Consider the following 57,671-nt stretch of genomic DNA (forward strand, 5'->3'; position numbering starts at 1 on the left):
AAAAAAGCAATTATTGCCTACTTCAAAAAGTTTGCGCCAGCGGCTTTGCAAGGCGTCAAAACAGTTTCTCTGGACCTGAATTTTTACTATCAGGACATTGTGCGAGCATGCTTCCCCAACGCTGAGATTGTGCTTGATCGCTTTCACATGGTACAAATGCCTAAGCGCTCCTTCAACTCCCTGCGCGTGCAGGTCATGAAGAAATTCAAAAAGACCAGCAGAGAATACAAACTGCTTAAAGCACCGTGGAAACTGTATCTCAAGAAGTACCAGGAGCTTGACAAAATTCATCCGCATTACAATTGGCACTACAAAGACAATCTGACGCAAGAGCAGGTAGTTAACGAAGGCATCGCCTGCAGCACGGAGCTTACTAATGCCTACAACCTGCTGCAGTCATTTTATGATGCTTTGGCTGCCAAAGATCCGCTGGCAATTAAAGAAGTCATTCATGCTAAAGAAGAAGTTGGCTGGCAAATGCATCAAACTCTGTTAACTTTTAAGCATAACCTGAAAGCAGTAATTAACGGGATAACATTGAATTATTCTAACGGCTGCTTAGAGGGTTTCAATCGCAAGATTAAACAAATTGAGCGCACAGCTTTTGGCTACGCCAACTTCCACAATCTGTTAACCAGGATTAGATTAGCAGAAAACAAGGTAAAAGAAAAAGCAGATAAAAGTATCGTCATACTTCTATCTGCTTCCTACTTTAGGATATTTGCCAAATAGCCTTTATTTTATCTTGTTAATCTAAGAAATCACGTAATTGATTTGATCTGCTTGGATGCCGTAATTTACGTAAAGCTTTAGCTTCAATTTGGCGAATACGTTCTCGGGTAACTCCAAACACTTTGCCAACTTCCTCAAGTGTTCTAGTTCGACCATCATCAAGTCCAAAACGTAAGCGAAGAACATTTTCTTCTCGGTCTGTTAAGGTATCAAGCACTTCTTCTAATTGCTCTTTGAGCATTTCATAAGAAGCATGTTGCTCAGGACTAGTTGCATCTTTATCCTTAATGAAATCTCCTAAATGTGAATCATCTTCTTCACCAATTGGAGTTTCTAAGGATACCGGCTCTTGAGCTATCTTTAAAATGTCACGCACTTTAGAGGTAGGCATGTCCATTTCTGCCCCGATTTCTTCTGGAGTCGGTTCACGACCTAAGTCTTGCAGTAATTGCCTTTGGATTCTGATTAGCTTATTAATAGTTTCGACCATGTGAACTGGAATTCTGATAGTTCTAGCTTGGTCGGCGATCGCACGAGTTATTGCCTGCCTGATCCACCAAGTTGCATAAGTTGAGAACTTGAAGCCTAGGCTGTAATCAAATTTATCCACGGCCTTCATCAGACCCATATTTCCTTCTTGAATCAAATCAAGAAATGACATACCACGACCTACATAACGTTTAGCAATCGAAACAACTAAACGCAAGTTGGCTTCTGCCAGCTCCTGTTTAGCTTCTTCATCACCTTTTTCAATCCTTTTTGCCAAAGAAATTTCTTGATCAGCATTTAGAAGTGGTACCCGACCGATTTCTTTCAGATACATTCTGACCGGATCATTCATCCTAACGCTTGAAGGTGCTGACATATCTTTTAATTCAGCTTTTTCAACATCTTTTTGCTTTTTCAAGGCTAATCTCGATGGATTACCCTTTTCATCAACTATACTGATGCCGTTATCTTCAAATTCCTGAACTAATTGATCGACTGCTTTTCCCTGTAGTTTATAGGGCTTAACCAGTTGAGCAACAAATTCCTTTTCAGTAATAGATTTATCTTTTTTAACATCTTTGACAACCTTTTTGACCATCTTGTCTAAAGATAATTTTTCGTTGTTAGCTGCTTGTTCCTTATCTGCCACAATAAGCCCCCCTTTAACCCTGAATTCTTTTTAACTGCAAAATTTTGCGAGTAATATCTAATATTTCGTCTGTGTCAGTTTTGCGTTTTGCGTCTTGTAAATCATTCATTAAATGTTGCAGTTCAATATTAATTTTACGCATATTTAATGCGTTTATTTGCTCATCAATTTCGCGGTCTGAAAAATCCTGGGGCATGTTTGTCATTTCAGCATTAACTATTATACCTTGAAGTTCGCTGGGAATAAAATCTAAAAAACTATTAACTGTTGGATTTTCTTGATTTTCACTAAAATTTAACCATAATTCCGCTAATCTTTGATATTTTGAATCTGGAAATAAAAATTGATGGTCAAGTAAATATTCTTGAGCATGCTTTGAATGAATAAATAAATATAATAATCGTGTTTGAATAGGATCACTGGCTTCCTGCTTTTGAGCCTTATCTATTGGTGGATCTGAATAATTATAGGACTTACCTTGTTCTTGACCAGGATAACCTTGGTGTCTCTTTGCTTTATTTTGCTGCCTGCGGTATTTTGTCAAATTCACTTTAAGTGAATCTTGTGCCACTCCTTGTTCCTTGGCAATTTTGTTTAAATATAAATCTTGTTCAACCGGATTAGATAACTGAGCTATTTCCCTCATGGCCTCATCTAAGTAAGCCAATTTCTCCCTATCATTTGCCAGATTGTATTTCTGCTTTAGTCTTTTAAGGAAAAAATCCGTCGGTGTCAACGCACCTTTGACTTCGTCTTGGTATTTTTCAGCACCATATTTTTTGACATATTCATCAGGATCAAGTTTTTCAGGCAAAACAACAATTCCTAAATTAAAGCCTCTAACTTGATTAAACATCCTAGTTGCTCGTTCTTCAGCATGTATTCCAGGGTCATCCCCATCATAATTGATAATGATATTTTTAGTAATCCTGCGTAACATATATACTTGCTGATCTGTCAAACTGGTACCCATCGATGCGATACCAGATTTTATTCCAGCTTTATATGCTGCAATTACATCCATATAGCCTTCATACAAAATTAAATGTTTTTCACTGCGAGCTGCTTTTTTTGCTTCTGCAAAATGGAATAGAGTTTTTGATTTGGTAAATATTTCGGTTTCTGGACTATTAATATATTTAGCTTCAGTTTTATCATTAGAAAGTCTTCTTCCAGAAAAGCCAACGACATAGTCTCCTTCGTTGCTAAGCGGAAACATTAATCGTTCTCTAAAGCGATCGAATAAGTCCCCATTTTGCGATTGAACAAACAAACCACTTTTTACCAAGTCCTCATCTTTAAAATTTTGTTCCCTGAGATAAGTTAAAAGCAAATTATTTTGTTTGGGAGCATAACCAATCCGGAAATGATTAATTATGTCTTGATTAAGGCCACGTTTTTCTGCGTAACTATGCCCTGGCTTTCCTGCGTTAGTGGAAATTAGTACTCTGTGATAAAAGTCGGCTGCTTCTTCATTTATTTTGATAAGTACATTAGAAAATTTGGGTTTTTGACTGGAATATTCACCAATATCAATATGAGCAAAATCAGCTACTTTTTGAACACTTTCCGGAAAAGTTAAATTTTCCTTATACATCAGAAATGAAAAAACGTTGCCCCCTTTACCGCAACCAAAGCACTTAAAAAATTGCTTTCCTTCGCTAACAGTAAATGAAGGCGTTTTTTCTTCATGAAAAGGACAGAGACCAACAAAATCTTTGCCCTTCTTTTCAAGTGAAACATACTGACTTATGACATTGACAATATTGACATTATTTCGAACTTTAGCAATTGTTTCCTCAGGTATAAGACCAGCCATCTTTCCACCTACTTTTATTTAATAACTAATTTGCTTAGATCACCGAGCCGCTTTGCAAGTTGTGCTATCCCATTAAGCTGTGCTAAACGGTTATTTTTAATAGCTTCATTCTTATCCATAATCATATTTGTCTCAAAGTAAACATCAATAACAGGCTGTAGTTTTACAAAGCCATCATAAAGTTCTGAAAGATCATTAACCTTGCTCAAACTGCTAACTCCATCAACAAGTTTCGTTTCAGTATCGTTTTCAAACAATTCCCTTTTTACTTCATTTTGGCCCTTATATTTAGCTTTTTGCAAAATATTGTTTATTCTGATTAAGCTTTCAACAACTGGTTTGAATTTATCATCATCATGGTGTAATTGCAAAACTTTTGCTGCAGCCAAAATTTGAATTGGGTCCTGTTGACTTGAAGCCAAAACTGCATCTATGATGTCATACTTATAGTTGTTTCTCTGTAGGTACTGCTTAATACGATCACGAATAAAGGATGAAATTTCCTCCTCCTGCTCAGCTTTTTTAGGTAGTTTAGCAGGGGTCTTGTTTTCAAGAGCCGAAACAATCTCTGGTAGAAATTCGTTAAATGGTAATGACCATTTTTGATTTAATAAAATTCGGACAATGCCGTAAGCATAGCGACGAAGTGCGTATGGATCATTTGAAGAACTAGGAATCATACCAGCAGCGAAGAAAGTAATAATAGTATCTAATTTATCAGCAACAGATAATAATGAACCTACCGTTGTTTTAGGTAATTCTCCTTCAGAGGTAGTTGGCATGTAATGCTCTTCAATGGCAGCAGCAACATCATCGTTTTCTCCAGCTAATTTGGCATAGTGCCTGCCCATTACTCCTTGAAGTTCAGCAAATTCTCCCACCATTTGAGTAACTAAATCAAACTTGTACAATTCGCTGGCACGGTCAAAGTCTTTAACAACCTGTTCATCAAGTTGCCATTTGTTAGCTAAAAAATCACCTATAATACGGACACGCTTCATTTTTTCAGACATTGATCCAATTTTATCGTGAAACGAAACGTTATCAAGTTTTTGAACAAAATGGCTCAGAGGATATTTACGGTCCTCATCGTAAAAGAATTGTGCATCATCCAGACGTGCTACTAGAACTTTTTCATTTCCTGAAACAACATTTTCCAAGTAATCTTTATTACCATTACGTACAGCTACGAAATGATTAATCAAGTTGCCATTTTGATCATAAACTTCAAAATAACGTTGATTATCTTTCATGGAAGTTATTAATACTTCTTTAGGCATTTCCAAATACTTTTTGTCAAAAGAACCAGTGAAAACTGTAGGATATTCAACTAGATTTGTTACTTCTTCAAGTAAACTTTTATCTGGCTTAATTTGCCAATTATTCTTTTTAACCAATTTGTTCATTTGATCAATTATCATTGTGCGACGTTTGGTTGAGTCAACAATTACAAACTGATCTTTTAAAGCATCTTCATAGTCACTAGAGTTAGCTAGTACAACACTGTCGCCTAAAAAGCGATGACCTTCAGTTTTTCGGCCAGCAGTGATATCTAAAATTTTAACTGGTATTACTTCATTACCATAAAGTGAGACTAGCCAATGAATAGGGCGAACAAATTCAAAATCATGAGAATCCCACCGCATCTTGGTTGGAAAGGTCATAGCTTTGACAATATCGCTCATACCTAAAAGGATATCAGTGGCTTTTTTACCTTCTTTTTGAACATGAACATAAGCATATTCGGTACCTTTTAATTCCTCAAAATAAATATCATCAGTAGTCATTCCTTGACCACGAGCAAATCCTTGAGCAGCTCTAGTCCAATTTTTATCCTGATCCAGTGCAATTTTTTTGGCAGGACCCTTTTTTATTTCATCAATATCGGCCTGTTTTTCAGAAAGTTCCTCTACTAAAATAGTCAACCTTCTAGGTGTTGAAAATTTTTTAATGCTTTTAAATTTAAGTCCGTTTTCTTTAAGAAATTTGCTGGTTTTTTCAGCTAATTGCTTAACACTCCTTTCAACGACATGGGCCGGCATTTCTTCAGTACCAATTTCAAATAAATAATCTTTAGCCATTTTCTAGTCCTGCCTTCTTATCTTCTGCATTTTTTAACAAAGGAAAACCTCTTTTTTCACGTTCTTTTACAAAACATACAGCTACTTCATGTGCCATGTTTCTAATTCTGGCCAAATATCCTGCTCTTTCAGTAACAGATACGGCTCCACGAGCATCGAGCAAATTAAAAGTATGGGAACATTTCAAAATATAGTCATAAGCAGGTTGAACCAGATTAAGTCCAATTAATTCCTTAGCTGTTCTTTCATAAGTATCAAAAAACTTTAAAAGATCTTCCTGGTTTGATTCTTCAAAAGCATATTTAGAGTTCTCATACTCAGCTTCTTTAAATATGTCGCGATAAAGAACCCCATCTCCCCATTCGAGGTCAAAAACGGAATTAACATCTTGTATATAAGAAGCCAGTCGTTCAACACCATAAGTTATTTCACTCATTGTTGGTTTAACATCAAGCTCGCCGACAGTTTGAAAGTATGTGAATTGACTTACTTCCATGCCGTCAAGCCAAACTTCCCAACCAACACCAGCGCAGCCCATTGAAGGATTTTCCCAATTGTCTTCGACAAAGCGAATATCATGTTCCAAAGGATTTATACCGAGTTCCTTCAAACTATCCAGATAATACTGCTGAATATTTTCTGGTGCCGGCTTAATTACTACTTGGAATTGATGGTGTTGAAACAAACGATTAGGATTTTCCCCATATCTGCCGTCAGCCGGACGTCTTGAGGGTTCTACATAACAAGCTGCCCAGGGCTCCGGACCAACAGCACGCAAAAAAGTATAAGGACTCATAGTTCCTGCACCCTTTTCAACATCATAAGAAGGCATTACCATGCATCCCTTTGAGGACCAAAACTTTTCTAATTTAAAAATCATATCTTGAATAGTTAATTTTTTCTTTGCCATTTATATTTCCTTCCTGCATAAGACCATAAAAAAAGCCTATGCAAAACATGCATAGGGACGAGATTTAGTCGCGGTTCCACCCTAATTCAGGAAATAGTTCCTGCTCTTAATTAATTTAGCTAGAGGTGCCTTTTCCCAGGTGCTCTTTCACCTTCAACACTCGCTTAACTGGTACTTTTTTATCCTCATTATAGCTAATACATATTATTATTTTATCATAAAAATTATTCAATCAGAAGAGCCTAGTCAGTTAATTTCAACTCATCCAAAAACTTTTTAGTTTTGAGATTGAGATCAATGGTTTCCTGATAAATAAGATCAATAGCTCTGCGCGTAGCTTTTTTGGTAGCAGAATTAATTTTAATATCACCTAATCTGTTAAAGGGAAGTAAAAAGATAGTTCTCAAAACAGCTGTTTCTTTTGGTTTCAAACGCAAACGAGATGGATCAGCATAAAAGTGCTTACTACACAGAATACCGCCTTTTCTGATTGAATAGTCAAACTCTCCCTGCTTTTCTCCACAGATCACGCAGCTTCTCAGCTCTGGCTCTACTCCATAAGCTGCTAACAATTGCATTTGTACTATCTGAGTTATCATTTCAGGATCAGTTCCTGAGTTAATCTTTTGCAAAGCAAAATTTGCCAAATTGTAATACTTACCAAGATTTTGGTATTCAATAAATGCGTGATCTATCAAGTCAAGAACAAAAGAAGCATATGCATTTTTAATTAAATCGTCATATAATCCATCAAACTGTTTTACATTTTTGTATGTCCTCAAGGTACTCAAACCATGTCCAGAAGAATAAATGACATAAGTTCCATAAGAGAAATTAAGTAGTGATGCTCCTAATTTAGACTTTGCCTTTAGTGCACCACGAGCAAGCAATGTGATTATGCCATTTTTTTCTGTCATTATTTTGGCCAGTAAATCAGCCTCATGATATTTTTGTCTTTTAAAAATTATGCCATTAACTTCCTTGAGCTCACGAACCATTTAGGCCAGATCCTTTGGATTATAACCTATTTTTCTTAAAAATTGCGGGTCAGAACGCCAATTGTGCTGGACTTTTACCCAAAGATGCAAATTAACTTTTTCACCTAGCAAATCCTCAACTTGGCGTCTGGAATTGATCCCAATTTGCTTGAGCATCTTACCGCCTTTGCCAATAATAATGCCTTTTTGCCCATTTTTTTCAACATAAATTGTAGCTTCAATCTGCAACTTATTGTTTTCATGCTTATTCATTTGTTCCACCCAAACAGCGGCAGCATGGGGCACTTCTTCAGAGGTAAACTTTAAAATCTGTTCACGAATTAATTCTGCAACCATAAAATATTCTGGTCGATCAGTAATTTGATCTGTGCCATAATACTTGGGTCCTTCAGGCAAATACTGGTGTAAAACCTGAATTAAATCACTAATTCCAATTCCCTGGGTTGCCGAGACTGGTAAAAACTCCTTAAAAATGTTGAGCTTACGATATTGATCAATTATTGGTAAAAGTTCGTTGGGATTAACAGTATCTACCTTATTGATTAAAAGTAAAACTGGAACAGTTGCTTTTTGCAATAACTCTGCTATATAAGCATCACCCTTGCCCATTTTTTCTGGTTCAACCATAAACAAAATAAGATCAACATCGTTCAAGCTAGACAAGCTCGCTTTATCCATGTAATCATCTAAATCTAGGTGTGGCTTAAATATGCCGGGAGTATCAATAAAAATTGCCTGCATAGCATCAGTTGTTAAAATTCCAGAGATTTTATTACGGGTAGTTTGCGGTTTGCTAGAGGTAATGGCTACCTTTTGACCCACTAAATAATTCATAAGGGTCGACTTACCAACATTTGGTCTTCCTAGTAAAGCAACAAAGCCAGACTTATTTTTCTTCTCTTCTACCATTATTTACCTCTGCCTTCATCTAACTGATCGGGATACAATCGCAAGCCATATTCTTCCAATATCTTTCCTTGTATTTTAAACATGGTTTTTGCTTCGCTTGGTTCAATATGATCATATCCGTTAAGATGCAAAAAGCCATGGACTAGAGTATAGCCAAATTCGCGGTCCCAACCGGTACTATATTCCTTACTGTGGCGCATAATAACGCTGGGACACATAAATAAGTCACCAATATCTTCAATGAATTCAGGATCATCAAATGTGCTAAAATCAATTTGATCTTCTCCATCTTCAATAGCAAAAGAGATTACATCGGTTGGTCTATCTTGACCGCGATATTTTTTATTAATTTCATTACTGCGTTTTTCATTAATAAAGTTAATACTCATTTCCAAGTTGTTGGTTTTATTTATCTCATTTTTAGCAAGCAAGAGAAGTTGCAGAATCCATTTTTGCCAATCACGTCTTTTATCGTCCAGAAAACCAACTTCATCATTAAAAGTAATATCTATTGAATCCATTAAAACTTTTTTTCTTCCTTTTCATAGGCGTTAATAATTTTAGCAACAACCGGATGACGAACAACATCATTAGCTGAAAACCAGATAAATTTAATTTGTTCAATTTTCTTCAAAATACGTTCAGCATCTATCAGTCCACTCCGTTGCTTACCGGGAAGATCGACTTGTGTCATGTCACCATTGACGATCATTTTTGAATTAAAGCCAAGCCTGGTTAAAAACATTTTCATTTGCGCATCAGTAGTATTTTGAGCTTCATCAAGAATAACAAATGCATCATCCAGTGTACGACCACGCATGTACGCTAATGGAGCAACTTCAATTACACCGCGTTCCATTAAATGATCGGTGGTATTGGTGCCTAAAATTGCATATAGAGAATCATAAATGGGCCTTAAGTAAGGATCAACTTTTTCTTTGAGATCACCAGGTAAAAATCCCAGCGACTCCCCCGCTTCAACTGCAGGTCTAGTCAAAATAATCCTGGAAACTTCGCCCTTTTTAAAAGCAGCAACAGCACAAACAACTGCAATAAATGTCTTACCGGTACCAGCAGGACCGATCCCAAATACAACATCATTTTTTTCAATAGCTTCGACATATTTTTTCTGTCCCATGTTTTTGACTCTAATCGGCTTGCCTTTAGCATCCCGAATTAAAATCTTTTTATATAGATCAGGAAAATATTCTGTTGTTCCTTTATCTGCCATTTTCATTGCACTTACAACATCGGCAGGACCGATATTAATATTTGCATTAACGACATTATCAAGAGCTTTTAAAACAGCTGAAATTTTTTTGATGTCGCTGTCATCACCTTGAATAGCTATACTATTGCCAGTATCAACTACACTAGCATTATACCCTGTAGACAAAAGGCTTAAATTGTTATCATTAATACCAACTAATTTCTGGATATTTTCAGGATTTTTTGGAATAAAATTGGTTTGGGCCAAATAACTCTGCTCCTTTTCTTATGCCTAATTCAGCTGTTTGCGCACCGCATTAGAAGCTTCTTTGCCATCAGCTTTACCTTTGATTTTAGGCATTAATACTTTCATTACTTTTCCAAAATCTGATTTGCCTTGAGCATTCACTTCTGCAATTGCTGAAGAAACAGCTTGATCGAGCTCTTCAGGGGTCATTTGCTTAGGCAGATAGCTTTCAACAATTGCTAATTCCTGTTTAGTTTCTTCTGCTAGATCTTTACGATCAGCTTTAGTAAATTCTGCAATTGATTCTTCACGCTGCTTTTTTTCTCGGCTAAGAACCGTCAGTTCTTCTTCAGCGGTTAAATCGTGACCAGCTTTAATTTTTTCATTCATCAATGCGGATTTAATCATACGCACGGTGTTCAGTCTAACTTTGTCACGAGCTTTCATCGCTTCTTTCATATCTGACATTATTTGCTCAGATAAACTCAAATGAATTCCCTCTTTCTTCATAAAATCTAGCTAAATTATAACAAATTTACAACCTAGTTTAAATTAAATAAAACATTAAACTTTAATTGTCGTTAATAAAAAACGACTTTTATCTGCTTGATAAAAGTCGTTTTTAGATTAATAATGTCTGCGTTTCCGAGCAGCTTCGGATTTCAGTTTCCTACGAACACTAGGTTTTTCATAAAACTCGCGTTTGCGGTATTCCTGTAAAGTACCACTTCTAGAAACGGAACGTTTAAAACGACGAAGAGCATCATCAATAGACTCGTTTTCGTGAACGACTGTCTTGGCCATATGTGATCCCTCCTTCCATTTCTTGACGTTACCGTCATACATTTAACTAAATTATATCAAACATCACCGGTGGGTCAATACAAACGTACAATATTTTTAAAATTTTTCATAGAAAAAACTTAACCTGTTAATGATTTTTGTTAAATTGTATAATTGAAGAAAAAAGGAGTAAATAATGGCTGAAGAAACAACAAAAAAAGAAGTCAACATAATAATAATTTCAGATTCTGCTGGGGATACTGCTTTTAATAATGCTGTTGCCGCAGCTGCCCAGTTTCCTGATGCGCAAATTAATTATAGAAGATATCCGTTTATAATTAATAAGGAAAAATTAGAAGAGACCTTTGAAGAAATAGTTCAATATCCAAATTTATTGCTTATTTATAGTCTGGTAAAGGATGAAATGCAAATACCAGTTATTAGGTTTGTCAGAGAACATCATATTCAGAGTGTGGATATTTTATCTCCTGCGATCGAATCGATTCAAAAATTAACTGGTTTGAAACCACAACAAAAAATAGGTGCCCAGCATAAAATGAATCAAAAATACTTTGATCGCATTTCAGCTATGGAGTTTGCAGTTATGTATGATGATGGCAAAGACCCTAAGGGTTTTTTAGAAGCTGATGTCGTACTTTTGGGAGTATCGCGTACATCGAAAACTCCCTTATCATTGTTTTTAGCTAATAAAAATCTCAAGGTCGCAAATCTGCCATTAGTTCCAGATACCCATATCCCGAAAGAAATATATCAAATTGATCCTAAAAAAATTATTGGTTTGACAAATGACCTTTCTGTGTTAAATGAAATCAGACGTGAAAGAATGATTTCCTATGGTTTAAATCCCGATACTTCCTATTCTAATATCGATGCGATAAAAAAAGAATTGGATTCAGCACAAAAGCTTTATGATCAGCTTGGTTGCTTTGTAATAAATGTTGCTCACCGTTCGATCGAAGAGACTGCAGCAATTATCATGAACCACTTAGGAGTTCAAAAATAAAAGCAAATAGGGCCTCTAATTAAGGCATTTATGTTTAAATAAAAATTAAAGAGGTGAAATAAATGAGTAAAAATGAGCAAATGGGTAATTTGGATACTGCAATATTTGCTGGCGGCTGTTTTTGGTGTATGGTAAAACCTTTTGATTCTCTACCTGGCATTAAAAAAGTAATTTCGGGTTATACAGGTGGAAATGTGCCAGATCCGACCTATGAACAAGTATGTACAGGTGAAACGGGACACACTGAAGCTGTTGAAATCACTTATGATCCTGAGGTTATGTCTTATGAAAAGTTGCTTGACTATTATTGGCAAGTAACTGATCCAACAGACGCATCCGGACAATTTCAGGATCGCGGCGATAACTATCGTCCAGTTATCTTTTATAATTCTTCTGCTCAAAAAGAAGCTGCGGAGAAGTCAAAAAGAGCTCTCCAAAATAGTAGCAGGTTTGATGCGCCAATAGTTACAAAAATTGAACCAGCGAAGCCATTTTATCCTGCTGAAGATTATCATCAAGATTTTTACAAAAAAAATCCAAGACGCTATGCTCTTGAAGAATCAGGCGGTAGAGAGGAATTTATTAAAAAGCATTGGCAAAATTAAACCAAGTTAGATTAAAAACCTCTTTAAATTTCACGTAAATGTGTTAGTATACTTAAGAAAAATACTAGTTTTTATATTTTATATAGAAACTAGTATTTATTATTTTTAATTAGCATTTTTTCGAAAAGGAAATATTGAATAATGGATCAGCTTGACGCATTTAATCGGCGGTATAATCTACTCTCTAAAATTTCTGCCTCATTTTTCTATTCTTTAGCCGTAGCTGTGGCTTTAAATTTCTTCTGGACGCCAGGACACATGTATTCTTCAGGAATAACTGGTTTTGCCCAGTTAATCAATACTATGAGCGAACGGTATTTACCCGTTACTCTATCAACTTCTGCTTTGTATTTTGTATTGAACTTGCCTCTGCTTTTGCTTGCCTGGATAAAGATTGGACATAAATTTACGTTTTTTACAATCATTACAGTCATACTTGGATCAATTATGATGCGAGTAGTACAACCGATTAACATGCACATTGATCCACTTGTCTGTGCGATTTTTGGTGGTATGATCAATGGCCTGGGTACAGGTTTTGCGCTTAAGAACGGTATATCAACAGGTGGACTTGATATCATAGGTATAGTCATTCAGAGAAAAACAGGAACCAGTTACGGTAAAATCAGTATCTTAATTAATTTAATAATTATAGCTGCTGCTGGATTTGCTTTTGGTTGGACGCGTGCATTATATTCAGCTTTAACTATTTTTATTAACGGACGCGTAATCGATGCCGTCTATACGCAGCACCAGAAGCTGCAGGTTACCATCGTTACAGAACAGCCTCATGCTATTATTGATGGCATTCAGGAAAAAATGCACCGTGGTATTACCATTTTTCATGATGTTGAAGGGGCATACAGTCATAATGAGAAAAAAGTATTGATCACTGTTATTGACCGCTATGATATGTATGATGTTTTACATATTGTTAAAAAAAGCGATCCGTATGCCTTCATGAGCGTTACCGAAGTCGAGCGGGTTTACGGCAGTTTCAAGGAACAAGAAATAGTTTAGTAGTTACTCAAAAAGAACATGACTAATAATAGCCATGTTCTTTTTTACATAATTTTTATTATTTAAAGAGTTTTTTATATTCTCCGTAACCTTTTTGTTCTAATTGCTCATAAGGGATGAACTCCAAAGCTGAAGAATTGATGCAATATCTAAGTCCGCCTTTATCAGACGGGCCATCATCAAATACATGCCCTAAATGCGAATCTGCATCTGGACTCTTGACCTCAGTTCTTTCCATATTATGGGACTGATCACGGTGGTAAACTAATTTTTTAATCGGACGTGTAAAACTAGGCCAGCCGCATCCCGCATCATATTTGTCTTCACTCGAAAATAATGGCTCTCCTGATACAATATCAACATAAATTCCTTTTTGATAAAAATCATCGTATTTCCCTTTGAATGGGTAATCAGTTGCAGCTTGTTGAGTCACTTGATATTGATCGGGAGTTAACTGCTTTAGTCTCTTATCTTTCTCATTTTGATCCATAAATCACACACTCCTTAGTTTGATATATTCAATATAACAAAAATAAATAGTATTCACTAACTATAAACTCACTAAAATAATACTTTTTCTTAATTTTATTTATGGTCAGGCTAGGTTATAATATGGTTTCAAGAAAAATAGGAAGGATCTTATTATGCCACATTTAGCAAAAAACTTATCTGCAAAAATAAATTCTAAAATTAGAAATTTGCCTAATTCTGAAATCAGATCTTTTAGTCAAAAAATTTCTCAAATTCCTGGGATAATAAAATTAACTATTGGTGAGCCAGATTTAAATACTCCTGAGCATATAAAACGAGCGGCAATTAATGATATTAATAGAGATGACTCCCATTATGCGCCAGAAGCTGGCAAAGAAAAATATTTAAATTCCGTCAGCAAATATTTAAAAAAGAGTCTGGGTGTAAGCTATGATCCTAAAAGTGAAATTTGTGCTATTGTAGGTGTCTCAGAAGGACTAAACATTGCTGCCATGGCTTTGCTAAACCCGGGAGAAAAAATCATTGTTCCCACTCCGGTTTGGGAAGTTTATTTTGGTATTATAAAAATGGCTGGTGGTATACCTGTACAAGTTGATACTTCTGCTGATAATTTTCTTTTAACTGCCAAAAAGCTGACTGAAACGCTTGAAAATGAAGGCAAAGGAGCAAAAGCCGTTATTATTACTGACCCTTCTAACCCAACAGGCCGAGTATACTCAGAACAAAACTTGCAAGAGCTTGCAGACGTTATCACTAAATACGATATATTTGCTGTCAGTGATGAAATCTATGCGGAATTAATTTATGGTGAAAAAAAGCATTACTCTCTGACGCAGATTATTCCGGAAAGAACTGTTTTGTTATCGGGGCTGTCAAAAAGCGTCGCAATGACCGGCTGGAGAATTGGTTATATCGCCGGGCCTGCCGAGTTAATGAAATCAATGATAAAAATACATTCATTTTTGATTTCTTCTGTAACTGATAATGTTCAGATTGCGGCGTCAGAGGCATTAGATCATGGTGAACAAGACTATATTGATGCTAGAGAAAAGTACCAAAAGCGTTTACATCTTCTTGAAGATGGTCTAAAGAAGAATGGCTATACTATGGCTACACCAGAAGGAGCTTTTTATATTTTCGCTAAAATACCAACTAAATTTGGCTGTGACGATGTCTCCTTTGCTAAAGATCTAGCTGAAAAAGCCAAAGTTGGGGTGACCCCCGGCAGTTTCTTTGGTGCTGGAGGTCATGGATACGTTCGCTTTTCATATGCATCTTCTGAAGAAAAGCTCAAAGTGGCTATTAAGCGCATCTCTGAATACACTAATAATAACTAAAAAAGCTAATTTCTTGGGGTTTTCAACCTCAGTAGTTTAAAATTTAAAGAGTAGTCGTTTATATTTTTAAGAAGAGAAAGGGTTAAGATTATGCAAGTAACAATGAAAAATGAACCTCTGTCAACAAATGGTGAACCACCAAAAGTGGGAGAAGAATTACCAAGTTTCAAGGTAAAGCAGGCAGACGGTTCTATTGTTTCAATGGAAGAATTAGTTGACAAGCCTACTTTAATCAGTGTGGTGCCTAATATCAATACTAGCGTTTGCAGTATTTCTACTAAAAAGTTTAACGGTGAAGTTGATAAGTTTAACGGTATCAATTTTTATACTATTTCTACCAATACTCCAGAAGAGCAGAAAAACTGGTGTGCAGCTGAAGGCGTTTCAAAGATGAAACTCTTGTCTGATGATTCTTTTGATTTTGGTAAAAACATGGGCTTATTTATTGAAGCTAATAACTTAGATTCCAGAAGCGTTTGGATCGTTGATGCAGATAAAAAAGTTTTGTACCAAGAACTTATTCAGGAATTAACTAACGAGCCCAATTACGATAAGGCTTTAGATTTTTTACAGAGTTTAAAATAAACTAGTTAAAAGCGGTTAAGGAAATGATTTCCTTAACCGCTTTTTTTACTTTAAAAAACAGGTTTATCAAGTACAATCCACTTATCAAAAGTTTGATCTGCTAAATCAAAATTGTCTGGGTTTAATAAAAATTGTTTAGCTTTAACTACTAAAGGCGAAGAATTTCCAATACTTATCTTTGCTAATGGTATCCTGATTGCTCCTAAAGAATCTTGCCCTGTGAACTGCTTGGCTTCAGTCTGCAAATTACCACTAAACTTATTGATTCTATAAAAAACGCAAATATGTTGATTAAAATGCCATTGTTCATAATCCCAAGGGTATTTAAACGAAGTAACACCAATTTGCCTGTAATCTTGAACTATTAAGCCTGTTTCTTCATTTACTTCACGCTTAACTGCATGCTTTAATGATTCCCCGTCTTCTAAACTACCTCCTGGTAAGTCATAGCGATTTATATAAGGTCCATCCTCTTTTTTGATTACAACTAGATTTTGCTGATCACCAATAATGCCATAGCAACCAAAAGCCCGGTGAAATTTATCAGTCATATGATTTCCTCCTAACTCAGGTCAATTTTTTAACAATAAGTGAACAAAATAGCATGAAGAGCATAATTCTTCATGCTATTTTGATATTTGTTTTATCTTTAATCCCAACTGGTATTTTGTGCAGCATCTTTTTCAGCTTGTACTTTCAAGTTTGCTTCAATTTTAGCTACATCGTCTTGATACTTATCTTCGACCTCAATGCCCAAATCAGTTAATTGTTGTTCAGATACAGGAGCAGGTGCATGCATCATTGGTTCTGAAGCATTGGCATTTTTCGGGAATGCCAATACATCACGGATATTATCTTTTTCAGCAAGCAGCATTGCAAAACGGTCAAGCCCGATGGCAAGTCCAGCATGTGGTGGGAAGCCCATATCCAAAGCTTCAAGAAGATAGCCAAATTGTTCATAGGCTCGTTTTTTGGTAAAACCAAGTGCCTTAAACATTTTTTCCTGAATTGAACGCTTGTGAATACGGATTGAACCTCCACCCAATTCATCACCGTTCATAACTATATCATAGCTGCGAGCGTGAGCTTTATGCGGTTCAGTATCTAGTAATTTAATACCTTCATCATCAGGCATAGTGAATGGATGGTGTGCTGCAATCCATCTACCAAATCCTTCATCATATTCAAATAATGGCCAATCAATCACCCAGACAAAGTTAAATACATGTTTTGGAATAATATTTGTTTCTTTAGCGAATTCACGACGCAAATGGTCAAGCGAGTCGCAGCAAACTTTCCATTTGTCAGCAATAAATACGACTAATTCGCCGCCTTGCAAGTTAAATTCATTGATTAAAGAAGCTTTATTTTCATCAGTTAAGAATCGAGAAATTGGACCAGAGAACTCACCATCTTCAAATTTGACCCAAGCCAAACCTTTTGCATGGTAGCGCTTAATATAGTCCTGCTTTTTCTCAATTTGTTTACGAGAGTATTTTTGAGCACCATCTTTAACTGCAATCCCTTTAACAAAGCCACCATTGGCAATTGCACCAGAGAAGACTTTAAAAGCACTATCCTTAAAGATTGGACTTAAGTCGTGAATCAACATGCCAAAACGGGTATCTGGCTTATCTGTACCGTAATTGTTCATTGAATCTGTCCAGGAAATGCGATCAATTGGAGTTTTCAGATCAATTCCCATTACGTCTTTCATGATTTTCTTGAGCAAGCCTTCAGTGTAGTCTTGTACCTGCTGCTCATCGGTAAAAGAAGTTTCCATATCAATCTGAGTGAATTCAGGTTGTCTGTCACCACGCAAATCTTCATCGCGGAAGCATCTTGCCAATTGATAATATTTATCAAAGCCAGCTCCCATCAATAATTGCTTGAAAAGCTGGGGAGATTGTGGCAGAGCGTAAAAACTGCCAGGATAAATCCTGGATGGTACCAAATAGTCACGAGCACCTTCAGGTGAAGACTTTCCTAAAATTGGTGTTTCAATATCAATGAAACCATTTTGATCAAAAAATTCATGTGTTGCTCGTAAAATTTTTGACCGTAAAATGATAGCATTTTGCAAGTTGGGTCTACGCAAATCCAAATAGCGATACTTTAGCCGAGTCTGTTCGGCAACTTCAACATTATCTTTAACTTCAAACGGCGGATTCTTGGCTTTGTTCAACACATTGATTTCTTTAGCCTCGACTTCGACTTCTCCCGTTTTCATGTCAGGATTAATACTTGAACGCTTAACTACTTTACCTTTAACCTGAATTACATATTCATTTCCTAGTGAATCTGCAATAGCCATTAACTCTTGGCCTGAATCATGATTAACTACAACTTGGACAAGACCTTCTCGATCGCGTAAATCAATAAACACCAGATTACCTAGATTTCGCACACGTTGTACCCAGCCGTACAAATTTACACTCTGATTAATAAATTTTGCTGTGATATTACCACAATAGTCAGTTCTTTTTTCCATTTTTTATTCCTTTAATTGTTTCATTACCGCATTCATATCTTCAAGATCGTTGAAATTAAACTTAAATGTTTTAGCATCAGAAAGTCTCTTAACATTTAAAACACTGGCAGCTAATTCTTTATCGCCAAGAGTAATAACGTATTTAGCTTTAGCTCTATCCGCTTTTTTGAATTGAGCTTTTAACTTCTTTTGATCAACATCATATTGAACTTTCAGACCTTGCTTACGCAATAAACGAGCAATTGCAACCGTTTTTACTTCTGTTTCTTGACCGATATTGGCAATAAAGAAATCAATGCCCTGATCTACAAAAAGCTCGGGATTTTGTTTTTGTAATACCAGCATCAAACGTTCTTCTCCAATGCCAAAACCAACGGCTGGAGTACTTGGCCCGTCAAATTCCTCTACTAGGTTATCATAGCGACCGCCGCCAAGGATTGTTGAAGCAGATTCCCAAATGCTTTTATCTTCAACCATGAATTCAAAAATGACACCGGTATAATAATCAAGTCCACGAACTAAATCATTATCAATCACATAATTAATCTTTAATTGATCCAGCATTTTTAAAATTTGGTCAAAGTTTTCTTTTGATTCTTGATCCAAATAATCAACTATTTTAGGCGCATCTGGTAAAAACTGCTTATCCTGTTCATCTTTAGAATCTAGAATGCGCAAAGGATTCTTTTTTAGCCGTCTTTTTGAGTCATCAGAAAGCTGGTCTCTAATTGGTTTAAAATAATTAACCAATGCATCATGATAATCTTGACGAACTTGTGCATTACCCAGCGTATTAATATGTAACTCATAATTTCTCACACCAAGTTTGGCTAATAAATCATGAGCCAGAACAATTGTTTCTACGTCTGCCAAAGGATTTGCGGAGCCAAAACTCTCGATGCCAATTTGGTGAAATTCACGTTGGCGCCCTGCTTGAGGCCTTTCATAGCGAAATGTCGACTCAATATAATAAACGTTTAAAGGCTTGGCAATTTCTGGTGCGTAAAGCTTATCTTCGACGTAGGCACGCACAACTCCAGCTGTCCCTTCAGGTCTTAAGGCAATGTGTCTGCCACCTTTATCATTAAAATCATACATTTCTTTTTCAACAACATCAGAAGTTTCACCACTCGAGCGCGAAAAAACATTATAGTTTTCAAAACTGGGTGTCCGAATCTCGCGATAATTTGCTTGTTTAAAAAAGTCACGCAATATTTGTTCGACTTTTTCCCATGATCCAGATTCATCTGGCAAAATATCAACTGTTCCTTTAGGTCTTTGAACTCTCATTTAATCATCCTTTTAATAAAAAAACGTCCTTGAATAAATCAAGGGCGCTCTGATTTAGCACGGTACCACCTTTTACCTGCTGCGAATAACGCTCGCGAGGCGCTCATTATCTGGTAAAGGGGTCACAGTTAGTTTTTTCCCCACCTTTTCACCAAAAACAGGCGGTCTCTGAATAAAAATACTAAACTTCAGTCTTTGTCATTGATAATTCTTTTTTAGAATATAGTTTTCACAGTTAAAAGTCAACCTGTAGTACTACTATGCATGATATTTACAGATCCAACACGATTGTGAAAGGTCCGTCATTTTCTAAATCAACCTGCATGTCAGCACCAAATTCACCTGTTTCTATAGTTAAACCCAGTTTCTCCAATTCTTTATTGAACTGTTCCCATAACTCTTTTGATTTTGGTGGTCTCATAGCTTTAATAAAACTTGGTCGATTACCCTTTTTGGTATCTGCTAGTAAAGTAAACTGACTAACACTTAATATTTGTCCGCCAACATCTTTAATTGCTAAATTAGTTTTACCATTTTCATCTTCAAAGATACGCATTTTAGCAATTTTAGCAGCGGCTTTTTTAACAGTATCGGCTTCATCGCCTTCTTTTAACCCGATCAGCAATAATAAACCCTTACGGATCTGTCCTACAGTATTTCCCGCAATTTTTACACTAGCCCTGTTAACTCTTTGAATCACAACCCGCATTAATTATCAGCCCTCCTTGTCTGGTATACGTCTGGTATATCCCTTAACTTGGTCAAAATTCCATCTAATTGAGCTGAATTGTTGACTGCCACTGTAGCATATATATGTGCAATATTATTTTCGTTGACTTTGCCTGAGATATTATTAATATTTGGGGTTAACGTGTTCAACTTTGTAATGACATCTGTAAGTAATTTACCACGATTGTAGCCGAAGACTTCAATATTAGCATTAAATGCTTGCGCACTGTTTTCAGCAACATTTTCCCATTGAACTTCAATCAGCCTGCCCTTACTTTCGTCATTATTTACTATATTGCGACAGTCTGTTCGATGAATTGTCACGCCCCGGCCTTTAGTAACATAGCCGACAATCTCGTCTCCTGGAACTGGATTGCAACACTTGGCCAAATGAAGCATCAAGTCACTTATGCCCTGAATCATGACACCATTTTTGTGCTTGATCTTCATTGCCTTAGAATCTTTTTTACTTGGTGGATTTTCCGAAACTGCTTTTTGTCCTGAATTCAGAATTTCTTCTTCAAGCTGCTTTTGCTTCTTCTTTTCATTCTCGCGGCGTATATCCGCAGTTAATCTGTTAACCACACCAATCGCGGAGAGATCACCAAAACCAATTGAAGCATACATTTCATCTGCTGTGTGATAATTTATTTGCTCCAATAGTGGCTCAATATGTTCTTTTGACATAAATACTTTGGGTGAAAGTCCTTGCTCACGCAGTTTGTCGGCAACCATTTGCTCGCCCTGCTCAATACTATGGTCACGATCAAGATTTCTAAAGTATCTGCGAATTTTGTTTCGTGCGCGCGAGGTCTTAACTAAATCAACCCAGTCGCGTGAAGGGGTAGCATTCGACTGCGTCATTATTTCAATGACATCGCCATTTTTCAGTTTATAATCAAGAGGTACTAATTTACCATTGACTTTGGCTCCGACTGCATGACTACCCACTTGAGTATGAATCTCATAAGCAAAATCTAAGGTAACTGACCCTTTTGGCAGTTCATAAACTTCACCTTTAGGAGTGAAAACATAAACGCGATCAGAGAAGATTTCGCTTTTAACGCTTTTCATGAATTCGTCAGCATCTGAAGTTTCATCTTTTAATTCTAAAATTTCACGGACCATATCCAACTTTTCATTTGAACTGGTTTGTTCTACACCTTTAAAATTTCCCCTCTTATATGCCCAGTGAGCAGCCACACCGTATTCAGCAACTTCATGCATTTGTTCGGTTCTGATTTGTATTTCAAGAGGTCTGCCACCAGGACCAATAATAGTGGTATGAAGCGACTGGTAGCCGTTGACCTTGGGAACAGCAATATAGTCCTTAAACCGGCCAGGCATCGGTTTCCATTTAGTATGAACTGCTCCTAAAACTGCATAACAGTCTTTAACCGTTTTAACAATCACGCGCACTGCCAACAAGTCATAAATTTCATTAAAATCTTTATGCTTGTTGACCATTTTTTTATAAATAGAATAAATATGCTTTGGTCGACCATATATTTCGTACTTAATGCCCAGGCTATCCAAACTTTCCTTAAGTGTCTTGATTGCATCTTGGATATATTTTTCCCTTTGGCTGCGTTTAAGATTCATTAAATTAACAATGCGATAATATGCCTTGGGATTCAAATAATGAAAACTCATATCTTCAAGTTCCCATTTAATTGTTCCGATACCCAAACGATCAGCTAAGGGAGCATAAATATCCATAGTCTCAGATGCAATTCGGCGCTGCTTATCAGGGCGCAAATGCTCTAAAGTATGCATATTATGCAGTCTGTCAGCTAATTTGACCATAATCACACGAATATCTTTTGCCATTGCAATTAACATTTTTCTGTGATTTTCAGCCAAAAATTCTTGATGCGATTTATACTGGTATTTATTTAATTTAGTGACACCATCAACTATAAAAGCAACATCTTTACCAAATTTTTCCTTAATATCATCATTAGTGACTGGCGTATCTTCTACTGTATCATGTAGGAATCCTGCTGCAATTGTATCCGGATCAAGACTCAGTTTTGCAAGAGTACCGGCAACTTGGGTAGGATGAACGATATATGGCTGACCGGAGGCTCTTTTTTGATCTTTATGGGCATTTGCAGCAAATTTATATGCTTTTTCAACAAATGCAATTTGATCATCATTCATATATTTTTTACAGGTATCTATCACCTGTTCATGTGTCATTTCAATGTACTTTGACATAGAATATCGCCCCTTCTAGCACTATCCGTAAATTTGATTATCCATTAGACCAAATATTTCCAAAATGAGATAAATCAATGCAAACAAAAAGTTATAATTAGCATATTTCAATAAAACAATTAAGCAAAAACAGCCTGGCAAAAATAAGAGCCAATAGTGCCTTAATTTAAGTGCTTTAATCAATTTGCCAATGTGATAGCTAATTATGCTGTTGAGTATTATAAATAACAGTCCCACGCGATAAATAGTTCCTATAGAAAACAGGCTAAATATGAGTGGCAAAATCATGACTAATATACTCCAGCAAATTACAGGCGTAATTTTGTAGCTATTTAACTTTTTAAAAAAAGGAATATTTTTTAGTTTATCAATCAACTTGTTAGTTCCTTACTAATTTAATTATCTATTATAACTCTATTCAGTTATCTTTTCTTTCAATAATTAACCCAATCCAACGTCCTTGTTGCATTGATAATATAATTTGGAATCCATTTGCAGTTAAAGCTGTCTTGATTTTTTCTATCTGGTCACAATCTATCCCAGAAAAAATCACTTTTCCATTAGAGTTTAAATGCTCATTCAATTCTGGAATCAAATCAAGTAAAATTTCAGCTAAAATATTTGCTACAATAATATCATATTTACTTTTGACTTGATTTAATAAGTTCGTCTTCTGCAGTTTTATATTATTTAAATTATTTAAAGATATATTTTCATTAGCAGCAGTTATTGCCTCATCAGATATATCTGTCGCTAAAACTGAGCTTGCTCCTAAGACAGATGAAGCAATAGCTAAAATTCCAGAGCCTGTGCCAACATCACAAACAGTCTCTGGTTTGACTAAAATCTGTTCCAGTCCTAACAGTGCCAATTGAGTAGTTTTATGTGAACCAGTTCCAAATGCCAAACCTGGGTCAAGTTTGATTATGTTTTGGTCTTTAAAAGCTGGCTGATATTCTTCCCATTCAGGTACTATTGCCAAGTGCCTGGAAAAATCAATTGGATGATAAAATTTTTGCCACACTGTATTCCAGTCTTCATCTTTGATATAAGAAGCAGTAACTTTAGCCTGACCTATTTTCAAACCGTAACCCTCTAATTCAGACAGTTTTTTTTGGTACTTTTTAACTAATTCTGCCTGATCCTGTTCCATATCAAAATATGCTAAAAATTCCAAATCTTCAGGTAAGTCTTTTATTTCGTCAAGTTTAACAATTGTTGAATCAGATTCCCAACCAGCTTGTTCAAAATCTGAACGTTTCCGTGTTTCAGTGCCCAAACACTTTAGTACATCATGACTATATATATTTAATGCATCTTCAACTTCATGACTAGTTTCTATTTTAATAATTAACAATTTCATTATTTTTTTAACTCCCTTTTATTTTCCCTTTTATCAATGCTATCATTAAAAAGGTGATCATTATGTCAAAAAAGAAAAATAAGATTGAAAAGACGCTTGTCGAAAAAATATTAGATAGGAATAAAATACTATATCGACAAGCAGAGTTTGCTACACATGAAGATTCAGGTGGTGTGGCAAAAATGGATACATCCATTTTAAACGAGAATGAACATTTGGTCTATAAAACTTTGGTGTGCTGTGGAAATAAGACGTCGACTTTAGTAGCGGTAATACCAGTAACCGAGCATTTGAGCATGAAAAAACTTGCCAAAAACTCCGGTAATAAAAAATGTGAAATGTTGCCTCTGAAAGATTTAGAAAAGACTACCGGTTATGTACATGGGGCTAATACTCCCATTGGCATCTATTTTAAACATCATTTTCCTATTTTTCTTGATAATAGCATGATCAGCGAAAATGAAATTGCTGTTTCCAGTGGCAAAATTGGCCGGAGCGTGTTTTTAAATCCTCAAGATTTGCAAAAAATCACACATGCAAAATTTTGTGATTTACTTGAATAAAAGCAGAATTTAAATTTCGTATCCCGAAAATTTTTCTTCTAAAGAGTTGCTTAAGTTATAGTATTAAACCGTTCTTTCTAATATAATTAAAACAAATAAAAAGTATAAAGAATAGGAAAAAACAAATGACATTGTTAACAGATGAACAACTTGCGAACATCGCACACGACTATTTTTTGAGCAAGCTGAACATTGCAGAAATCTCGAAAAAGTATAATCTCTCCCGCTATCTTATAGCTAAAGCAATAGATGAAGCTGAAGATAAAGGAATAGTAAAAATCAGTATTTATCAAAGCCCCAAGCGATCACAAAAACTTGAGCGTGAATTTCAAAGGCTTTTCGGTTTGAAAGAAGTTTATATTTTAGAAGATAAAGAAACCAAAAACCAAGATAATGAAATGATTGTTAACTATGCAGCTAAGCAAATACAAAATTACATTAATTCAGCTCATGTTGTCGGCTTAACTTGGGGAACTCTCTTAAGAGACATTATTGATGATTTTTCAGCAGAAACACGTGATGATTTGACTTTTATACAATTGTTAGGTCAAGTGGTAAACGCAAGTAAACGTAAACAACCTCTAATTCAACATGCAGCTAATAAGTTCAGCGCAAAATGTCTCACTTTTCCTGCTCCTCTTTATGCTATTGATCCCACTTTAGTAAAAAAGGTTCATAAAGAACCGTACTATGAATACATAGAAAAATATTTTTCTCAGATTGACCTGGTATTTGCAAGCATCGGAACAATGCAATCATTAGAATCCGGTCAATTCTTTATGGACTATTATGCAGATAAACTTTTCCCTGGTCTTAAGAAAAATCAATTAGCGGGAATTATTTTTGGTAGACCTTATGATATTAAGGGACGCTTTTATAGTCCCATTGAGCCACATATTTCAGGAATCAGCCTTTCCAATATTTTTGCAATTCCTGATCGCTTTGTCATAGTCAGGAATCGCTTTAAAGAAGACGCTCTTTTAGGAGCTTTAAGAACAGGAGTAATTACCCACTTAATCACTACTAGTGGAATAGCAGAAAGAGTTTTACATAAGAATAATACTCTCTAGTTTTAATTAGAGGATATCTCCTGCCTATACAAATTGGTGATATAATCTTGTAATTCCGTGACTGAATGTCTTCTTGAACGAGCACATTCTTTAGCAGGTCTTGAACATAAAAAACATTTACGAACGGGCATACCTAATTCTTTGCGGGATATAGCCTGTTTTTGTTTATTAATTAAAACATCAGCATCAAAAAGTCGATTTATTTTTTTATGATCCTCAAATTCAACTGCTTTTTCTTTTACAACTCTGTAGTTACAATTGACAAGGTAAAAATTTTCGGGGCCTGTCACCTTTTCCCAATGTTCATAAAGAATAAAAGGTAAATTACTACTTTGAAAAACTGTCTCTAAGTCAAAAATACCTTCGGCAAATATTTTCTCTAAATAACGATTGTTTTTAATAGGACCTGGTATGTTCAATTTAACATCCAATAATGTTGTCTCTGGGAACTTTTGCAAGATTTGTTGTTGAAGTTTGACACGTTCATCTTTATTTTGCAGTACATCGGTTATACTCTGAGGCTGACCCACATTAAAAATTGATTTTATCATTCTGGTATTCACTTCTTTTATATTATAACTAAAAAATGTGAGAACAAGTTCCAGCTCATTCTCACACTTTTTTTAAAAAAATAAATGATTAGTCTTTTACCTGCTTAATAGTATCAATAATTGTGCCGTCTCGATACTGAATTAAAGCAACAGTGCGATCAGTATATGCCAGTGGTTTTGGTACCCCAACCTGCTCTTGAGCCATTTTTTGAAGTTCCTTAATTTCAACCACATTGAGTTCTGGAACCTTGGCAAAAGCATCTATGAGATCCTTACGACGTGGATTAATTGCAATTCCTCTTTCAGTTACCAAAACATCAATTGAATCACCAGGAGTTACAACTGTTTCAACTGCTGGAACAACAGTCGCATTTCGTCCGCGTACCAATGGAGCAGTAATAATAGTCATTTTGGCTGCAGCTGCATCTTGGTGACCACCAATAGCACCACGGATAACACCATCAGAACCGGTCATTACGTTAACGTTGAAATCTGTATCAATCTGTAAAGCCGAAAGAATAGCAACATCTAAATTATTAACTACTGCCCCTTTATTGTGAGGATCGGCGTACCAAGATGCATCAATCTCTTGTTGATTTTTATTCTTAGCCATTGATGCAGCAGCACCTTTATCAAAATCCTGCACATCCATAATTTTTTTGACCAGGCCTTCCTCAAGTAGGTCGGTTGTGGGCTTGGTAATGCCACCTAGAGCAAACGATGCTGTGATGCCATCTTTTAACATTGATTCTCTTAAATATCTGGTCACAGCAAGAGCAGCTCCGCCAGATCCTGTCTGAAAAGAAAATCCTTGCTTATAATAAGGTGAATTAGTAATTACCTGATTAACGGTTTGCGCAATCTTCAGCTCTTTTGGATCTTTAGTAAAACGAGTCGCTCCTGAACCAATTTTATCCGCGTCACCTATTTGATCAACCTTAACAACGTAATCGACCTGAGTTTGTTTAATAGAAGCAGGAGTATTTGGATAATCAACAATGTTGTCTGTCAATAAAACTACTTTATCCGCATATTGAGAGTCAATCAATGCGTAACCTAAAGAACCGAATACAGCATCTCCTTCTTGACCATTAGCATTTCCTGCAGGATCAGAATTGGGAACACCTAAAAAAGCAACATCAATTTTGATTTCTCCTTCTTCAATTGAACGAGCCCGATTGCCGTGAGAACGGAAAATTACCGGATTCTTAAGTCCACCGTGGGAAACAAAATCCCCTAAGCTGCCTCTCATTCCAGAAGAAGTAATATTGGTAATGACACCCTTTTTAATTGCTTCAATTACTTTTTCATTCATAACACCAGTCAAAGAAGAAGGAGCTAAAGTCAGATCTTGATAACCCATTTTAATAATTAAATCCATTACTTTGTTAAAAGCAAAATCGCCATTTCTAAAGTGATGGTGAAACGAGATAGTCATACCATCTTTTAGCGTCTTTTTGATAACTTCTTCTAAAGAATCGACCACTTTTGATTCGCCGGTGGTAACTTGCACTTTGGGTGCAACTCTCTTTACTTCAGGATTGCCAACTACAACAGACTTAAATGGTTTTAGATTCATATCAGTCATCAAATCATCTGGCAAATTGCGCTTTACTTTATTCTCCAATGTAATTACCCTCCTCATCAATTAAATTCGAAGCTTTTGCTGTTTCAATAACGCGATCAGCTTTTTCAACTACAGGTTTGTCAACCATCTTGCCGTTCATCGAAATTACTCCAGAACCCTTTGCTTTTGCTTCCTGAATTGCATTTTGCACAGCAAGAGCATTTTCAATTTCGTCTTTAGTTGGGTTGAATACTTTATTAACCATTGGAATTTGACGTGGATTGACCAACGACTTACCATCATAACCAAGTTCATAAATATATTTTGTCTCGCGGTAAAATCCTTCTGTGTCATTCATATTTGAAAAAACTGTATCGAAGGCATAAACATCTGCAGCTCTAGCAGCTTGTAAAACCATATTACGAGCAAATTCAAGTTCACGTCCGTCAGGATAACGGTGAGTGTGCATATCAGCAGTATAATCTTCTCCAGAAACTGCCAAACCCATCATTAATGGTGTGGCCGTTGCAATTTCCGGTGCATTAAGAACACCTTTAGCACTTTCAATCGCAGCCATTACGCCAATAGAGCCTTTTTCGACGCCATATTCTTCTTCTGCCTTTTCCATATCTGCTACTAATTTTTTAATCATTGCAGCTGATTCTGTTTTTGGCAGACGAATAACATCAACTCCTGCTCGCACCATTGCCTTTACATCTTCGTCATAAAAAGGCGTATCTTGCCCATTAATTCTGACAACTACTTCTGCACCACCAAAGTCAACAGTTTTAATAGCATTAAATACTAACATTCTTGCTGCATCTTTTTCAGTTAGAGATACTGCATCTTCCAAATCCAACATAATAGAGTCGGCACCATAGATACCGGCATCCTTAACCATAGCTGGATTATTTCCCGGTACAAACATCATAGTTCGACGCAAACGATTTTTTACGTAAGTCATTTATTGTAGTACCTCCAATCTTGGTTTATCTGTGGTTTCGGTTGCTCTTTGAGCTGCAGCCAATGTACGTGCAGCTATTACGCAGTCAAGTGCACCTTTATCAGTAGCCTTGACTTTTGCATTATCAATTCCGAATTTATTAAGAGTATCAGTTATCACTTTTTTGATCTGATCTCCGTAAGACTTGGCTACTTCTGATTCCAAGTCAATTTCAATACCATTTTGACCAGCTGATACCATTATTTGAATATCTGAAGATTCTAAAGTTCCTGCCACTCCAACAGTCTTAATTTCCATTGATGTTCATTCCTTTCTTTATTCTTTCTTGTAAAATTTGATAGTTTTTATTAATAAAATCAAATGTAGTTGGCGGGACTAAATTTGAAATGTCTTTTAAATTGTCACTTTTGATCAGTTGACGTACACGTGTAGCTGTAATTATTTGATCGTGATTGCAAAAGCGCTTAACAATTTCAATGTCAATTTTGGGACTAAGTGTATTTTTTAAGCTTTGATTATAGAAATTAGTTGTTCTTGAAAATGGTTCAGTACCCAAATAACGCTTTTTTATTGCCAATTTCGGTGCAATAGTATTTTTAAAAATTAATGCATCAATTTCTGTTTGCGTAGCGATCAGTTCATCAGGTGATTTTAAAAAGTATGCTGGAAAAGTTGATTGAGAAACTAAATAGTCTCCACCACTAACTACTAATACATTTTTGTACTCAGATGTGCCTTGTTTTACCAGTTCCATTCTTTCGCTCGTCTTAAATAATGAAGCATCTGTAGCAACAACAAACACATATACCAGATCATTTTCGCTACTAGCAAGTTTTACCAGACCTTGATGACCTAAAGTAAATGGATTAGCGTTCATGACAATTGCTGCAACTTTTTTATGACTTTGGTCTTTTATTCTGGGAATTTTTGCCAAAAAATCCTGAATATTAGGCGTGCCACTCTCTAAAAAAGCTGCTTCATTAGTATGAGCTAGTTCCTTAAATCCCAAATGAGAAAAACTGGCAGAATATTTTGCCTTAGTAAAAACAAACGAATGATAAATATTTTGGCTAAAAAGGTATTCTTGTAAAGCTGATACTATTTGATTAAATCTTGCTCCTTGAACAGATTCATCATTTGAAACTGCGATATATTTGAGAACATTTCCAGCAATGCTACCCGTTCCTACTAATTGACCATCTTCATCTATTAGGCCAACTGTATGATCAATCACAGCAACTTCTCGAGAACTAAAATTATTAATCCCTTGACTAACTAGGAAATTTTGCCACCTTTTTTTTGTTTCTGGTAATCTTAAGAAAAGTTCTACGGTTTTATCCATTTGTCCCATTCTCACTTTGAGTTAAATTTCTTTTAAAAAGTTCATAACTTCTTTATACATGCTCAGAGGCTGCTCAGCCTGAATTAAGTGTCCACAATCTTTAATAACTTTTGCGCTAATTATCACATTTAACCTTTCCATAGCAAAGGCGAAGTGATAATCAAAAAAGGGGGATTTCTGCCCTGCTAAAACGAGCATTGGGATTTTTAAATCAATTAAAACATCTCGCCAATCCTGCTCAGCATGATCTATACGACAAAGATAATTCTCTTCAGCATTATATGGATATTTTTGGGCTTCTATTTTGGCCTCTTTAAACATTTCATCATTAATATGAGTAAAGCTGCCATTGCCAAAATCTGCCTTTAAATAATCCGGGTAATTCTGCCAAGTTAGATCTTTAAAGCCATACTCCCAAGAGCTATCTCGAATCATCTTGGGAGGTTGATCCAAATCAATAATTGCCTTTAGCCTGTCATAGCCAAATAATGAAGCATAAGCCCAAATATTTGCTGCACCCATTGAATTTCCAATAGCGATAATATCTTTCAAATTTAACTTGGTAATCAGTTCCTTTAAATCAGCCGCATGACGACTGATACGCTGGCCTTTATACGTTCTTTGTGAACGTCCCTGGTTACGCGGATCTATTACGATAAAACGATAATCAGCTGCAAAAAGTTTGGCAACTTTTTTCCATAATATTGCGGTGCTTCCTATACCGGGAACTGCCAATATAGGTTGTTTGCTTTCTTCAGTATCATAATACGCTATTCGTATACCATCATTAGTAATAAAGTTTTTCTCTTCAAGCATTTACCAGATTCCAATAATCTTCATCCAGAAAGTTCCAACTAAGCCAAAAATCAATAAATAGATAATTCCTAGGATAAAGTTGTATTTCCACCATTCACCCTGTTTAATGTAACCTGTCGTAGCTAGTATCGAAGCTGGTCCATTGGCATAATGTGTGGTTGAAGCATTAAAGGCTCCTGTAAATGCAAGCAGCATTGCAGAAAGACCCAAAGGAGCACCAGTAGCTACTGCTACTGATAAGAATGGTAAATATAAGGCTGTCATGTGAGCTGTACCACTAGCAAAGAAATAGTGAGTATAAAACATTAATATTACTAAAACCACTAATACTATTTGCCAACTTATACCATGAAGACTTGTTTGAATGGTCTTTGAGAACCAGTCAATAAAGCCAAATGAAATAAGTTTACTTGCCATAAAAATTAAAATTGACAGCCAAGTTAAAATATTCCAGGCACCAGTTTGGTTTAAGGCATCTTTCATGGTTAAAACACCAGTTAACAGCAACAAGCCGACTGCTAGAAAGGCAACAAAAGTTGAATCTAATTGTGGAATATCAAAAACGCCAGATAAAACCCATAAAATTATCGCCAGCAAAAATACCATTGACATAATTTTTTCAGGTTTTGTAACTGGTCCCATCTCCTTTAAATGATCAGTAGCCCATTTTTCAGCATTAGGTGTTTCTTTTATTTCTGGTGGAAAGATTTTATAAATCACAAGTGGAATAACAATAGTTGCAACAAGAACAGGAACTACTGCGGCTGAAAACCAACTAATCCAGGTCATATTGTAATTTTTCTGTGCTGCCATTTGTGAAGCAACCATATTTGGAGCCGCTCCAGTAATGAAGAGAGCAGTCGAAAGAATATTGGCATGAAAAGCCATGAAGCTGAGATAGGCCCCTATTTTCTTTCTGGAAGGATCGTTAGGGTAAGAATCATAATCTTTAGATATTGATTCGGTTACCGGCCAAACGACTCCTCCAGTTCTGGCGCTGTTTGATGGGATCAAAGCTCCTAAAATTAATTCCAATCCAGTAATGGCATAGCCGATGCCAATGGATTTCTTACCGAAACGTTTGATCATCCAATAAGCTATACGGTTGCCCAGTCCAGTTTTACTAATACCATAGGCCATGATGAAAGCCATAGCAATTAGCCAAGAAGCTGAATTGCTAAAGGCACTAAGAATTCCTGTTGTTACTTTGCCTGTTTTAGGATCCACAATGTCCTTGATTGGAGCCAAACCAACTAAAACAGTTACTATAAGTCCAATTAAAGTGGTACCACCAATTGGCAAAGGTTTCGTGATACATCCCACAATAGTTGCTACGAAAATAGCAAACATCTCCCAGGCTGGAGCTGATAAACCTGCAGGACGCAACGGCGTGATGCACCACAGTATAACACCAACAGCAAGGGGCAAAATAAATCCCTTGTAATTAACTTTCTCTAGTGTTTTCATTTTAATTACCTGTAATTTTCCGGGCGATAAATATCGTCGATAATTTCATAATTTTTGTTCTTCAGTTCTTCATCAAGCCAATTTATATTTCCTGTGCCGTCATGAAAACTGGCCGCTTTGGCATCATCTTTTTTGTGAAAATCCTGAACGATCGGAAGCAATTCACTTGCTTCTTCTAAAGCAATCTTAATAACACCATCTGCATCACCTAAAATTACGTCACCAGGATTAACACTTACATTCCCACAAGAAATGGGGACATTTATTTCTCCTGGACCTTCTTTATATGGTCCATCAGGCGTTGTACTAACCGCATAAATAGGCAAATCCCAATTACGCAAACTATCAATGTCACGTATTGGTCCGTCAACTACGACGCCAGCAACATGTCTTTGATCACGCAGCCAAGTCATCATTACTTCACCAATAACAGCCCTGGTATTGTCGTTTTCGTTATCGATCACTACGATATCGCCTTCATGGCAATATTTTAAAGCTGCATAAATAGTCAGGTTATCACCTGGACGATTATGAACTGTAAAAGCTGGTCCACACATTTCTTCATGAGGCTTGGACATAAGCTTAATTCTTGGTGCCATTGCACCTGTTCTATTCATACAGTCAGCCACATTTGATGAGGGCAAATTTTTGTACGCAGCAATTACTTCTTTTTGGGGAAGGTTTCTTTTTAAAAAAATCCTTTTTCCAACCTGCATTCGTCATGCCTTCTTTTTGGTTAATCTAAAGTAATATTATCTAGTACTTCCTGCATTTTTGTAGCTGAATTCAGCATCTTAGCTTTTTCAGCTTCAGAAAGCTTAGTTTCAAGCACCTGACTAATTCCGGTGCCATTTATTACAGTAGGTGTTCCTAGATAAAGCTCATTTTTAATTCCATATTCACCCTTAATTGGTGCTGATAAAGGCAAGGCGATTGATTGATTAGTTAATATAGCATTAACTATCTGGGTTAGCATCATCGCAATGCCATAAAAAGTAGCACCTTTATTTTCAATTATTTTTCCTCCCTTTTTACGAATACCTGATTCTACTTGATCCAGCACAGAGTTGTCAATACCGTCAAAATCTTTGAGTGGCTTGCCACTAACTGTTGACTCATCAAAGTTTTCGAAAGAAGTATCACCGTGTTCACCTAAGACCATAGAGTCAACTTCAGCAACAGGAACATGTAATCTTCTTGCCAAATCAACTTTTAATCGTGCTGAATCAAGGGAGGTACCTGTCCCAATAACCTTATTTTTAGGGAAGCCAGATAATTTCTGGGTCAGCGTTGTTAAAATATCAACAGGATTAGCAGAGACAACAAAAATGCCAGTGAAGCCAGATTCAACTACAGGTTGAATAATGCTCTTTAAAATGGTCACATTTTTATTAACTAGATCCAAGCGGCTTTCTCCCGGTTTGCGCGGAACACCAGCTGTGATTACAACAACGTCAGCATCTTTTGCATCAGAGTATTCTCCTGAATGAATATTACATTCTCCAGTAAAAGGTAATATATCCTCTAAATCCATTGAATCACCCAGTGGACGCTTTTTTACCACATCGCAAATAACCAGCTCGTCAACTCTAGTATGTTGCAATAAATCATTGGCAAAAGTTGAGCCTACTGCTCCATCGCCAACTAGTAAAACCTTTTTATTCATAACGTCATTTCCTTTCAATTTTTAAAAATGTAATCCTTTACATTGATAATTATAAAATTATTTTTTAATTTTTTCAATATTTAAAATAAATAATTTAAATTTTTAATTTTTTAAAAATATAAAATGATTTTCATCTTTCAAATAATATAAAAAAGAGTCTGGGACAAAACTCTAACCTAACTAAAAAAGGCCGACAAATCACGTCAATAAAACGTTGATTTGTCAGTCTTTTTAAATTGTGAAATTTCTTAATTTAACTTCGAAGAGCACTTTTCCCAGACTCATTAAATGATTATTTATATTGTCTTGTGTATTCTGTCATCTGTATACCGGCCTGTCTTCCAAATATCACTGTTTCAGCGATTGAGTTTCCTCCAATTCTATTATTGCCATGCAAACCTCCTGAAACTTCACCTGCGGCATAGAGTCCTGAAATAATATTTCCGTCTGAATCCAAAACTTCAGTTTTTGGAGTTATATGAATTCCACCCATAGTGTAATGAATAGCCGGATTAATATGAATAGCAAAGAAAGGACCTTGCTCAATAGTGCGATCCATTCCAGTAGTTCGCTGATATTCACTATCATTTTTGTTCTTCACAGCTTCATTCCATTTTGAAATTGTTTTCTTTAGATTATCACTGTTAACACCAATGTTTTCTGCTAATTCCTCAATGGAAGATCCTTGATTGACTAATCCTACATGATCATAAAATTCGACAGCGGTGAAATTATTACGGATCGTTTGATCAAACAGAAGATACGCTCCATCCTCATTTAACTTAGTAATTGCATCAGAAACTATTTTTCGTGTGTTAAGTTCATTAACAAATCTTTGACCAGATTTGTTAACTAAAATTGCACCTTCGCCACGTAAACCTTCACCTATTAAATAGACGTGATCAGTATCTGTTTGGGCTGTAGGATGTACCTGAATAAATTCCATTTGCTCTAATTGAGCATCAATTTTGGCTGCTAAATTGAGTCCATCACCTGTAGCTCCAGGTTGATTAGTTGTTTTATAATTTGCGAGATCTGGACGATATTTTTGTATTAAATCTTTTGAAGAGCCAAAGCCGCCTGAGGCTAGTAAAATTGCTGTAGCTTGAACCTTTTTGACTCCTGAATTAGTTTCAACTTCAATTCCTACAACTTTTTTCTGCTTATCTTGTAATAAACTAATTACCCGAGAATTATTAAAAATAGGAATATTTTTTTCTTGAATTTGCTTCAAAGCCCCTGTTACTAAATAACTGCCAACAGGTGCCATTGAGGCAGGCCGGTGAGCCCTCTTTTTACTCATACCACCTGTTATTGTTAGATTTGTAAGCTCAATCCCATGGTTCATTAGCCAGTCAATTGCTACGGCAGAGTGGTCAACGAAATACCTTAAAAGATCGCGATCATTTAGTCTGCCTCCACCTTTTAAAGTCTCCTGATAAAAATCTTCCTTGTTATCTATAATTCCTTCATTAAGTTGAACCAGGCTCTCAGAAGCATTCATTCCTGACGATGCCCTGTTAGTATTTCCACCAAGATCAGCATTTTTTTCAAAAACAGCAACATTGAGGCCTAGTTCTTTTGCCTGAATAGCGGCTGTTAAGCCAGCTCCACCGGCTCCTACGATTACTGCATCATAACGGTCTCTAATTTCTGCACTGCCGTTAGGCGTAAAAACAAATTTACCCATTTATTTTCTCCTCTAAAATTTTAAAAATAATTATTTCTCAGGATTAGTTTGAGATACATTGGTCATCTCCATGTAATCCATCCACTTATCATATTCTTCCTCTGTTAACTTGCCACTTTTTAAAGCTGATTCCTTAAGAGTTGTCCCTTCCTTATCAGCAGTTTGGGCAATTTTCGCAGCTGCATGATAACCAATGTGTGGTGACAGAGCTGTAACAGTCATCAAAGAACTTTCAAGCAAGTCATCCATCTTTTCTGCATTAACTGTTAAGCCTGCTATCATTTTATCAGCAAACCCCATGATAGTACCAGCTAAAATGTCACAAGAATCAAGAAAAGCTGTAATCATTACTGTTTTATAGACGTTCATTTCAAAATTTCCTTGTGAACAGGCAAAAGTAATTGTGGTATCGTTGCCAAAAACTTTTGCAGCTGCCATGGTTACAGCTTCAGCTTGTGTAGGGTTAACTTTGCCTGGCATGATTGATGATCCAGGTTCATTGGCTGGAATGTTGAGCTCGTGATAGCCTGCTCTTGGACCAGAAGCTAAGAATCTAATGTCCTGTGCTATTTTGAACATATCAGCAGCTAAAGTTTTCAATGCACCATGAACAACATCAATTCCAGAATGATGAGCTAAGCCCCAAAACTTATTGGTCTTAACTTTAAATTCATGTCCGTAAACTTGGGATAATTTACCGGCAATTTTTTCAGTCATTCCAGGTGCGGCGTTAAGTCCGGTGCCAACAGCTGTCCCACCTATTGCCAATTCATACAATGTTGGTTTAAGTTCTTGAATATAATTCAAGTCATGTTTTAGTGCAGAAATATAACCTGAAACTTCTTGACCAAAAGTAATTGGTGTAGCATCTTGCAGGTGAGTACGACCCACTTTAACGGTTTTCCAATACTTATTCTGTTTTACTATCAGTTCATCAATTAAATGCTGCACAGCCGGCTCGAGTTTATCCAGGGCTTCAACGGCCACAATATTCATTGCTGTAGGGTAAGTATCATTAGACGATTGACCCCTGTTAACATCATCATTAGGTAAAATATGCAAATGTGGATGCAGCTTGTTGGCTAAATTTGCGACAACTTCATTGACATTCATATTACTTTGAGTTCCAGACCCAGTTTGCAATACATGTAATGGAAAGTCCTTGCGTAGTTCATGGTCATCTAATTTAAGCAAATGGTCAACAGCGTCCTCAATTGCTTGCCCTTTATCCTCAGGCTCATCTCCGACTTCTACATTTGATTCAGCAGCAGCTTTTTTTAAATGCAAAAATGCCCGAATAATTGCAAGAGGCATTAATTCACCACTGGGGAAGTTATTGCGACTGCGTTCCGTTTGCGGTCCCCATAGAGCTTCTTTTGGTATTTTGACAGGGCCGATAGTATCACTTTCAACACGATATTCTTTTTCGCTCATGTTCAGTCTCCTTATTTAATGCTGACATTCTTCTAATAATAAATTTTATATTACTCTTTCACTCATGATACAGTTTTTTTGGACTTTTTTCAATATTTTTAAATAAAAGGGCTGTCATTTTAAAAATTAAAAATTTATTTAAAAAATACAAAAAGCACTCCCAAAGAGTGCTTTATTCTGATTGTTATATTTTTAATGTTTCTGCATTAATAGCTACTATTACCGTTGATAAAGACATCAGAATTGCTCCAACGGCCGGAGATAACAATATTCCCCAAGGAGCTAATACCCCAGCAGCTAAAGGCAATGCAATTATATTGTAGCCGGCTCCCCACCACAAATTTTGAACGGTTTTTCTTTGAGTATGCTGGGCGAGATTCAAAAAACTAATAATGTCAAGTGGCTCACTATTAACCAAAATAACATCGGCAGAATCTACAGCAACATCTGTTCCCGCACCGATTGCAACTCCAATATCGGCTTTTGCTAAGCTAGGAGCATCATTTATGCCATCTCCGACCATCATTACTTTGTTACCTTTTTCTTGCAACTCTGCAACGATTTTCTGTTTGTCAGCCGGCATTAAACCTGAATGAACTTCGGAAATGTTGAGTTTTTGCGCAATATTTTGCGCAACTTTTTCATTGTCGCCTGTAAGCATTACCGGCGTGATATTAAGATCTTTAATTTGCTTAATTAAAGAAGCAGCGTTCTTTTTAATTTCATCACCAACAGCAACATATCCTAAAAGATCATTTCCTTCTACTAAATAACTTGAAGTGTAGTTTAAAGCATCTATTTTGGGAAAATGGTTAACTAGCTTTCTAGCAGCTTTTTCGTTCACCAGCTGAAATTCCTTGCCATTTAAAGTACCAGAGACCCCTTTACCATCTAAAGTCTTACTATTCGCTAATGAATAAAGTTTCATATTTTTTTCTTTAGCAAATTGTAAAATGCTTTGAGCAATCGGGTGATTAGAATCCTGCTCAAGGGAAGCAATAAGTCTAATTACTTCATCAGCACTATAATTTTTAGCCAAACTATCATATTTTCGTACTTGAAATTTTCCTTCAGTTAAAGTTCCAGTTTTGTCTAAAAGCAAATAATTAATTTTTGAACTAACACTGATGACATTGCGATTTTTAATTAATAAACCATTTTTGGCACCAATTGAGGTACTCTTTGCATTTACCAGTGGAATAGCAAGTCCCAAAGCATGGGGACAGGCAATAACTAAAACGGTTACCATTCGCTCTAGACCACCAGCTATACCACGTAAACTTGTCCAAACCAAAAAAGCAATAATACCAAAAGTTAGCGCTGCATAAAACAACCAACTGGAAACCCGATCTGCCAAATTTTGTAGTTTGGACTTATTCATCTGAGATGACTGAACTAGTTTATTGACACTGGCTAAAAAGCCGGAATTAGCAGAATTAGCAACCTTAATTGTTAATGTTCCAGAACCGTTAATTGATCCCCCAATTACCTTATCGTTTTTTTGCCGCGTTACTTCGCGTGATTCACCAGTAACCAAAGATTCGTTTACTTGACTAGAACCATTCAGAATAACCCCATCAAGAGGAATACTTTCTCCTGCTTTGACTAAAATTACTGCATCTTTTTGGACATCATTTATTGCCATATCCATAGTTTGACCATCATGTTGTACGTGAACCTTATCAGGTAAAAGCTTAGCTAAATCATGCACAGAACTATTGGCATTCATCACTGAATTCATCTCAATCCAGTGACCTAAAAGCATAATCAAAATTAAAGTAGCCAGTTCCCAGAAGAAGTCCATTACATGAACTTTACTGTTTAACAAATCATTTTTCACAAAAGCATAAATACTATAAATATAAGCAGTAGTAATTCCTAAAGAAATGAGAGTCATCATTTCAGGCTTTTTGTCTTTTATCTCGTAAAAAGCGCCTGATAAGAAGGGTTCCCCACCATAAAAGTAAAGGATCGTTGCAAAAATAACTACTACCCAGTCAGAACCAGTGAAAGAAAATTGGAAAGGTAAATGGACGCCCATTGCAGGCGACAAACAGATAATTGGCAATGATAATAAAACTGAAACCCAGAATTTTTTCTTTAAGTTCCCCATGTGCATCATGTGACCACCATGCATCATCATATCATGATCATCCATTTTCATTGATGAGTGATTATTCATCGCATGATTCATATTTTCACTATGGTTCATATTCATACTATTCAAAATATTCCGCCCCATTCTATAAATCACCAAAATTGCTCTTTTCTTTAATCTACTTTTATAAACAGGTGATGTCAAAATATCGGCTTAATTATTTGAATTATATTTACACAGCTAGTTAAATTTTGCTTTTTTATAAAAATGAATAATAAATCCAATTGCTAATCCGATTACAGCTGGAATTACCCAGTCCATACCAATATCTGCGAATGGCAAAAAGCGTAATTGTATTGATCTTAACTGCAATGCCCAAGGTTTTTGACTAATTACGGCAGGAAAAGAGGCTATCATATCTAAAATTGCTGGAATGAATGTAAAAACTATTCCCCAAAAGTAAACAATTGGATCACGATCAAATAACGAACTCGCAATTGACAGAATGATTAGTACCATTGCAATAGGATATAAAAACATTAGCATTGGAGTTGACCAGGCAATAATTGTATCTAAGCCGAAATTGGCTGTGATGAAAGAAACAATAGTCATAATTGTCAACCAGCCATGATAGCTGATTTTACTAAAACTACGGTGAAAGTCTTGCGCAAAAGCAGCTATTAAACCGACAGCAGTAGTTAAACAAGTAAGTGTAACCAGTGTAGCAAGTAAAGCATGGCCAAAATTTCCGAGATAATAAGTAACTATTTGGTTAAAAACAGTGCCACCTTCAGCAGAGATTTTAAAATGATTTAAAGTTGTCGCACCTACCCAAATTAACCCAATATAAATAACACCAATTGCACTTGTAGCGATCACACCTGCTCTAGCTGTAACTTTGGCATTGCTTTTAGCAGAAGTTTTTCCCAGCTGTCTTACCGCCGAAACAATTGTATAACCAAAAGCTAATCCGGCCAGAGCATCCATTGTGTTATAGCCTTCTAAAAAGCCATTGAAGAAAGGAGCACTTTGATACGCTGCTGTGACATTTTGACTTTTTGCAGCACCCATTGGTGAAATGGCGGCCAACAAAAAGATCGAAAATAGCAACAGCAAAAATAATGGATTTAGTATTTTTCCTATACTAGTCAATATCGTAGACTGTTTATAAGAAATAATAAAAGCCAAAATGAAAAATATTGCAGAGAATATCAGGAGTGCTGGCTTTGCGGCAGATTTCGGCAAAACTGGTTGCAAACCCACTGAAAATGAAATGCTTGCCGTACGCGGGGTGGCAAATAATGGCCCCAGAGTCAAATGGATTAAAACCATAAATACTAGAGCAAAAATGTTACCCAGTGGCCTGCCAATATCATAAACTCCTTTGGCATGACTTGCGCTAATAGCTAAAACGGCTAGTAAAGGTAAAAGCACTGCCGTTACCAAAAAGCCAAAAGTAGCTATTCCCCAATTTGCTCCTGAAAGCTGACCTAAATGAATCGGGAAAATCAGGTTTCCTGCTCCAAAAAATAGCCCAAATAGTAATGACGCTACTACTAAATATTGCTTCCATGTTAAAGGCTTTGTATTAACATCTTGCTCAATTTCTTCCATTACAATTCCTCCTAAACAGAATTACAGATAAAGTTAATAATGATAAAGGGCTGGCTAAATTATTTAGGGCAATAAAAAAGCACCCTTGATTTAAAATCAAGGGTGCTTTAGCACGGTACCACCTATATTACTGCACTATAAATCAAAAAATGACAAATAGCATAGTCACTTCACGTACGGCAAAAATGCGATACGCTAACACGTTAATGGGTGTACCCAATAATAGCTACTAAAATTCACCATATAGCTCAAAGTTACTTTCAGCTTGCCGTCACGGTCCGTTCTCAGCAACAGGACTCTCTTAAACGCTACTTGTAAGCTTACTTATCTTTTCTTCGCTTTATCAATATTAATGATATTCTAATCAATGTCTTATTTTCTGTCAACTAAAATTTTGAAAAATTAGTGAAATTGGCAAAAAATAATTTAGCAAACAATTTAGTTAAAGCCAGAACAAGCTAGTTTGCATTATACATTTATTTCAGTAACGAAAAACTGCAATCAAAGAGTAAACTTAGCACAAAATCAGAAAAATTGACATTGATTTAATATTAACAGTTAGGTCTCAGATTGAAACTGAGAAAGTAAACTAATTTTAAAATCACTTTACTTTAAATCCGGTTATTTCTATACAATTTTAGACCCATGAAGTTGATTAACATTCAGTTCTGCACCAACCAAATCTCTATTTTCGGTTGTGATCCCTCCACCTGGCAAAATTTCTATGCGATCATCTGCCCATTTAATAATTTCTTTTAAATGGGGCAATGTTGCCAAGATAGGTTTGTCTAATTTTCCACCGTGTGTCAAAATTCTTTTAACTCCTTGATCTGCTAACCAGTTTAATTCTGTTTCCTGTTTATCATCTGGTATGTCATCAAAAGCCATATGCATGACAATTTCAACATTTAAGGAATGAGCCAATGTAATCAGATGCAACATTTGAATTCTGTTTATTTGATTCTGACTGGTCAAACAACCAAAAGCAACTCCTTGAGCACCTAGTTTGGCAGCCGCAACCAGATCATCAGCCATTATGCCGATTTCATTTTCACTATAAACAAAATCTCCACCTCTAGGTCTAATCATTATGACAACCGGTATTTTAAAATTCTCAGCATAAGTGACAGATTTCTTTATTACGCCATAGGAAGGCGTAGTGCCACCCAACGCCAAATCATTATTCAGCTCTAATCTGTCAGCGCCAGCCTTAATTACATGAGGAATATTATAAAAATTTTCAACACACGCTTCTTTTAGCATTTTATTCTCTTTCTTTTAGTTAAACGTTACTCGACCGGAGCATTGATTTGTTTTTGATAATCATCTAACCAAGACTGTGAAATAGGCTCAATTTGAGTCTTTTGATTTTTTCCAGGGTTGGCCATTAAAATTTGAGCTTTTTGTTTTTCATTAGCAACACAAAAAGGAAATTCCACATTAGTAGCTACTCCCCACTCACCTTTTCGATTTAAAGCAATTAAAGAAATTTCCCCTACTTGACCATAGCGTTGTTTTAAATCTTCACAAAATGGGTAAAGTGCTGTGTCACAAGCTTCTTGAGGAGACTGACCTTTTGCCATTCTGCGAACTATTTCATATGAAAGACAACCTTTCATAATATCTTCTCCCAAACCTGTTGCCGTAGCTGCTCCAATATGACTGTCAGCATAGAATCCAGAACCCGATAACGGTGAATCACCAATTCTACCATCTTTTTTCATAAATAAGCCTGAAGTTGATGTAGCTGCAGCCATCGATTCAGCTTGATCAAGTGTGATTGCTCCAACAGTGTCGTGTCCATCATAGGGATGCAGTCCAGTTTTAAACTGCTCTTTTACCTTATTTTGCCATATTGTTTTTGCTCTTTCTGTCAGCATATTGGTCATTTCAAAGCCATTTTGCATAGCAAATTTAGTGGCGCCTTCTCCGACTAAAAAGCTGTTGGTTTTATTTAAGCTCAATTTTCTGGCTACAGAAACAGCATGTTTCACATTTTCAATAGCCGCCACTGAGCCTTGTGCTAAAGTATCACCATTCATAAAGGCGGCATCCATCTGAACAACTCCATCTTCATTAGGAAGTCCGCCATAACCAACTGATTTATAAAGAGGATAAGATTCAACTTTCTTTATTAAGTTTTCAACTGCATCCCCTGCACTCTCACCGTTTTGCAACATACTGCTTGCTTTTAACAACCCATCGTATGACATACTCCAAGTTGATATTACAGCCCAATTTTTCATTATGATCTTCCTTTTTATTCAGTATAGTAATAATAGTAAACTAGACTCCTTAAACTAACAAGCTACAAATCTAAAAGCTCAATTTGTGACAAAAATAAAAAGGCTTTGAACCAAAAATTCAAAGCCTTTTTATTACCACATGCCGATAACTTTAGTCCAAACCAGACCGCCACCTAACCAGATAATGTTAAGTACAAGGCCAATTATGGCGCTTAGTTTCCACCAATCTTTGTTAGAAACATAGCCTGTTGAAGAAAGTAAAGCAGCAGGACCTGCCGAATAGCTTGAAGTTGACAAGTATAAAGAACCGTCCAAAGCTAGCATTAACGCTGCCATCATAGGTGGCACTCCGGCACCAATCGCAATTGAGAGAAATCCTGCGTAAAGAGCAGAAATTTGTGTAGAGACACTTGGGAATAAGTAGTGGAGGTAGAAATATACCAAGAATAATATTACCAGTACTAAAACCCAGTTCATACCATGAAGTGCACTACCTAAAGTCTTTGAGAACCAAGGGAAAAAGCCCAAAGTCATTAATTTTTGAGACATCAACATGATAATTGAAAGCCAAGTTAAGATGTTCCAAGCAAAACTCTGAGCTAAAATGTCCTTAACGTTAATGACGCCAAATACCAATAGTAATGCAACTGCAATAAAGCTGACTAAAGTGGCATCAATGCCAAACTTAGAACCTACTAACCATAATGCAACTGACAGGACAAAAACCACACCCATGATTTTTTCTGCAGCCGTCATTTTGCCTAATTCTTGCAACTTTTTGTCTGCCCAAGCATGAGCATTTGGTGTTTCTTTGATCTTAGGCGGGTAAATTTTATATAGAATAAAAGGTACTAATATTAAGGAAAGTATGCCCGGCACGATTGCAGCTACAAACCATTGCATCCAGGAAATAGTAACGTTCTGCGTCTTTGCTATTCCTAATGCCACCATGTTACCGGCTAAACCAGTTAGAAACATGGTGGAAGTGACGATATTAACTTCGTATTCTGTAAAAACAAGGAACGAACCCATGTCACGCTCAGTTCCCTTTTTAGGATCTGAACCCATTTCTCTTGATAAGTTATCAATAATGGGGTACATAATACCGTTAACACGAGCGTTGTTACTTGGAATACCGACTGCCAGAACAGTTTCCACTAAGGATAAGGCATAAGCCAAACCTAAAGTTCTCTTGCCAAAAGTTTTGACAAAGAAGTAGGCAATTCTTTTACCAAGACCTGATTTAATAAAACCGGCCGCCATAAACATACACATAGCGACCATCCATGCCGTGGAATTACCAAAACCGGCAGTGACTTCTTCCATCTTAAAAATACCGGTTAATGTAGCAATCACCACCGCTATTATTGTAGTTGCCATCATTGGTAATGGTTTAGTTACACAGGCAATTATAGTTGCAATAAATATGGCAAAAAGATGCCAGGCTTGAACGTTAATTGCCGCTGGTTTTAATGGAGTTAACAGCCATAAGACAATGCCGATAGCTAGTGGCAAAACCCACTTTTTCCATTGAATTTTATCTAACATTTCTTTATTCTCCTTTAGAACTATTTTGGGCTTTCTTAATTGCCGAATTTACGGCTTCCTTTAAAGCATTAGTTGTGGTAGAAGCTCCTGAAACTGCATCAATGTCGGTAGAATTATTGCTTACCATTTCTTGGGGTATACGGTCAATGGCTACAGCTCCAATTCCTTCCGTTTCATGATCTTCTAGTACTTCAATTTTTTTGATTTCATTATCAAAATAGGTCACGCGAACCAAAATCCTGCCGCCAATACCTGCTTCAGAAGATCCTAGAAACTGATTTTGTCCCAGCTCAATTTGATCGTCCTTTTCTCCATCCAAAAGATCATTAATTCGCGGCAACTTCTCCGTTAAATTAATCGAATCCTCAATTGGCTCTAACTTGGCAGCATTTTCTCCAGCGATTTTGCCAAAAATCAAGCATTCAGCTAAGTTGCCACCGCCCTGGTAACGATTGACGCACATTCCGCCAAGCTCACCAGCTGTGTAGAGGCGTTTGATTGGTTGATCGTTGACATCAAGTACACGGGCAAACTCATCATGTTCTGGTCCACCTTGGGTATTAAGCACTGCGGGAGCCAATTTAACTGCATGGACGTCATCTTTTAAATCGAAACTAGTCATTGACTCAGGTGCACGACCAAATTCCAAATCCTTGCCGTTAGTGGCAAACTCGTTAAATTGCAAAACAGTATTTTCTAGATTTGCGGCTGGTACATTCATCTTTTGGGCTAATTCAGTCAGTGAATTGGCACTAACAACCTTGTCAAAGAACTTGCCGTACTTGAGCTTTCCTTGCTTCTGTTCTAAGACAAATTTTTGATATTGCTGATTATCAAAGACCAACCAAGCATTGTCGTAAGCGTGAGGCAATAAATAGTCCCCGTGTTCAGCTATATGACCATGTCTGAATTTAGCATCTTCGCGCATAAAGCGGGTGCCGTCGTCTGCCACCGCAAAAATCGCACCTGATTTGACATTTTGCCAGCCGCTAACTTGCCGACCACGCTCATTTTCACCTTCAGCAATTACATAGCTGGGGACGATGCCTAATGACTCATAATTGCTCATGTGCCACATTTTTGCTCCAACTTCACTAGTCATTTTAATCCCGTCACCCTTATTATAGAGAGTGCCCAGCGGGGTTAATTTAGTGACGTGCAGGTAATCCTGCTGCATCTGCTTATTATTTTCAAAGCCACCTGTAGCAACAATTACACCTTTGCGAGCATGAATGTAATATTGTTTCTTATTACGATTAATAATTACTCCAGCTATTTCACCAGTTGCTTCGTCCTGCAATAAATGTTCTGCTTTAGAATTAAGCCAGACATCAATGTTGGCAGCATTTTTGACGACTTGAGCACGAATTACTTTCCATAGCTCAGCATCAAAGTCTTGATTATGAATCAGGGCAAAATCAAAGGTTTCAGAGCCACGATATTCAGGATACTCACATAAATTCTTTTTCTTTGCTAAATGGTCACCCGGTTGATTATCACGTGACCAGATAAAAGGATCAATACCAAAATACTTTTTAAAATATTGCGGCATATTAACAAAGCCATCAAGATAAGCAGCCATTGTTTTCTGATCAAAATTATATGGCGCTGCCAGCTGCTCATAATATTCAGCAATCTTCTCTCTATCATGTGCCATAGCAACATGCTGTGCTGAATAACGGGTGTTACCACCCTCATGACCATAAGGAGCAGCGTCAACTAATAAGACTTGAGCACCATTTTCTGCCGCAAAACGAGCTGCCGTGCCTCCGGCTCCACCAAAACCTAAAACGACTACATCATACACACCATTCCACTTAGTTTTTTCGTTGATTTTCATTTTTGCACTTCTTTACTGCTTTTCAGCGTTCTCAATTGCTTGGTTGACCGCTTCTTTAAAAGCAGCACTAGTTGTACTTGCACCACTGACCGCATCAACCTCTGTAGTTTGTTTTTCAATCATTTCATTAGTTAGAACGGGAATTGCTTTACCTCCCAGATAAGGAGTTTCTTTTTCTTGCAGTGTTTCAATTTGAGAAATCTTATCACCTGACATCGTAACGCGCACCACAATTGGGACATCATTAATGCCATTTTCACTAATTCCAATTCCCTGATTAGGTCCAGCTTCAAAATCAGTTGAAGAAGCATGAGCGTCAGATTTTAGATCAGGGTTTTCTGAAGCACCTGTAACTACATCAACTTCAGCCATTTTTCTTTTTGGCCACGCAGCATTTTCTCCTGCAATTTTGCCAGAAATTAACAAATCAGCAATACTGTTTGCACCAATATATTTAGTAGCAAAAATATCTCCTAATTCGCCAGCTTCATATAAATGAGGAATAACATTATTCTCCATGTCCAAAACTTCGCAATTCTCATTACGACGAGCGCCACCATGTGTGTGCAGAATGTTGTGGCGAATTGGGATAGCGTAATATGGGCCAGCGCCAAAAGCACGCATTGTTTCAATTTTGCGATTTAAAAACATATCACGCTTTTTTTCATTGACCAAAAAGTTAAAATCACTGACAGCTTCAGCTAATTTTGGTGCAGCAATCTTGCCAGCTAATTTGGCAATACTTTCTGCTTTTATGGCATAGGTAATCAGGCTCTTAATTTGTTCAGCCTTATCTGAATCGTCATTAGCTAGTTGCTCAAATTGTCTTTGATCCATGATAATATGTGGATGATTTTGGTTAGGCTGCATAATCCAGTTGCCATGGTTGTATTTATATCCATGACGATCCTCTTCGTCTTCACGGTAATACCGTGTGCCGTCATCGCCAGCAACGAAAATACTGCCATTAAATAAATTCTTCCAGTTGATCATATAGGCAAATTTTTCTCTGGGCTCGCCTTCTCTTAAAGAAAAACCATGTGAGTCATAGTTGGACATATGCCACAGTCTAGCACCAGCTTCAACTGCCAAATCAATTCCTTTACCTTGATTATACAAAGTACCAATTGGAGCTAAAGAACCTTGACCTAAAAATGTTTGTACCATATCTTGATTATTTTCAAAGCCACCACATGAAAGAACTACACCATTTCTGGCAGCCACATTTCTATTTATACCTTGATGTTTAATTTGCACACCTAAAATGGTTTTAGTATTGGAGTCCTGAATTAAATGTTGTGCAGGACTTTCAAACCAAACATCGATTTTATCTAAACGCTCGTAAACTTTTTTACGTAATAATTTCCAGAATCCGCCATTATACATACCAGCAGTCATGCTTTGTGAGCGCATAGTTTCTGCATGCTTGTATTCCGGATATTCTCCTTGAGGTCTTCTGCCGGTGTATTGTGCTTCAATGCCAAAATATTTTTGAGAGTACTCCTTCATCTTCAAAACATTATTGACAAAAGCGTCTAAATCTTTTGGATCATACTTAAAGGGATAATAAGTTTGCTTATAATATTCACGGAGATCAGCAAAATTATCGCTCCAAGCAAAAGCACCACCGGCATATCTGGTATTCCCACCTTCATGACCTTCAGGAGCTGAATCGATGAGCAGAACGTGCGCATTATTATCTGCTGCAAATCTTGCTGCACCAGCGCCAGCTCCACCGAATCCGACTACAATTACGTCGTAAACGGCGTCCCATTTGAGAGTTGAATCGTAGATCAAATTTTTCACCATCACTTTCTTATAAACTTTTCTTAACGTAAATATATCTTGACCAACTTTTTAAGTCTAATTAAATTTTTTAAAGGAAATAGTTCAGTTTCATAATACAAAGGTCTATTGCAGCAGCTTGTTATTGTACATTAAAGTTAAATTTAATATAATTTAATCAGATATATTTATAAATTTTATTTATTTAGGAAGTACTCATGAATGAAAAAGACTTATTATATTTTTGTAAATTAGTCGAAACTGGTAACTATACAACCACAGCCGCATTCTTTGACGTTACTCAACCCACAATTTCCATGGCAGTGAAGCGGCTGGCAGATAAGTTCGATGATCCACTAATAGTGCAAAAAAATCGTAAAAGTAAAATAACTTTGACCGATGCTGGCGACTTACTTTATAAAAGAGCAAAAATACTGTTGCAAGATATCGCCAGCATTAATTATGATGTGATGCATGCCAGTGATAAAAAAATTCGGCTTGCCTTTTCTGGAGAAGCCGGTAGCCTTTACATCGCCGATATTATTCAAAAATTTTATCAAGCAAATATTGCCAATCTAATTGAATCTAGAATTGAAAGATCGGCTAACGCATTTTCTGACTTAACCGACGGCACCGTTGATGTAGCAATATATTCGTGGATGGTTCCTATTAACGATCCCGAATATTTTATTCATAACTTGCAAAGAACCGAACTGGTCATTATTACCAGTACAAGCGATAAGTGGCGGGATGTCCACCAAATTAGTGCAGCAGACCTGCGCAACCGCAAATTTGTCGCTCGCAAAAGAGGCTATTTAACTAGAGAATGCCTTGAGCAGGAAGGGAAATTGGGCGATTTTACGCCACAGATTTCATACACTGCAACTACAATGAGAATGATGATTGAATTAGTTAAACGCAATGTAGGCATTGCTCTTGCTATGGAAAGCAGCTTAAAAGAGGTTTCTGATATTCACGTCATTCGATTAAAGCCGGGGCAAAAATTGTGGGCATACATGCAGATTGCAATGAGAAAAAGCTTCATACCTAACAAGTATCAGCGCAAAGGGATCGAAATACTGCGACATTTTAAACCAGATGAATATCAATAATTTGGGGCAAACAAAAAGACTCACGTCCTGTTTAACGTGAGCCTTTTTAACTAGACAATCACTTTGAATAATAATGCTGCAATTATTCCACCTAAAAGTGGTCCAAAGACTGGCACCCAACTATAAGCCCAATCTGAACCGCCTTTATTGGCAATTGGCATAAATTGGTGAGCAAGTCTTGGTCCTAAATCACGAGCTGGATTAATAGCAATGCCAGTTGGTCCTCCCAAGGACAAACAAATCGCTGTGATCAAAAATCCTGCCAGTAATGGGTTTAATCCTGGAGCCAATTTGGTATTGGTTAATCCTAACAAGCCAAACACCAAAACAAATGTAGCAATCGCTTCAGTAAAGAAATTCCAAGCATAGTTTCTAATGGCAGGCGTTGTGGCAAACGAACCTAAAATGCCTTCTTGATCAGTAGTTTCTTCCCAATGAGGAAAATAGGTTAGCCAAACTAAAATACCGCCGATAAAACCTCCGGCTGTCTGTGCCAGCATATATGGCAAAACTGAAGACCAAGGCAATTTATTCGCAATAGCCATTCCTAATGAAACGGCTGGATTAAAGTGTCCCGGGCAAAGCCAACTAACACAAAATACACCGAAAGTTACAGCGAACCCCCAACCAAAAGAAATAACAATCCAGCCACTGCCTTTTGCTTTTGACTTGTTCAAATTGACACCAGCACAAACGCCATCTCCAAGCAATACTAAGATGATAGTTCCGATGAACTCTCCCACTAATTGCATTGTTAAGCTATTATTCATTTTTTAAAATCTCCTACTTCGATTATTAGGTTAAACAAACCTAAAATAATGTTAAGTAGCAAATTACTCCCAAACAAAATATATTATAAAATCTAGCGTGTGTAAACCCTTTCTTTAAATAAAATGATACGTGCATTCTTTTTTAAATAATTGTTATTTAATATTCCTGCTTCTAGAAAAGTTTGTATTTTATTTCTTAAAAATTTTTGTTATATTTTTGTATCCGTTATTTTAATTAAGAAAGTTAACCATGAAATTTGATATGCCCTCAAAAATTAGTAAAAACCGAAGAATATATCGTCTTCAAACTATTTTTTTATTTTTAAGCACTCAAGTTGCTTTTCTATTTCAGTTAAATTAACTCCAGCTTCAATCAGAGTAGCTGCTGTATATGCTCCTTCGATAAAAGCCACATCATACAAGTGAATTTTTTTAGATGTCATTTCAGTAGCCAATTCAATATTCATTTTGGCACTGCCTAAATCATAAAAAGCCAAAATTTCATCAGCTTTATTATCTGAAAAAGCTTGCAAAACTTTATCCATACTGGTACCTATATCTTCTTCATTTGTTCCGCCAGCAGATGTGATGGATACATCTTTTGCAACTTGATCTAAAAGTTTAGTCAGTCCTGTGGCTATTGCGGGAACGTGTGATACCAACGTAATGCCTAAACTCATAGTATACCTTCAGTTTCCACTAAAGCCTCAAAGAGATAGCCGCTAGATTGTGAGCCGGGGTCAATATGACCCTTTGACCTCTCTCCTAAATATGAAGCACGACCCTTTTTAGCAACTAAACCTTTAGTCGCAGCTACAGCAGAATCAATTTTTTCTTGCGTTAACTTGTGTGCTTTTACTTCAGGTACGAGCACTGACCAAACATCAACCATTGTTTTGTCTCCGGGTTCAGCACCGCCACGTTTTTTAATACCAGCTAAAGCAGCTTCTAGTAATTCACCTATATCATCACTAGTAGCGCTTTTCTTCGCCATTTCTAAAAAAGCGGTGCCATATAGCGGACCTGACGCTCCGCCAACAGTAGAAATAAGAGTCATGGCAATTTGTTTAAAAGCATCGGTAATTGTTTCGGGTTCTGTATTCAGTTTTTGACTGACTGCCGTCATGCCCCGACTCATATTAAACCCATGATCTCCATCGCCAATAGCGGTATCTAAATCGCTTAAGAATTGCTTATTCTGCTCAATTTTAGCGGAAAATTTATTAATCCATTCAACTACATTTTTAACCGTCAATCCCATATTATTACCCTTCTTCTTACCAAGCTATCGTTTCAACTGGTTGATTAAGATAATCAAGCCACTTTTCGTCAGCTATTTCAAAAAACGTGAGCGAAATACCAGCCATATCTAGTGAGGTCATGTAATTACCAACTTTCATAAAAGCTGGTTTAACATCAATCGCTGCCAATTTATCAAGCAAGTCGTTGCTAAAAATGTATTGTTCCATTAGTGGAGTTGCACCCATGCCATTAACCAATACCGCATATTTCTTGTTGTGATCTAGATGCATTTCATCATTTAATTTTCCTACCAATTCAGATACCAAATCTTTAGCAGGCTTAATTTTTTCACGCCGGTAGCCAGGTTCTGAGTGGATGCCAACTCCATATTCAATTTCATCTTCTTTTAAAACAAAACCAGGTTTGCCTGTTTCGGGATTGGTAGCAGCTGATAAGGCTACTGCAATTGTTTTAATATTAGGCAAAACTTTTTTGGCTGCTGCATCAATTTCGTCAAGACTTGCACCATTTTGAGCCATAGCTCCCAGAATCTTATGCATAAACAAGGTTCCGGCAACTCCACGTCTTCCTTGTGTGAATGTACTGTTTTCTACAGCAATATCATCATCGACTACAATTGATTTAACTTTAATGTCGTCCATGTCAGCCATATCTTTTGCCATATCAAAGTTCATGACATCTCCCGAATAATTTTTAATTACTAAAAAGACACCTTGACCTTGGTCAACTGCTTTGATTGCTGCGTATATTTGATCCGGCGTTGGGGATGTAAACACTTCTCCACAAACAGCTGCACTTAACATCCCTTTACCTACAAAACCTGCATGAGTAGGTTCGTGGCCAGAACCTCCCCCACTGACAATGCCTACTTTACCAGTCATTGATTCCTTATCTGCTCTCATCACAGCTTCAGCATCTTCTATTTTAGTTATAAATTGTGGATAAGATCTCACCATACCTTTAACCATTTCTGGTACAACATTCGCAGGATCATTAATAATTTTTTTCATGTAATTAGCTCCTTCAGTAAATAAATGTAACGCTTACATAACTATTATACCAAGTAACATTTATATAAACCATTTGTGTTGCAATAAATTAAATATTTTGTTCAAAATAAAAAACTTTAGTACACCTTCATCAATAAAAGTGTGGCTAAAGTTTAAGACACAACTACAAAACAATATTACTTTCTTATAACCTTATACCTGGAAGATCTCTCAGCATTGGGATGTTCTGCAGCGTGACCGCAGGCAACAATGACACAAGTTTCAAAATTTTGCGGAAGACCTAACTTCTCTTCCAAGTTTTTAGCAGAATTGAGCACGCTTGCTGCATTCATTAGATAAACCGAACCCAAGTTGAGTTCTGCGGCCTCTACCATTATGTTTTCTGCAGCAACAGAAGCGTCTCTTTCACCAAACTCATTGTTCTTTTTGACATTAATGACAAATAATAAAGGAGCATTATAGCAAGCGTTACTTGTAACTTGTTCTATTTGTGATAATAATTTTTCATCTTCAACCACTGTCATCTGCATCACATCCGTTTGATGCATGCCACAAGGAGATGCTTGAAAAGCATTGACCAACTTATCAATATCATCTTGAGCAACTTTTTCAGTCGTATATTTTCTAACAGCTACTCTCTTTAAAACAGGATCAGTCATTTGTATGCCTCCTAAGAAAAAACAAAACGCAATTATTTAATGACTGCTTTACCAGTCTTATGAACTAAATCAGACCATTTTAAAAACTGTGTTTCAGATATTCCTACTAATTTTTTGCCTTTGACCTTCTTGGTACTATAGACAAAAACTGTTGCACCTTTTTTAATGTATGAATATTTATTTCCCTTTAACAGAAGCTTGCCTTTGCTATTGTATACTTTAGCGTTGCGTTTTACCTTGTAGCTGGCAACTTTAAAAAGCTTTACATTACCTGGCTTTACGTATTCTTTCTTCTTAGTTTTCTTGCCATTTAATGATATTTGCAAGTAACTCTTATTTTTAACTGTGGTAAAACCCGTAATTGAAAGAATTGTTCCTTTTTTCAGTTTTTTGTTTTTAATTCTTTTACCCTTACTGTCAAATATATAGGCATTTCTCTTTAATTTGACAGTTTTGCCTAAATATTTTATTGCATTATTTGAATTAGTATTATTTTTCTTAGGCTTTTTGTCAGTATCTGCAGTAGCAGGATTATTTGTACTGTTAGTTGTATTAGATTGTCCATTATTGGTTTTACTTTGGTCAGTAGTATTTGACGTGTTTGAATCTCCGTTCGTAGTATTAGATGTTGTAGTATTAGTCTGACTTTGATTGGTGGTTGCTGCAGGAGTATCTGCAGCCAACACTGGCTTAGTTACACTCAATCCTAAAATCAAAGATGCGACTCCAGCTACACTTAAGAGTAGTTTTTTCTTCATGTTGACACCTCATTGTTAAAACTTATTTATATACATTCTACTACTTTGAATAAATAATTTCTTTTACAAAAACAAAACAATTACTTTACGTTCTATATTTATGGTTTTTAGTTTTTTTACAACTTATATTATGAGGTATATAACATACTTTTGCTTTATACTAAGAAATAGTGAAAACACAAAAATGTTGTTAAAGGAAGAACTTCATGAAAAAGTCGCAAAAAGAACCAATTGAAATACTGGTCACTATAGACCAAAATTATATCAAACCACTCGAAGTTATGATGTATTCTCTTAGGCTTAACAATATGACTGAAGAGTTTCATGTCTGGCTAATTTACGATAACATCAACCAGCATGCTCTGAATAAATTAAAAAAATTTGGGCTAAAAATAGGAATTCAGGTATCCACTTTGACTATGAATAAGAATATTAAATTTCCTGATTCATTGCTCAACTTGCATGATTATCCTAAAGAAATGTATTTCAGATTACTTTCAAGTAAAATTTTGCCAGCAGATCTACATCGAATTATTTATCTTGATCCTGACATTTTAGTTATTAATTCAATAGTGCCCTTGTGGGAGTTAGACCTTGAAGGTAAAATGTTTGCAGCTTCAGTTCATGAAGGGTTAACAGACATTATGAGTTCAATCAATAATATCAGGCTGGGCACATCAACTGGATACTTTAACTCTGGAATAATGCTGATGGATTTAGATCAAATGCGTGCAAAAATTAAAATTACAGAAATTACTCAGGCAATTGAAGAGCATCATGATACTTTAATTTTACCTGATCAAGATATCTTAAATTACTTATACGGAGAAGACATTCTAAAAATTCCAGAAACCCGCTGGAACTACGATGCCAGAGCTTTCTCAGTTTACTTAACAAGAAGCACAGGTGAAATAAATACTGAGTGGGTCATGAAAAACACGTCAATTTTACATTTTTGCGGTAAACCTAAGCCGTGGCAAAAGGAGAAACATTCCCGATTTAAACCCCTTTATCTTAATTATTTGCAAATGGTCAACCGCTTGTTAAAACAACAAAAATTAACCTAACATTTAGCTTTTTACTGTTGAAGGTAGCTATATGTGTGCTAAAATAATAAAAGTTGCCGAATATCAAGCGACACAATGCTTTAGGTGGATTGGTATAGAAAAATACAAACTATTTAATAGCATTGGATGTGTAATATTTTTTATAGAAAAGAGAAGAATTATGGCTTCAATTAACAAGTCTGAACTTACTAAAGAAGTTTCAGCAAAGACAGATCTTAAACAAAAAGATGCAGAAAAAGTTATCGATGCTTTAATCGAATCAATCAAAGATAACTTGGCTAAAGGCGAAAAAGTACAAATCATAGGTTTTGGCTCTTTTGAAGTACGTAATCGTGCAGCTAGAAAAGGTAGAAACCCACAAACTGGTAAAACTTTAACGATTCCTGCAACAAAAGTACCTGCATTCAAGCCAGGTAAAGCATTGAAGGATGCAGTTAAATAACTCTACATTTAAATACGAAAAAACAACGAGATTCAACTCGTTGTTTTTATTTTGCATTAAAATTTCTAACGATTTTGATGATTTAATCTGTTGGCAAAAAAGTCACCAATAACTTGAACAATAAATATTAAAATAATAACTAAAACAGTCGCAATAAGAGTTACGTCATTATTAAAACGATTATATCCGTATGAAATTGCAGTATTACCTAATCCACCAGCTCCAATTGCACCTGCCATTGCAGTCAAACCAATTAGACTGATAATTGTTACAGTAGAAACTCGGGCCAGTTCTGATCTGGCTTCATTTAAATAAACACTAAATATGATGTCCCAAATCGTAGCGCCTAAACTCTGTGCTGCTTCAATTTTGCCGTGATCCACACTTTCTAGTGCTACTTGAACTTGACGTGCATAAAATGGGAAACAACCTAGTGTCAGAGGAACTAACGCTGCTTGAATACCGATTTGGGTACCTACAATTTTTTGTGTTACTGGAGCGATGAATGCCAGTAAAATAATAAACGGAATTGCTCTAAAAATTGAAACAATTTTATCACAAAGGTTAAACCAAAATTTATTAGGCCTGATACCGTCACTTTTGGTTAGGACTAAAACAATACCAAAAACCATCCCAAGAATGCCACCGAAAATTCCAGCCCAAAAAGTCATATACAGAGTTTGAATAATACTGGTGCCCCAGCCAGTGTCTCCCAGCCAACCTAATTGCACAACATTGGGAAAAACTTTGCTAAACCAACTACTCATATAGATCCCCCTTTTCGTTTAAACGAGTGACAGCAACTTTTTCTTTTCTTAAATAAGCAGCTGTCTCCTGCTGTTTTGTCTTATCTCCCTTGACTTGAACAAGTAAGGTACCAATTGGCTCATCATCAAGCAATTCAACATTGCCGTATAACATGCTGGCTTCAACCCCTACTTCACGATACAAATCAACAACAATAGTTTTAGTGACATTAGCCATGCTATATACAAGTTGATAAATAGCCTCATTATCGTTGTCAAGCTTATCAATATTAAGAGATTTCAAAGTGTTGATTACTTCCAAAGAGCCACCCACGAAACTCTTGGTCAAATCATTTTTAGGATGTAGCACAACATCCCTTAAACTTCCTTTTTCAACAATTTGTCCAGACTGCATTAAGGCAACTTTATTACAAACTTTCTTAATAGCCGCCATTTCATGGGTTATCAAGACAATAGTTAAATTAAGATCTTTTTGGAGCTTTTTGAGCAATGTCAAAATTTGGAGAGTATTTTGGGGGTCAAGAGCACTAGTAGCCTCATCTGAAATCAAAATATCTGGTTCATTCGCTAAAGCTCTGGCAATAGCAACTCTTTGCTGCTGACCTCCGGAAAGTTGCACTGGATAAAAGTTTGCTTTATCTCTTAAATCCACTAAATCTAATAATTTTAATGATTTTTCCTTAATTTCTTTTTCTTTTAATCCAGAATGTTTCAGGGCAAAGGACACGTTGTCAACCACGCTTATTTCATTTAATAAATTAAAATTTTGAAAAATCATGCCAATTTTTCTGCGAGCCAGTTGTAAATCTTTATTAGCTATCACCTGTTTGCCATCTTTGACAAAATCGGTTCCGTTAACTTTAATATTACCAGCTGTTGGTTTTTGTAAAAGGTTGACTGTTCTGACTAAAGTAGACTTACCAGCTCCGGAAAAGCCTACAACTCCGAAAATATCACCCTTTTCTACAGTTAGACTAACATCATGAACTGCTTGTACAATTTTGCCTTTTTTATCAGGGAAATCTACACTAACGTGTTCTAAATCAATAATACCCATTACAATCTTCTCCGATCATTAAAATTTTTACTTCAATTTAATGTCCCAAGCACTTCTAGTCATATTTCCATAATATTTCTTTTGTATACGTTTCGTTTCAGCGGTTTGATAACATTTGACTACTGCCTGGTAATCTTTGTTCTTTGCTTGGTCTTTCTTAGCTACAATGATATTTATCCATTGGTAAGAGTCTTTATTTACCGGCTCAACAAAAATTGTTTGTTTTTCACCTAAACCAGCAGGACGAGCAAAGTCATTATTAATAACTGCTGCATCTACTGAATTAATAACCCGGCCACATTGATCGGCACTAATTTCTTTAACTTTAATGTTTTTAGGATTCTTTACAATATCTGCTACAGTCACAAGAGCTTTACCTTTACGTAATGTAATAAGTCCAGCATTTTTCAAAACAAGTAAAGAACGGGATTCATTACTTGCATCATTTGGCACAGCAATTGTGGCACCTTTTGGCAATTCACTTAATTTATGATATTTCTTTGAATATAACCTAATCGGATTG

The 57,671-nt window shown here is 36.3% G+C and carries 55 protein-coding genes (1 of these 55 running past the window's edge); 11 read left to right on the forward strand and 44 right to left on the reverse strand.

Annotation, left to right across the window (positions count from 1 at the left end; translation table 11 throughout):
• Positions 1 to 732, forward strand: a 732-nt coding sequence (locus ACZ2M0_RS08455; RefSeq protein ID WP_490059156.1) for a transposase, incomplete at its 5' end; no start/stop codon positions are given.
• A 16-nt stretch (positions 733 to 748) separates the two neighbouring features.
• On the opposite strand, the gene rpoD is transcribed toward ACZ2M0_RS08455, so the two are convergent.
• The 10 genes from rpoD to rpsU all read right to left on the reverse strand — a co-directional run bounded on the left by rpoD (position 749) and on the right by rpsU (position 10,847).
• A complete protein-coding gene (gene rpoD, locus ACZ2M0_RS08460; protein WP_223901717.1) occupies positions 749 to 1,870 on the reverse strand; it encodes an RNA polymerase sigma factor RpoD in 1,122 nt (373 codons plus the stop codon).
• A gap of 13 nt (positions 1,871 to 1,883) precedes the next feature.
• Positions 1,884 to 3,689: a DNA primase gene (gene dnaG, locus ACZ2M0_RS08465; RefSeq protein ID WP_490059157.1), complete on the reverse strand. Its 1,806-nt coding sequence runs from the start codon at positions 3,687 to 3,689 to the stop codon at positions 1,884 to 1,886.
• Between the two features lie 14 nt (positions 3,690 to 3,703).
• Entirely contained in the window at positions 3,704 to 5,770 is a 2,067-nt protein-coding gene (gene glyS / locus ACZ2M0_RS08470; RefSeq protein WP_490059158.1) for a glycine--tRNA ligase subunit beta, read from the reverse strand.
• The gene (glyQ, locus tag ACZ2M0_RS08475) at positions 5,763 to 6,680 is read right to left on the reverse strand and encodes a glycine--tRNA ligase subunit alpha (protein ID WP_490059159.1); all 918 of its coding nucleotides are present in this window, start codon (positions 6,678 to 6,680) and stop codon (positions 5,763 to 5,765) included. Before glyQ ends, glyS begins: the two co-directional genes overlap by 8 nt.
• A 242-nt stretch (positions 6,681 to 6,922) precedes the next feature.
• Positions 6,923 to 7,678, reverse strand: coding sequence for a DNA repair protein RecO (recO, locus tag ACZ2M0_RS08480; RefSeq protein ID WP_490059160.1), 756 nt, complete (start codon positions 7,676 to 7,678; stop codon positions 6,923 to 6,925).
• The gene (gene era, locus ACZ2M0_RS08485) at positions 7,679 to 8,587 is read right to left on the reverse strand and encodes a GTPase Era (RefSeq protein ID WP_490059161.1); all 909 of its coding nucleotides are present in this window, start codon (positions 8,585 to 8,587) and stop codon (positions 7,679 to 7,681) included. It lies immediately after the preceding gene.
• Positions 8,587 to 9,108, reverse strand: coding sequence for an rRNA maturation RNase YbeY (gene ybeY / locus ACZ2M0_RS08490; RefSeq protein ID WP_490059162.1), 522 nt, complete (start codon positions 9,106 to 9,108; stop codon positions 8,587 to 8,589). The genes era and ybeY overlap by 1 nt, the downstream gene beginning before the upstream one ends.
• Positions 9,108 to 10,064 (reverse strand): PhoH family protein, encoded by a 957-nt coding sequence (locus ACZ2M0_RS08495; protein WP_122052426.1) that lies wholly within the window; start codon positions 10,062 to 10,064, stop codon positions 9,108 to 9,110. The genes ybeY and ACZ2M0_RS08495 overlap by 1 nt, the downstream gene beginning before the upstream one ends.
• Positions 10,065 to 10,088: 24 nt before the next feature.
• The gene (locus ACZ2M0_RS08500) at positions 10,089 to 10,532 is read right to left on the reverse strand and encodes a GatB/YqeY domain-containing protein (protein ID WP_490059206.1); all 444 of its coding nucleotides are present in this window, start codon (positions 10,530 to 10,532) and stop codon (positions 10,089 to 10,091) included.
• Positions 10,533 to 10,670: 138 nt separating this feature from the next.
• Entirely contained in the window at positions 10,671 to 10,847 is a 177-nt protein-coding gene (rpsU, locus tag ACZ2M0_RS08505) for a 30S ribosomal protein S21 (RefSeq protein ID WP_009560161.1), read from the reverse strand.
• A gap of 175 nt (positions 10,848 to 11,022) precedes the next feature.
• Between rpsU and ACZ2M0_RS08510 the strand changes: the two genes are divergently transcribed.
• From ACZ2M0_RS08510 to ACZ2M0_RS08520, 3 genes are all read left to right on the forward strand, one after another.
• Positions 11,023 to 11,850, forward strand: a complete 828-nt coding sequence (locus ACZ2M0_RS08510; protein WP_490059163.1) for a pyruvate, water dikinase regulatory protein — start codon at positions 11,023 to 11,025, stop codon at positions 11,848 to 11,850.
• A gap of 62 nt (positions 11,851 to 11,912) precedes the next feature.
• Positions 11,913 to 12,455 carry a peptide-methionine (S)-S-oxide reductase MsrA gene (gene msrA, locus ACZ2M0_RS08515; RefSeq protein ID WP_490059164.1) on the forward strand — a complete coding sequence of 181 codons (543 nt, stop codon included), beginning with the start codon at positions 11,913 to 11,915 and terminating at the stop codon, positions 12,453 to 12,455.
• A gap of 141 nt (positions 12,456 to 12,596) precedes the next feature.
• Entirely contained in the window at positions 12,597 to 13,475 is an 879-nt protein-coding gene (locus ACZ2M0_RS08520) for a YitT family protein (RefSeq protein ID WP_109586320.1), read from the forward strand.
• A 58-nt stretch (positions 13,476 to 13,533) separates the two neighbouring features.
• On the opposite strand, the gene msrB is transcribed toward ACZ2M0_RS08520, so the two are convergent.
• The gene (msrB, locus tag ACZ2M0_RS08525; RefSeq protein ID WP_223901707.1) at positions 13,534 to 13,965 is read right to left on the reverse strand and encodes a peptide-methionine (R)-S-oxide reductase MsrB; all 432 of its coding nucleotides are present in this window, start codon (positions 13,963 to 13,965) and stop codon (positions 13,534 to 13,536) included.
• A gap of 154 nt (positions 13,966 to 14,119) precedes the next feature.
• Here msrB and ACZ2M0_RS08530 point away from each other — a divergent pair, with 154 nt between their 5' ends.
• Together ACZ2M0_RS08530 and tpx are read left to right on the forward strand one after the other, a co-directional pair.
• Positions 14,120 to 15,304 carry a pyridoxal phosphate-dependent aminotransferase gene (locus ACZ2M0_RS08530; RefSeq protein WP_223901706.1) on the forward strand — a complete coding sequence of 395 codons (1,185 nt, stop codon included), beginning with the start codon at positions 14,120 to 14,122 and terminating at the stop codon, positions 15,302 to 15,304.
• A gap of 90 nt (positions 15,305 to 15,394) precedes the next feature.
• The gene (gene tpx, locus ACZ2M0_RS08535; protein ID WP_223901705.1) at positions 15,395 to 15,889 is read left to right on the forward strand and encodes a thiol peroxidase; all 495 of its coding nucleotides are present in this window, start codon (positions 15,395 to 15,397) and stop codon (positions 15,887 to 15,889) included.
• 50 nt (positions 15,890 to 15,939) lie between these two features.
• Here tpx and ACZ2M0_RS08540 read toward each other — a convergent pair whose 3' ends face one another.
• From ACZ2M0_RS08540 to prmA, 6 genes are all read right to left on the reverse strand, one after another.
• Positions 15,940 to 16,440 (reverse strand): NUDIX hydrolase, encoded by a 501-nt coding sequence (locus ACZ2M0_RS08540; RefSeq protein WP_223901704.1) that lies wholly within the window; start codon positions 16,438 to 16,440, stop codon positions 15,940 to 15,942.
• Between the two features lie 98 nt (positions 16,441 to 16,538).
• Complete coding sequence (gene aspS / locus ACZ2M0_RS08545) at positions 16,539 to 18,380, reverse strand: aspartate--tRNA ligase (RefSeq protein WP_490059165.1); 1,842 nt, start codon at positions 18,378 to 18,380, stop codon at positions 16,539 to 16,541.
• 3 nt (positions 18,381 to 18,383) lie between these two features.
• A complete protein-coding gene (gene hisS, locus ACZ2M0_RS08550) occupies positions 18,384 to 19,670 on the reverse strand; it encodes a histidine--tRNA ligase (protein WP_223901702.1) in 1,287 nt (428 codons plus the stop codon).
• A 271-nt stretch (positions 19,671 to 19,941) separates the two neighbouring features.
• Positions 19,942 to 20,379: a D-aminoacyl-tRNA deacylase gene (gene dtd / locus ACZ2M0_RS08555; protein WP_490059166.1), complete on the reverse strand. Its 438-nt coding sequence runs from the start codon at positions 20,377 to 20,379 to the stop codon at positions 19,942 to 19,944.
• Entirely contained in the window at positions 20,379 to 22,619 is a 2,241-nt protein-coding gene (locus tag ACZ2M0_RS08560; RefSeq protein ID WP_490059167.1) for a RelA/SpoT family protein, read from the reverse strand. The genes dtd and ACZ2M0_RS08560 overlap by 1 nt, the downstream gene beginning before the upstream one ends.
• Before the next feature lie 418 nt (positions 22,620 to 23,037).
• Positions 23,038 to 23,982, reverse strand: a complete 945-nt coding sequence (gene prmA / locus ACZ2M0_RS08565) for a 50S ribosomal protein L11 methyltransferase (protein ID WP_490059168.1) — start codon at positions 23,980 to 23,982, stop codon at positions 23,038 to 23,040.
• A 62-nt stretch (positions 23,983 to 24,044) separates the two neighbouring features.
• Between prmA and ybaK the strand changes: the two genes are divergently transcribed.
• Entirely contained in the window at positions 24,045 to 24,545 is a 501-nt protein-coding gene (gene ybaK, locus ACZ2M0_RS08570; RefSeq protein ID WP_223901698.1) for a Cys-tRNA(Pro) deacylase, read from the forward strand.
• Positions 24,546 to 24,670: 125 nt separating this feature from the next.
• Positions 24,671 to 25,615: a sugar-binding transcriptional regulator gene (locus tag ACZ2M0_RS08575; RefSeq protein ID WP_490059169.1), complete on the forward strand. Its 945-nt coding sequence runs from the start codon at positions 24,671 to 24,673 to the stop codon at positions 25,613 to 25,615.
• Positions 25,616 to 25,617: 2 nt separating this feature from the next.
• Here ACZ2M0_RS08575 and citX read toward each other — a convergent pair whose 3' ends face one another.
• The 18 genes from citX to ACZ2M0_RS08665 all read right to left on the reverse strand — a co-directional run bounded on the left by citX (position 25,618) and on the right by ACZ2M0_RS08665 (position 48,255).
• On the reverse strand, positions 25,618 to 26,166 hold the full coding sequence (gene citX / locus ACZ2M0_RS08580; protein ID WP_490059170.1) for a citrate lyase holo-[acyl-carrier protein] synthase: 549 nt from the start codon (positions 26,164 to 26,166) through the stop codon (positions 25,618 to 25,620).
• Positions 26,167 to 26,254: 88 nt separating this feature from the next.
• Complete coding sequence (gene citF / locus ACZ2M0_RS08585; protein ID WP_490059171.1) at positions 26,255 to 27,793, reverse strand: citrate lyase subunit alpha; 1,539 nt, start codon at positions 27,791 to 27,793, stop codon at positions 26,255 to 26,257.
• Positions 27,783 to 28,697 (reverse strand): aldolase/citrate lyase family protein, encoded by a 915-nt coding sequence (locus ACZ2M0_RS08590; RefSeq protein ID WP_109586341.1) that lies wholly within the window; start codon positions 28,695 to 28,697, stop codon positions 27,783 to 27,785. Before ACZ2M0_RS08590 ends, citF begins: the two co-directional genes overlap by 11 nt.
• Positions 28,698 to 28,994 carry a citrate lyase acyl carrier protein gene (gene citD / locus ACZ2M0_RS08595; protein WP_223901693.1) on the reverse strand — a complete coding sequence of 99 codons (297 nt, stop codon included), beginning with the start codon at positions 28,992 to 28,994 and terminating at the stop codon, positions 28,698 to 28,700.
• A complete protein-coding gene (gene citC, locus ACZ2M0_RS08600) occupies positions 28,984 to 30,039 on the reverse strand; it encodes a [citrate (pro-3S)-lyase] ligase (protein ID WP_490059172.1) in 1,056 nt (351 codons plus the stop codon). Before citC ends, citD begins: the two co-directional genes overlap by 11 nt.
• 21 nt (positions 30,040 to 30,060) lie before the next feature.
• Positions 30,061 to 30,855 carry an alpha/beta fold hydrolase gene (locus ACZ2M0_RS08605; protein WP_490059173.1) on the reverse strand — a complete coding sequence of 265 codons (795 nt, stop codon included), beginning with the start codon at positions 30,853 to 30,855 and terminating at the stop codon, positions 30,061 to 30,063.
• Positions 30,856 to 32,322 (reverse strand): DASS family sodium-coupled anion symporter, encoded by a 1,467-nt coding sequence (locus tag ACZ2M0_RS08610; RefSeq protein ID WP_490059174.1) that lies wholly within the window; start codon positions 32,320 to 32,322, stop codon positions 30,856 to 30,858.
• Positions 32,323 to 32,327: 5 nt separating this feature from the next.
• Positions 32,328 to 33,038: an RraA family protein gene (locus ACZ2M0_RS08615; protein ID WP_223901689.1), complete on the reverse strand. Its 711-nt coding sequence runs from the start codon at positions 33,036 to 33,038 to the stop codon at positions 32,328 to 32,330.
• Between the two features lie 20 nt (positions 33,039 to 33,058).
• Positions 33,059 to 33,988: an L-lactate dehydrogenase gene (locus tag ACZ2M0_RS08620; RefSeq protein ID WP_490059175.1), complete on the reverse strand. Its 930-nt coding sequence runs from the start codon at positions 33,986 to 33,988 to the stop codon at positions 33,059 to 33,061.
• A 292-nt stretch (positions 33,989 to 34,280) separates the two neighbouring features.
• Entirely contained in the window at positions 34,281 to 35,678 is a 1,398-nt protein-coding gene (locus ACZ2M0_RS08625; RefSeq protein WP_490059176.1) for a flavocytochrome c, read from the reverse strand.
• A 30-nt stretch (positions 35,679 to 35,708) separates the two neighbouring features.
• On the reverse strand, positions 35,709 to 37,112 hold the full coding sequence (locus ACZ2M0_RS08630) for a class II fumarate hydratase (RefSeq protein WP_490059177.1): 1,404 nt from the start codon (positions 37,110 to 37,112) through the stop codon (positions 35,709 to 35,711).
• 184 nt (positions 37,113 to 37,296) lie between these two features.
• On the reverse strand, positions 37,297 to 39,354 hold the full coding sequence (locus ACZ2M0_RS08635; protein WP_490059178.1) for a copper-translocating P-type ATPase: 2,058 nt from the start codon (positions 39,352 to 39,354) through the stop codon (positions 37,297 to 37,299).
• A 96-nt stretch (positions 39,355 to 39,450) separates the two neighbouring features.
• On the reverse strand, positions 39,451 to 40,824 hold the full coding sequence (brnQ, locus tag ACZ2M0_RS08640) for a branched-chain amino acid transport system II carrier protein (RefSeq protein WP_223901685.1): 1,374 nt from the start codon (positions 40,822 to 40,824) through the stop codon (positions 39,451 to 39,453).
• 627 nt (positions 40,825 to 41,451) lie between these two features.
• Positions 41,452 to 42,087: a copper homeostasis protein CutC gene (locus tag ACZ2M0_RS08645; RefSeq protein ID WP_490059179.1), complete on the reverse strand. Its 636-nt coding sequence runs from the start codon at positions 42,085 to 42,087 to the stop codon at positions 41,452 to 41,454.
• Positions 42,088 to 42,113: 26 nt separating this feature from the next.
• Positions 42,114 to 43,070, reverse strand: a complete 957-nt coding sequence (locus ACZ2M0_RS08650; RefSeq protein ID WP_490059180.1) for a glycosylasparaginase — start codon at positions 43,068 to 43,070, stop codon at positions 42,114 to 42,116.
• 132 nt (positions 43,071 to 43,202) lie between these two features.
• Positions 43,203 to 44,618 (reverse strand): DASS family sodium-coupled anion symporter, encoded by a 1,416-nt coding sequence (locus ACZ2M0_RS08655; protein WP_490059181.1) that lies wholly within the window; start codon positions 44,616 to 44,618, stop codon positions 43,203 to 43,205.
• Between the two features lie 4 nt (positions 44,619 to 44,622).
• Positions 44,623 to 46,458 (reverse strand): FAD-binding protein, encoded by a 1,836-nt coding sequence (locus ACZ2M0_RS08660; RefSeq protein WP_490059182.1) that lies wholly within the window; start codon positions 46,456 to 46,458, stop codon positions 44,623 to 44,625.
• 12 nt (positions 46,459 to 46,470) lie between these two features.
• The gene (locus ACZ2M0_RS08665) at positions 46,471 to 48,255 is read right to left on the reverse strand and encodes an FAD-binding protein (protein WP_490059183.1); all 1,785 of its coding nucleotides are present in this window, start codon (positions 48,253 to 48,255) and stop codon (positions 46,471 to 46,473) included.
• A gap of 206 nt (positions 48,256 to 48,461) precedes the next feature.
• On the opposite strand from ACZ2M0_RS08665, the gene ACZ2M0_RS08670 reads away from it, so the two are divergent.
• A complete protein-coding gene (locus ACZ2M0_RS08670; RefSeq protein ID WP_490059184.1) occupies positions 48,462 to 49,355 on the forward strand; it encodes a LysR family transcriptional regulator in 894 nt (297 codons plus the stop codon).
• A gap of 50 nt (positions 49,356 to 49,405) precedes the next feature.
• Here the strand turns inward: ACZ2M0_RS08670 and ACZ2M0_RS08675 are convergent, their stop codons facing one another.
• The 6 genes from ACZ2M0_RS08675 to ACZ2M0_RS08700 form a co-directional block, all read right to left on the reverse strand.
• The gene (locus tag ACZ2M0_RS08675; protein ID WP_490059185.1) at positions 49,406 to 50,125 is read right to left on the reverse strand and encodes an MIP/aquaporin family protein; all 720 of its coding nucleotides are present in this window, start codon (positions 50,123 to 50,125) and stop codon (positions 49,406 to 49,408) included.
• Between the two features lie 308 nt (positions 50,126 to 50,433).
• The gene (dhaM, locus tag ACZ2M0_RS08680; protein ID WP_490059186.1) at positions 50,434 to 50,805 is read right to left on the reverse strand and encodes a dihydroxyacetone kinase phosphoryl donor subunit DhaM; all 372 of its coding nucleotides are present in this window, start codon (positions 50,803 to 50,805) and stop codon (positions 50,434 to 50,436) included.
• Positions 50,802 to 51,386: a dihydroxyacetone kinase subunit DhaL gene (gene dhaL, locus ACZ2M0_RS08685; RefSeq protein ID WP_490059187.1), complete on the reverse strand. Its 585-nt coding sequence runs from the start codon at positions 51,384 to 51,386 to the stop codon at positions 50,802 to 50,804. Before dhaL ends, dhaM begins: the two co-directional genes overlap by 4 nt.
• A gap of 16 nt (positions 51,387 to 51,402) precedes the next feature.
• Positions 51,403 to 52,398: a dihydroxyacetone kinase subunit DhaK gene (gene dhaK, locus ACZ2M0_RS08690; protein ID WP_490059188.1), complete on the reverse strand. Its 996-nt coding sequence runs from the start codon at positions 52,396 to 52,398 to the stop codon at positions 51,403 to 51,405.
• Positions 52,399 to 52,574: 176 nt separating this feature from the next.
• A complete protein-coding gene (locus ACZ2M0_RS08695; RefSeq protein ID WP_490059189.1) occupies positions 52,575 to 53,057 on the reverse strand; it encodes a nitroreductase family protein in 483 nt (160 codons plus the stop codon).
• 32 nt (positions 53,058 to 53,089) lie between these two features.
• Positions 53,090 to 53,815 carry an SLAP domain-containing protein gene (locus ACZ2M0_RS08700; protein WP_490059190.1) on the reverse strand — a complete coding sequence of 242 codons (726 nt, stop codon included), beginning with the start codon at positions 53,813 to 53,815 and terminating at the stop codon, positions 53,090 to 53,092.
• A gap of 206 nt (positions 53,816 to 54,021) precedes the next feature.
• Here ACZ2M0_RS08700 and ACZ2M0_RS08705 point away from each other — a divergent pair, with 206 nt between their 5' ends.
• Positions 54,022 to 54,882, forward strand: coding sequence for a glycosyltransferase family 8 protein (locus ACZ2M0_RS08705; protein ID WP_490059191.1), 861 nt, complete (start codon positions 54,022 to 54,024; stop codon positions 54,880 to 54,882).
• 160 nt (positions 54,883 to 55,042) lie between these two features.
• Positions 55,043 to 55,324 carry an HU family DNA-binding protein gene (locus ACZ2M0_RS08710; RefSeq protein WP_034979630.1) on the forward strand — a complete coding sequence of 94 codons (282 nt, stop codon included), beginning with the start codon at positions 55,043 to 55,045 and terminating at the stop codon, positions 55,322 to 55,324.
• Positions 55,325 to 55,389: 65 nt separating this feature from the next.
• On the opposite strand, the gene ACZ2M0_RS08715 is transcribed toward ACZ2M0_RS08710, so the two are convergent.
• The 3 genes in view from ACZ2M0_RS08715 to ACZ2M0_RS08725 are tightly spaced (at most 27 nt apart) and all read right to left on the reverse strand, a layout consistent with a single transcriptional unit that may run on beyond the window.
• Entirely contained in the window at positions 55,390 to 56,091 is a 702-nt protein-coding gene (locus ACZ2M0_RS08715; RefSeq protein ID WP_109586362.1) for a methionine ABC transporter permease, read from the reverse strand.
• The gene (locus ACZ2M0_RS08720) at positions 56,084 to 57,148 is read right to left on the reverse strand and encodes a methionine ABC transporter ATP-binding protein (RefSeq protein ID WP_490059192.1); all 1,065 of its coding nucleotides are present in this window, start codon (positions 57,146 to 57,148) and stop codon (positions 56,084 to 56,086) included. The genes ACZ2M0_RS08715 and ACZ2M0_RS08720 overlap by 8 nt, the downstream gene beginning before the upstream one ends.
• Positions 57,149 to 57,175: 27 nt before the next feature.
• On the reverse strand, positions 57,176 to 57,671 hold the 3' portion of the coding sequence (locus ACZ2M0_RS08725; RefSeq protein WP_490059193.1) for a MetQ/NlpA family ABC transporter substrate-binding protein. 356 nt of this gene lie beyond the right edge of the window; only the last 496 of its 852 coding nucleotides appear in the window; its start codon lies off the right edge, out of view; it ends in the stop codon at positions 57,176 to 57,178.

The organism is Lactobacillus sp. VURO6/B1 (VP7), from assembly GCF_058139575.1.

Excerpts from the sequence above, each read along its gene's own strand:
- citD (WP_223901693.1), bottom strand. The coding sequence starts at position 28,994 with ATGGAAATTAAGACTGTTGGAGTGGCAGGAACTTTAGAATCTTCAGAT.
- glyQ (WP_490059159.1), bottom strand. The coding sequence starts at position 6,680 with ATGGCAAAGAAAAAATTAACTATTCAAGATATGATTTTTAAATTAGAA.
- ACZ2M0_RS08710 (WP_034979630.1), top strand. The coding sequence starts at position 55,043 with ATGGCTTCAATTAACAAGTCTGAACTTACTAAAGAAGTTTCAGCAAAG.
- msrA (WP_490059164.1), top strand. The coding sequence starts at position 11,913 with ATGAGTAAAAATGAGCAAATGGGTAATTTGGATACTGCAATATTTGCT.
- ACZ2M0_RS08630 (WP_490059177.1), bottom strand. The coding sequence starts at position 37,112 with ATGAGCGAAAAAGAATATCGTGTTGAAAGTGATACTATCGGCCCTGTC.
- ACZ2M0_RS08510 (WP_490059163.1), top strand. The coding sequence starts at position 11,023 with ATGGCTGAAGAAACAACAAAAAAAGAAGTCAACATAATAATAATTTCA.
- ACZ2M0_RS08645 (WP_490059179.1), bottom strand. The coding sequence starts at position 42,087 with ATGCTAAAAGAAGCGTGTGTTGAAAATTTTTATAATATTCCTCATGTA.
- era (WP_490059161.1), bottom strand. The coding sequence starts at position 8,587 with ATGGTAGAAGAGAAGAAAAATAAGTCTGGCTTTGTTGCTTTACTAGGA.
- ACZ2M0_RS08660 (WP_490059182.1), bottom strand. The coding sequence starts at position 46,458 with ATGAAAATCAACGAAAAAACTAAGTGGAATGGTGTGTATGATGTAGTC.
- ACZ2M0_RS08625 (WP_490059176.1), bottom strand. The coding sequence starts at position 35,678 with ATGGGTAAATTTGTTTTTACGCCTAACGGCAGTGCAGAAATTAGAGAC.
- brnQ (WP_223901685.1), bottom strand. The coding sequence starts at position 40,824 with ATGGAAGAAATTGAGCAAGATGTTAATACAAAGCCTTTAACATGGAAG.
- citX (WP_490059170.1), bottom strand. The coding sequence starts at position 26,166 with ATGATAAAATCAATTTTTAATGTGGGTCAGCCTCAGAGTATAACCGAT.
- ybaK (WP_223901698.1), top strand. The coding sequence starts at position 24,045 with ATGTCAAAAAAGAAAAATAAGATTGAAAAGACGCTTGTCGAAAAAATA.
- citC (WP_490059172.1), bottom strand. The coding sequence starts at position 30,039 with ATGGATAAAACCGTAGAACTTTTCTTAAGATTACCAGAAACAAAAAAA.
- ACZ2M0_RS08620 (WP_490059175.1), bottom strand. The coding sequence starts at position 33,988 with ATGAATAAAAAGGTTTTACTAGTTGGCGATGGAGCAGTAGGCTCAACT.
- ACZ2M0_RS08610 (WP_490059174.1), bottom strand. The coding sequence starts at position 32,322 with ATGAAAACACTAGAGAAAGTTAATTACAAGGGATTTATTTTGCCCCTT.
- ACZ2M0_RS08715 (WP_109586362.1), bottom strand. The coding sequence starts at position 56,091 with ATGAGTAGTTGGTTTAGCAAAGTTTTTCCCAATGTTGTGCAATTAGGT.
- ACZ2M0_RS08670 (WP_490059184.1), top strand. The coding sequence starts at position 48,462 with ATGAATGAAAAAGACTTATTATATTTTTGTAAATTAGTCGAAACTGGT.
- ACZ2M0_RS08700 (WP_490059190.1), bottom strand. The coding sequence starts at position 53,815 with ATGAAGAAAAAACTACTCTTAAGTGTAGCTGGAGTCGCATCTTTGATT.
- ACZ2M0_RS08655 (WP_490059181.1), bottom strand. The coding sequence starts at position 44,618 with ATGTTAGATAAAATTCAATGGAAAAAGTGGGTTTTGCCACTAGCTATC.
- tpx (WP_223901705.1), top strand. The coding sequence starts at position 15,395 with ATGCAAGTAACAATGAAAAATGAACCTCTGTCAACAAATGGTGAACCA.
- aspS (WP_490059165.1), bottom strand. The coding sequence starts at position 18,380 with ATGGAAAAAAGAACTGACTATTGTGGTAATATCACAGCAAAATTTATT.
- prmA (WP_490059168.1), bottom strand. The coding sequence starts at position 23,982 with ATGAAATTGTTAATTATTAAAATAGAAACTAGTCATGAAGTTGAAGAT.
- dnaG (WP_490059157.1), bottom strand. The coding sequence starts at position 3,689 with ATGGCTGGTCTTATACCTGAGGAAACAATTGCTAAAGTTCGAAATAAT.
- ACZ2M0_RS08575 (WP_490059169.1), top strand. The coding sequence starts at position 24,671 with ATGACATTGTTAACAGATGAACAACTTGCGAACATCGCACACGACTAT.
- ybeY (WP_490059162.1), bottom strand. The coding sequence starts at position 9,108 with ATGGATTCAATAGATATTACTTTTAATGATGAAGTTGGTTTTCTGGAC.
- ACZ2M0_RS08560 (WP_490059167.1), bottom strand. The coding sequence starts at position 22,619 with ATGTCAAAGTACATTGAAATGACACATGAACAGGTGATAGATACCTGT.
- ACZ2M0_RS08720 (WP_490059192.1), bottom strand. The coding sequence starts at position 57,148 with ATGGGTATTATTGATTTAGAACACGTTAGTGTAGATTTCCCTGATAAA.
- ACZ2M0_RS08650 (WP_490059180.1), bottom strand. The coding sequence starts at position 43,070 with ATGAAAAATTGGGCTGTAATATCAACTTGGAGTATGTCATACGATGGG.
- dhaK (WP_490059188.1), bottom strand. The coding sequence starts at position 52,398 with ATGAAAAAAATTATTAATGATCCTGCGAATGTTGTACCAGAAATGGTT.
- recO (WP_490059160.1), bottom strand. The coding sequence starts at position 7,678 with ATGGTTCGTGAGCTCAAGGAAGTTAATGGCATAATTTTTAAAAGACAA.
- ACZ2M0_RS08590 (WP_109586341.1), bottom strand. The coding sequence starts at position 28,697 with ATGACTTACGTAAAAAATCGTTTGCGTCGAACTATGATGTTTGTACCG.
- msrB (WP_223901707.1), bottom strand. The coding sequence starts at position 13,965 with ATGGATCAAAATGAGAAAGATAAGAGACTAAAGCAGTTAACTCCCGAT.
- ACZ2M0_RS08675 (WP_490059185.1), bottom strand. The coding sequence starts at position 50,125 with ATGAATAATAGCTTAACAATGCAATTAGTGGGAGAGTTCATCGGAACT.
- ACZ2M0_RS08705 (WP_490059191.1), top strand. The coding sequence starts at position 54,022 with ATGAAAAAGTCGCAAAAAGAACCAATTGAAATACTGGTCACTATAGAC.
- ACZ2M0_RS08695 (WP_490059189.1), bottom strand. The coding sequence starts at position 53,057 with ATGACTGATCCTGTTTTAAAGAGAGTAGCTGTTAGAAAATATACGACT.
- glyS (WP_490059158.1), bottom strand. The coding sequence starts at position 5,770 with ATGGCTAAAGATTATTTATTTGAAATTGGTACTGAAGAAATGCCGGCC.
- ACZ2M0_RS08520 (WP_109586320.1), top strand. The coding sequence starts at position 12,597 with ATGGATCAGCTTGACGCATTTAATCGGCGGTATAATCTACTCTCTAAA.
- dhaM (WP_490059186.1), bottom strand. The coding sequence starts at position 50,805 with ATGAGTTTAGGCATTACGTTGGTATCACACGTTCCCGCAATAGCCACA.
- ACZ2M0_RS08530 (WP_223901706.1), top strand. The coding sequence starts at position 14,120 with ATGCCACATTTAGCAAAAAACTTATCTGCAAAAATAAATTCTAAAATT.
- dhaL (WP_490059187.1), bottom strand. The coding sequence starts at position 51,386 with ATGGGATTGACGGTTAAAAATGTAGTTGAATGGATTAATAAATTTTCC.
- dtd (WP_490059166.1), bottom strand. The coding sequence starts at position 20,379 with ATGCGGGTTGTGATTCAAAGAGTTAACAGGGCTAGTGTAAAAATTGCG.
- rpsU (WP_009560161.1), bottom strand. The coding sequence starts at position 10,847 with ATGGCCAAGACAGTCGTTCACGAAAACGAGTCTATTGATGATGCTCTT.
- ACZ2M0_RS08635 (WP_490059178.1), bottom strand. The coding sequence starts at position 39,354 with ATGGGGCGGAATATTTTGAATAGTATGAATATGAACCATAGTGAAAAT.
- ACZ2M0_RS08605 (WP_490059173.1), bottom strand. The coding sequence starts at position 30,855 with ATGCTTGAAGAGAAAAACTTTATTACTAATGATGGTATACGAATAGCG.
- ACZ2M0_RS08540 (WP_223901704.1), bottom strand. The coding sequence starts at position 16,440 with ATGACTGATAAATTTCACCGGGCTTTTGGTTGCTATGGCATTATTGGT.
- ACZ2M0_RS08615 (WP_223901689.1), bottom strand. The coding sequence starts at position 33,038 with ATGCAGGTTGGAAAAAGGATTTTTTTAAAAAGAAACCTTCCCCAAAAA.
- hisS (WP_223901702.1), bottom strand. The coding sequence starts at position 19,670 with ATGAGAGTTCAAAGACCTAAAGGAACAGTTGATATTTTGCCAGATGAA.